At 34.6% G+C, this 57,671-nt stretch carries 47 protein-coding genes and 6 pseudogenes (1 of these 53 running past the window's edge); 24 read left to right on the forward strand and 29 right to left on the reverse strand.

The window, feature by feature from the left end:
• Positions 1–216: 216 nt before the first annotated feature.
• Positions 217–1,305, reverse strand: a pseudogene (locus tag ACE38O_RS02905) (IS481 family transposase).
• Between the two features lie 343 nt (positions 1,306–1,648).
• Here ACE38O_RS02905 and ACE38O_RS02910 point away from each other — a divergent pair.
• A complete protein-coding gene (locus ACE38O_RS02910; RefSeq protein WP_374699028.1) occupies positions 1,649–4,174 on the forward strand; it encodes an ankyrin repeat domain-containing protein in 2,526 nt (841 codons plus the stop codon).
• Here the strand turns inward: ACE38O_RS02910 and sdhA are convergent.
• On the reverse strand, positions 4,146–5,951 hold the full coding sequence (gene sdhA, locus ACE38O_RS02915; protein WP_374699029.1) for a succinate dehydrogenase flavoprotein subunit: 1,806 nt from the start codon (positions 5,949–5,951) through the stop codon (positions 4,146–4,148). The two genes, ACE38O_RS02910 and sdhA, sit on opposite strands and share 29 nt — an antisense overlap.
• A gap of 180 nt (positions 5,952–6,131) precedes the next feature.
• Here sdhA and ACE38O_RS02920 point away from each other — a divergent pair, with 180 nt between their 5' ends.
• The 3 genes from ACE38O_RS02920 to gatC all read left to right on the forward strand — a co-directional run bounded on the left by ACE38O_RS02920 (position 6,132) and on the right by gatC (position 7,950).
• Positions 6,132–6,329 carry a hypothetical protein gene (locus ACE38O_RS02920; RefSeq protein ID WP_374699030.1) on the forward strand — a complete coding sequence of 66 codons (198 nt, stop codon included), beginning with the start codon at positions 6,132–6,134 and terminating at the stop codon, positions 6,327–6,329.
• A 351-nt stretch (positions 6,330–6,680) separates the two neighbouring features.
• Entirely contained in the window at positions 6,681–7,607 is a 927-nt protein-coding gene (locus ACE38O_RS02925; RefSeq protein WP_374699031.1) for a ribose-phosphate diphosphokinase, read from the forward strand.
• Complete coding sequence (gene gatC / locus ACE38O_RS02930) at positions 7,597–7,950, forward strand: Asp-tRNA(Asn)/Glu-tRNA(Gln) amidotransferase subunit GatC (protein WP_374699032.1); 354 nt, start codon at positions 7,597–7,599, stop codon at positions 7,948–7,950. The genes ACE38O_RS02925 and gatC overlap by 11 nt, the downstream gene beginning before the upstream one ends.
• Before the next feature lie 269 nt (positions 7,951–8,219).
• Here gatC and ACE38O_RS02935 read toward each other — a convergent pair.
• Positions 8,220–9,308, reverse strand: a pseudogene (locus ACE38O_RS02935) (IS481 family transposase).
• Positions 9,309–9,612: 304 nt separating this feature from the next.
• Here ACE38O_RS02935 and ACE38O_RS02940 point away from each other — a divergent pair.
• Positions 9,613–10,608 (forward strand): annotated as a pseudogene (locus ACE38O_RS02940) (IS481 family transposase).
• A 725-nt stretch (positions 10,609–11,333) separates the two neighbouring features.
• Here the strand turns inward: ACE38O_RS02940 and ACE38O_RS02945 are convergent.
• The gene (locus ACE38O_RS02945) at positions 11,334–12,341 is read right to left on the reverse strand and encodes a P-loop NTPase (protein WP_374699033.1); all 1,008 of its coding nucleotides are present in this window, start codon (positions 12,339–12,341) and stop codon (positions 11,334–11,336) included.
• 316 nt (positions 12,342–12,657) lie between these two features.
• Here ACE38O_RS02945 and ACE38O_RS02950 point away from each other — a divergent pair, with 316 nt between their 5' ends.
• Complete coding sequence (locus ACE38O_RS02950) at positions 12,658–13,593, forward strand: hypothetical protein (protein ID WP_374699034.1); 936 nt, start codon at positions 12,658–12,660, stop codon at positions 13,591–13,593.
• A gap of 62 nt (positions 13,594–13,655) precedes the next feature.
• On the opposite strand, the gene typA is transcribed toward ACE38O_RS02950, so the two are convergent.
• From typA to ACE38O_RS02965, 3 genes are all read right to left on the reverse strand, one after another.
• Complete coding sequence (typA, locus tag ACE38O_RS02955) at positions 13,656–15,485, reverse strand: translational GTPase TypA (RefSeq protein WP_374699035.1); 1,830 nt, start codon at positions 15,483–15,485, stop codon at positions 13,656–13,658.
• 97 nt (positions 15,486–15,582) lie between these two features.
• Entirely contained in the window at positions 15,583–16,179 is a 597-nt protein-coding gene (gene pyrE, locus ACE38O_RS02960) for an orotate phosphoribosyltransferase (protein ID WP_374699036.1), read from the reverse strand.
• Positions 16,180–16,182: 3 nt separating this feature from the next.
• The gene (locus tag ACE38O_RS02965; RefSeq protein ID WP_374699037.1) at positions 16,183–17,367 is read right to left on the reverse strand and encodes a dicarboxylate/amino acid:cation symporter; all 1,185 of its coding nucleotides are present in this window, start codon (positions 17,365–17,367) and stop codon (positions 16,183–16,185) included.
• Positions 17,368–17,499: 132 nt separating this feature from the next.
• Here ACE38O_RS02965 and ACE38O_RS02970 point away from each other — a divergent pair, with 132 nt between their 5' ends.
• Positions 17,500–17,973: a hypothetical protein gene (locus tag ACE38O_RS02970; RefSeq protein WP_374699038.1), complete on the forward strand. Its 474-nt coding sequence runs from the start codon at positions 17,500–17,502 to the stop codon at positions 17,971–17,973.
• A 104-nt stretch (positions 17,974–18,077) separates the two neighbouring features.
• On the opposite strand, the gene ACE38O_RS02975 is transcribed toward ACE38O_RS02970, so the two are convergent.
• From ACE38O_RS02975 to ACE38O_RS02985, 3 genes are all read right to left on the reverse strand, one after another.
• A complete protein-coding gene (locus tag ACE38O_RS02975) occupies positions 18,078–19,403 on the reverse strand; it encodes a dihydroorotase (protein WP_374699039.1) in 1,326 nt (441 codons plus the stop codon).
• 122 nt (positions 19,404–19,525) lie between these two features.
• Complete coding sequence (locus tag ACE38O_RS02980) at positions 19,526–20,767, reverse strand: hypothetical protein (protein ID WP_374699040.1); 1,242 nt, start codon at positions 20,765–20,767, stop codon at positions 19,526–19,528.
• Between the two features lie 92 nt (positions 20,768–20,859).
• Complete coding sequence (locus ACE38O_RS02985) at positions 20,860–21,039, reverse strand: hypothetical protein (protein ID WP_253302580.1); 180 nt, start codon at positions 21,037–21,039, stop codon at positions 20,860–20,862.
• A 22-nt stretch (positions 21,040–21,061) separates the two neighbouring features.
• Between ACE38O_RS02985 and ACE38O_RS02990 the strand changes: the two genes are divergently transcribed.
• The 3 genes from ACE38O_RS02990 (at position 21,062) to secF (ending at position 25,017) form a co-directional block, all read left to right on the forward strand.
• The gene (locus tag ACE38O_RS02990) at positions 21,062–22,882 is read left to right on the forward strand and encodes a heme lyase CcmF/NrfE family subunit (protein WP_374699041.1); all 1,821 of its coding nucleotides are present in this window, start codon (positions 21,062–21,064) and stop codon (positions 22,880–22,882) included.
• A gap of 205 nt (positions 22,883–23,087) precedes the next feature.
• The gene (locus tag ACE38O_RS02995; protein ID WP_374699042.1) at positions 23,088–24,074 is read left to right on the forward strand and encodes a helix-turn-helix domain-containing protein; all 987 of its coding nucleotides are present in this window, start codon (positions 23,088–23,090) and stop codon (positions 24,072–24,074) included.
• 67 nt (positions 24,075–24,141) lie between these two features.
• On the forward strand, positions 24,142–25,017 hold the full coding sequence (secF, locus tag ACE38O_RS03000; RefSeq protein WP_374699043.1) for a protein translocase subunit SecF: 876 nt from the start codon (positions 24,142–24,144) through the stop codon (positions 25,015–25,017).
• Positions 25,018–25,023: 6 nt separating this feature from the next.
• Here secF and ACE38O_RS03005 read toward each other — a convergent pair whose 3' ends face one another.
• On the reverse strand, positions 25,024–25,539 hold the full coding sequence (locus ACE38O_RS03005; protein WP_374699044.1) for a TIGR02281 family clan AA aspartic protease: 516 nt from the start codon (positions 25,537–25,539) through the stop codon (positions 25,024–25,026).
• 134 nt (positions 25,540–25,673) lie between these two features.
• Here ACE38O_RS03005 and yidC point away from each other — a divergent pair, with 134 nt between their 5' ends.
• From yidC to nusB, 3 genes are read left to right on the forward strand one after another with little or no spacing between them, the layout of a single operon-like run.
• The gene (gene yidC / locus ACE38O_RS03010) at positions 25,674–27,383 is read left to right on the forward strand and encodes a membrane protein insertase YidC (RefSeq protein WP_353282880.1); all 1,710 of its coding nucleotides are present in this window, start codon (positions 25,674–25,676) and stop codon (positions 27,381–27,383) included.
• Positions 27,361–27,789, forward strand: a complete 429-nt coding sequence (locus ACE38O_RS03015; RefSeq protein WP_374699045.1) for a 6,7-dimethyl-8-ribityllumazine synthase — start codon at positions 27,361–27,363, stop codon at positions 27,787–27,789. Before yidC ends, ACE38O_RS03015 begins: the two co-directional genes overlap by 23 nt.
• Positions 27,789–28,271: a transcription antitermination factor NusB gene (gene nusB / locus ACE38O_RS03020; RefSeq protein WP_374699046.1), complete on the forward strand. Its 483-nt coding sequence runs from the start codon at positions 27,789–27,791 to the stop codon at positions 28,269–28,271. The genes ACE38O_RS03015 and nusB overlap by 1 nt, the downstream gene beginning before the upstream one ends.
• 242 nt (positions 28,272–28,513) lie before the next feature.
• Here the strand turns inward: nusB and dut are convergent, their stop codons facing one another.
• The gene (gene dut, locus ACE38O_RS03025; RefSeq protein ID WP_374699047.1) at positions 28,514–28,975 is read right to left on the reverse strand and encodes a dUTP diphosphatase; all 462 of its coding nucleotides are present in this window, start codon (positions 28,973–28,975) and stop codon (positions 28,514–28,516) included.
• 149 nt (positions 28,976–29,124) lie between these two features.
• On the reverse strand, positions 29,125–29,931 hold the full coding sequence (locus ACE38O_RS03030; protein WP_374699048.1) for a YgfZ/GcvT domain-containing protein: 807 nt from the start codon (positions 29,929–29,931) through the stop codon (positions 29,125–29,127).
• 155 nt (positions 29,932–30,086) lie between these two features.
• On the opposite strand from ACE38O_RS03030, the gene ACE38O_RS03035 reads away from it, so the two are divergent.
• From ACE38O_RS03035 to ACE38O_RS03060, 6 genes and pseudogenes are all read left to right on the forward strand, one after another.
• A complete protein-coding gene (locus ACE38O_RS03035; RefSeq protein WP_374699049.1) occupies positions 30,087–30,377 on the forward strand; it encodes a co-chaperone GroES in 291 nt (96 codons plus the stop codon).
• A 100-nt stretch (positions 30,378–30,477) separates the two neighbouring features.
• Entirely contained in the window at positions 30,478–32,127 is a 1,650-nt protein-coding gene (gene groL, locus ACE38O_RS03040; RefSeq protein ID WP_374699050.1) for a chaperonin GroEL, read from the forward strand.
• A gap of 287 nt (positions 32,128–32,414) precedes the next feature.
• Positions 32,415–32,918 (forward strand): protein-disulfide reductase DsbD domain-containing protein, encoded by a 504-nt coding sequence (locus tag ACE38O_RS03045; protein ID WP_374699051.1) that lies wholly within the window; start codon positions 32,415–32,417, stop codon positions 32,916–32,918.
• Positions 32,919–33,180: 262 nt separating this feature from the next.
• The gene (locus ACE38O_RS03050) at positions 33,181–34,518 is read left to right on the forward strand and encodes an alanine:cation symporter family protein (protein ID WP_374699052.1); all 1,338 of its coding nucleotides are present in this window, start codon (positions 33,181–33,183) and stop codon (positions 34,516–34,518) included.
• A gap of 2,692 nt (positions 34,519–37,210) precedes the next feature.
• A pseudogene (locus ACE38O_RS06095) lies at positions 37,211–37,792 on the forward strand (hypothetical protein); the annotation flags it as partial.
• Positions 37,793–37,872: 80 nt separating this feature from the next.
• Positions 37,873–38,961, forward strand: a pseudogene (locus ACE38O_RS03060) (IS481 family transposase).
• A 207-nt stretch (positions 38,962–39,168) separates the two neighbouring features.
• Here ACE38O_RS03060 and gmk read toward each other — a convergent pair.
• The 4 genes from gmk to ychF form a co-directional block, all read right to left on the reverse strand.
• Positions 39,169–39,777, reverse strand: a complete 609-nt coding sequence (gene gmk, locus ACE38O_RS03065; protein WP_264329131.1) for a guanylate kinase — start codon at positions 39,775–39,777, stop codon at positions 39,169–39,171.
• Entirely contained in the window at positions 39,761–41,566 is a 1,806-nt protein-coding gene (locus ACE38O_RS03070; RefSeq protein WP_374699071.1) for a pentapeptide repeat-containing protein, read from the reverse strand. Before ACE38O_RS03070 ends, gmk begins: the two co-directional genes overlap by 17 nt.
• Positions 41,559–42,764, reverse strand: coding sequence for an ankyrin repeat domain-containing protein (locus ACE38O_RS03075; protein WP_374698190.1), 1,206 nt, complete (start codon positions 42,762–42,764; stop codon positions 41,559–41,561). The genes ACE38O_RS03070 and ACE38O_RS03075 overlap by 8 nt, the downstream gene beginning before the upstream one ends.
• Before the next feature lie 107 nt (positions 42,765–42,871).
• Entirely contained in the window at positions 42,872–43,966 is a 1,095-nt protein-coding gene (gene ychF / locus ACE38O_RS03080) for a redox-regulated ATPase YchF (RefSeq protein ID WP_374698191.1), read from the reverse strand.
• Positions 43,967–44,112: 146 nt separating this feature from the next.
• On the opposite strand from ychF, the gene ACE38O_RS03085 reads away from it, so the two are divergent.
• Complete coding sequence (locus tag ACE38O_RS03085; protein WP_374698192.1) at positions 44,113–45,234, forward strand: hypothetical protein; 1,122 nt, start codon at positions 44,113–44,115, stop codon at positions 45,232–45,234.
• 82 nt (positions 45,235–45,316) lie between these two features.
• Positions 45,317–46,489, forward strand: a complete 1,173-nt coding sequence (locus ACE38O_RS03090) for a CCA tRNA nucleotidyltransferase (protein WP_374698193.1) — start codon at positions 45,317–45,319, stop codon at positions 46,487–46,489.
• Here the strand turns inward: ACE38O_RS03090 and ACE38O_RS03095 are convergent.
• From ACE38O_RS03095 to ACE38O_RS03150, 12 genes and pseudogenes are all read right to left on the reverse strand, one after another.
• Entirely contained in the window at positions 46,486–46,746 is a 261-nt protein-coding gene (locus tag ACE38O_RS03095; protein ID WP_410541997.1) for a hypothetical protein, read from the reverse strand. The two genes, ACE38O_RS03090 and ACE38O_RS03095, sit on opposite strands and share 4 nt — an antisense overlap.
• 26 nt (positions 46,747–46,772) lie before the next feature.
• Positions 46,773–47,003 carry a hypothetical protein gene (locus tag ACE38O_RS03100; RefSeq protein ID WP_265031254.1) on the reverse strand — a complete coding sequence of 77 codons (231 nt, stop codon included), beginning with the start codon at positions 47,001–47,003 and terminating at the stop codon, positions 46,773–46,775.
• 38 nt (positions 47,004–47,041) lie between these two features.
• Positions 47,042–48,130: pseudogene (locus ACE38O_RS03105) on the reverse strand (IS481 family transposase).
• 65 nt (positions 48,131–48,195) lie between these two features.
• Positions 48,196–49,122 carry an SGNH/GDSL hydrolase family protein gene (locus ACE38O_RS03110; protein WP_374698195.1) on the reverse strand — a complete coding sequence of 309 codons (927 nt, stop codon included), beginning with the start codon at positions 49,120–49,122 and terminating at the stop codon, positions 48,196–48,198.
• Between the two features lie 207 nt (positions 49,123–49,329).
• Positions 49,330–51,282 (reverse strand): RNA polymerase sigma factor RpoD, encoded by a 1,953-nt coding sequence (gene rpoD, locus ACE38O_RS03115; RefSeq protein WP_374698196.1) that lies wholly within the window; start codon positions 51,280–51,282, stop codon positions 49,330–49,332.
• A gap of 123 nt (positions 51,283–51,405) precedes the next feature.
• Entirely contained in the window at positions 51,406–51,732 is a 327-nt protein-coding gene (locus tag ACE38O_RS03120) for a cation:proton antiporter subunit C (protein WP_374698197.1), read from the reverse strand.
• On the reverse strand, positions 51,729–52,148 hold the full coding sequence (locus tag ACE38O_RS03125; RefSeq protein WP_374698198.1) for a Na(+)/H(+) antiporter subunit B: 420 nt from the start codon (positions 52,146–52,148) through the stop codon (positions 51,729–51,731). Before ACE38O_RS03125 ends, ACE38O_RS03120 begins: the two co-directional genes overlap by 4 nt.
• Complete coding sequence (locus tag ACE38O_RS03130; RefSeq protein ID WP_264328929.1) at positions 52,141–52,668, reverse strand: DUF4040 domain-containing protein; 528 nt, start codon at positions 52,666–52,668, stop codon at positions 52,141–52,143. Before ACE38O_RS03130 ends, ACE38O_RS03125 begins: the two co-directional genes overlap by 8 nt.
• 1 nt (position 52,669) lies before the next feature.
• Positions 52,670–52,957, reverse strand: a complete 288-nt coding sequence (mnhG, locus tag ACE38O_RS03135) for a monovalent cation/H(+) antiporter subunit G (protein ID WP_096617042.1) — start codon at positions 52,955–52,957, stop codon at positions 52,670–52,672.
• A gap of 6 nt (positions 52,958–52,963) precedes the next feature.
• Positions 52,964–53,209, reverse strand: a complete 246-nt coding sequence (locus tag ACE38O_RS03140; RefSeq protein ID WP_164224944.1) for a monovalent cation/H+ antiporter complex subunit F — start codon at positions 53,207–53,209, stop codon at positions 52,964–52,966.
• Positions 53,210–53,237: 28 nt separating this feature from the next.
• Positions 53,238–53,645: a DNA-directed RNA polymerase subunit omega gene (gene rpoZ, locus ACE38O_RS03145; RefSeq protein WP_374698199.1), complete on the reverse strand. Its 408-nt coding sequence runs from the start codon at positions 53,643–53,645 to the stop codon at positions 53,238–53,240.
• 60 nt (positions 53,646–53,705) lie between these two features.
• Complete coding sequence (locus tag ACE38O_RS03150; protein WP_010081926.1) at positions 53,706–54,002, reverse strand: helix-turn-helix domain-containing protein; 297 nt, start codon at positions 54,000–54,002, stop codon at positions 53,706–53,708.
• 435 nt (positions 54,003–54,437) lie between these two features.
• Between ACE38O_RS03150 and purE the strand changes: the two genes are divergently transcribed.
• The 3 genes from purE to ACE38O_RS03165 form a co-directional block, all read left to right on the forward strand.
• Positions 54,438–54,929, forward strand: a complete 492-nt coding sequence (gene purE / locus ACE38O_RS03155; RefSeq protein ID WP_374698200.1) for a 5-(carboxyamino)imidazole ribonucleotide mutase — start codon at positions 54,438–54,440, stop codon at positions 54,927–54,929.
• Between the two features lie 7 nt (positions 54,930–54,936).
• The gene (gene mutL, locus ACE38O_RS03160) at positions 54,937–56,796 is read left to right on the forward strand and encodes a DNA mismatch repair endonuclease MutL (protein ID WP_374698201.1); all 1,860 of its coding nucleotides are present in this window, start codon (positions 54,937–54,939) and stop codon (positions 56,794–56,796) included.
• Between the two features lie 688 nt (positions 56,797–57,484).
• Positions 57,485–57,671 carry the 5' portion of a 2-oxoglutarate dehydrogenase E1 component gene (locus tag ACE38O_RS03165; RefSeq protein WP_374698202.1) on the forward strand. The gene runs 2,459 nt beyond the window's last position, so the window shows 187 of its 2,646 coding nt (coding positions 1–187); its start codon is at positions 57,485–57,487; its stop codon lies off the right edge, out of view.

The raw sequence follows: 57,671 nt of genomic DNA on the forward strand, positions 1-57,671 counted from the left end.
AAACAAAATTTATTTTCCAATTTATCCAGCTCATAGTTAATTAAAAAAGATTCACTTAGTGCCAAAATTTGTTTTTACATAGGACTTAAGAATGACATTTTTATGATAAAATTATGTTAAATTTCTATAAAGCTTCTTGCATATTTTTAAACAATGACAGATTTACTAAAAATAAAACTGCTTGTAAAAGACAAGATTTAATGTGACAGACAAGAATTAACTGACAGAAGAATTGAGGTAGTCAAAACTAATATCAGGCTCTTGTTTAATGCTACTAATGTTTTTCTGAAAAGCAATATATTTACTATCAAAAAACGTTTGCATAGGTGTTTTGCCATAGCAATACTTACCCGAGTGAGGCCTTGTCTCATTATAAGAACGCAACCAATAATCAACATCGATCTGTAGATCTTCCAAAGAATTGTAGATTTTCTTTCTAAAGATAATATTGTAACACTCATCTTGCATGGTTCTATGAAATCTTTCACATATGCCATTGGTTTGTGGAGAGTTGGCTTTGGTTCTAGAATGATCGATATTTTCGATTCCCAAATATAACTGATAAGCGTGATTTTCTGGCTTGCCACAATACTCTGTACCCCTATCAGTTAGAATGCGTAATAATGGAATTTTCTGCTCATCAAAAAATGGAATAACTCTATCGTTGAGGAGGTCTGCAGCTGTAATAGCTGTTCTGTCCGTGTAAAGTTTAACCATTGCAACTCTCGAATAAGTATCAACAAAAGTCTGCTGATAAATTAGCCCTATACCTTTGATATTGCCCACATAATAGGTATCTTGAGAACCCAAATAACCTGGATGTTGTGTCTCAATTTCACCATGAGCTTCCCTTTGTTCTTTAACTTTTTCTAAAGCTGTAAGTTGTTCTTCAGTTAAAATGATTCCTTCTTAAGCTACTTTTGTCTCTAGCGCTTTAAGTCTCTTTTTGAGAGTTTCAAGGTCATTTCTTAGCCATACAGACCTTACTCCTCCCTGAGAAATTATTATACCTCTTTTTCTCAGTTCATTTGCAGCTCTTTCTTGCCCATATGCTGGAAATTCTGTTGCTATACCAATCACTGCTCTTTCTATATCGTCGGAAACTCTGTTCGCTAATAGCGGTTTTTTCTTACTTATTTCATGTAATGCTTCCTCTCCTCCATTTTCATATAACTCCTTAAACCGATAAAATGTATCTCTTGAGTATCCCATCACTTTGCATGCTTGAGATACATTTCCTAGTTGTTTTGCTAGCTCTAATAACCCTAGCTTTGGTTTTAGTATTTTTGTTTGTATTGTACTCATTTCTAACACTCCTTTCTTTTATTATTTTATAACTTACTTATTTTAAGTGTCAGATCAAGTCCTATTTAATACAGTTTAGCTATATTTTAGCCAGTAGCACGTTTTACAGTTACTCACTTTAGCTATATTTATTATTTTTTAAGATTAAATGGTTAAAATAGTAGACAACTGTTCAAGTGAGGATTTGACTATGATAACAGATTTTCTAATAGAAACTAGTTTTCTGCCTTTCCACCTATATTTTGATCACATATACAACGTTTAGCTCAATTTAAAAGTCAAACTTCTTGATTGTTAGTTTAGTGCTGACAACTTAAATAGCTTTTAATATTGGGGTTTTAGTATGGGTATAGATCTAAGCGCACTAGCTACTAATGCAGATAAATTAGACGAATGCATAGATAAAAATAAAAAGCGAGAGCAGGATAGAAAAGACGAGCAATTGTATGGCACTATAGAGAGAAAGGTAAAAAAAGAAAAACACAAGCGTGAAAAACCAAGAGGTCAAGATGGAACCCTCAAGAAGTGCAAAAGGTTATTTGAGGAAGGTGCTAGCTCTGAAGTATTAACTAAATTAGAAGAATCACTTAGAGAACAAGAAAAATATTATAGGTATTATGTCCAATGCTTTCTTCCGGTATTGAATAGAAAAATATCGAAAGAACTAGACCCTATAAAAAAAGAGGAAATAGGACAAGTAATTTCAGAAATTACTTATAATAGCAGATATTGTTTTACCCACAACCAAAATGATCGTAGGGACAGTGGAACAGAGAGTGGCTACGGTAGCGATGTTGAAAACGATCATAAAGTAACGCATAATAATGTTCAATTATTAAAAGCAATCGAAAATGGAAATAACAGGAAATTTAAAAAATATCTCAAAGATTGCACGGATATTAGCAGCATAAAAGATGAAAAAGGAAATAATATTTTACACCTCATTGCGTCGTTGGAAAAGAAACAGAAGTGCAAGTTTCTGGGTATCCTAATAAAAACGGTCACCGAGGAAGATTTAGCACAACTCATTAATAGTGAAAATCAGGACGCTCTTCAGGTGGCACTAATTAACAAGATAACAAAAGAAAAACATGAGTCTCATACAATTCAAAGTAACGATAACACACTTAAGTTTCTTACAAAATTGTTAGAGCATGGAGCCAGCTCTGATAATTTAGGATTATCTACAAAAGAATTACAAAACTTAAAAGAAGAGCAAAAGACATACTACCGTAATTTCTTAGAAAAATTAGCAGAGCAAGGAAAGAAATCTAAATTAAAGCCAGAAATAAAAATCAATACAGAAGCAAAAATTAAAGAAATTATACCACGTACCATAAATACTCCAGATAGTAATGATAATTATCAATTACATTTAGCAATTAAAGATAATGATAAAGAACGCTTTGAAGAGTTATTGCAAAAAGGGGCAGATATTAGCCTTAAAGACACAGATGGTAATAATGCTTTACACTTGATTGTTAAACCTGAAACAAAACAAAAACTTAAACTTCTCAATATATTGCTAGAAGCAAGCCAAAAAGAACAATTTATAAAAGCTGTAAATGATAAAAAAGAAGGGCAAACACCGCTCCATCTGGTACTTCAGCGCATACAAGAAAAGAGTAAAGAACCTTCATTGAAACATAAAATAAAAAAAGAATTTAAGGATACTGGCAGGTATAAAGCCTTAGAGTTATTTCTACAAAATGGTGCAGATATTACTGTGCAAGATAAAGATGAAGAAAATGCTCTGCACTATATTGCTTCATTCAAAGGAGAACAAAAAGTTGCATGTTTGAAGTTGATTTCAGATAAAGATGGATTTAGTAATGCTGTAAATACTACTAACAAGGAAGAACAAACACCTCTTCATCAGTTGCTTCAGCATATAAAAGAAAAGAATGAGGATCGATCATGTACAGATAGAAAATTTGAAAAAACAAATAGATATAAAGCCTTAGAGTTATTTCTACAAAATGGTGCAGATATTACTGTGCAAGATAAAGATGAAAAAAATGCTCTGCACTATATTGCTTCATTCAAAGGAGAACAAAAAGTTACATGTTTAGAGTTGATTTTAAATTCGGTGGAAAAAGAGAAATTTAGTAAAGCTGCAAACGCCACTAACGAAAAAGAACGCACACCACTACAAGTAGCGCTAATTACTAAGACGACAAAAGATAAACATAATTTGGTCAATCCTAAGAGCCGTGATAACACGATCAAGTTCTGTGTAAAATTAGTGCAAAATGGTGTTGACCCAAAGCAGTTAATACTACCCGAAAGATTATGGAGCAAAGAGTATTATAAAATTATAAAAGGAATAGAGAAATCAATGGGTAGAGCGCTTATTCCAGATGATATGAGAACTGAACTGAAGTGCAATTTTGGCAAGAAGTTAAAAGCACACGATATTGTGAAGTATGTCAATAATGTTGTTTGTAAAGTAGTGACAACGCTTGTATTTACTGCTTTAGCCTGTGCGGTAATATTCAGCGCTTCTCAAGGAAGTATTACAATTGCAACTGCCTCATCTATTATAGCAGTTATTGGAGTTTGTTATCTTATTTACTTGAATTTAGAAAATATTTATGAAGGATTTGGAAAAATTAAAGGAAAGTTTACTGAAGAAAAGCAACTTACACTTCAAGATAACGCACCAAAAAATGATACACAATGCAATAACTCTGTTAAGGATATAGAAAATAAGTCCAACGATTTAGAAGAGCAAGAGGTGCAAAAATCATCAAGTCAATCAGAATATACAGAAAACCCAGCTACTAAAATGAGCGATGTATCAATACTACGTCAATTCATGAATAAGCTAGATGGGCTGACTAATAAATCCTCTTCTCTGGCGCTATGAAATCAATCTCACCGCTCAGAGTTTTTTCAGCCACTTTTTTATAATCAATTTTTACGTTAATTTGACCTTTCTTTTCTTCAAGCCACGCTATGGTGTGTTTCATCCAGTTTTTATCATCACGCTCAGGAAAATCTTCACGAGCATGAGCACCTCTACTCTCCTCTCGATTGGCTGCGCATTCCATGGTAATAACTGCTTGTGGGATCATGTTAGCAAGCTCCAGTGCTTCAACTAAATCACTGTTCCATATCATACTGCGATCCTCAAGTGAAATATCAGGCATCATTTTTGCTACCTTTTTTATAGCTTTTTTACCTTCTTCTAAAACTTCAGCAACACGGAACACTGATGCGTACTTTTGCATAGTGTTCTGCATTTCGCTGCGTATTTTTGCTACTTTTAGCCCACCAGAAGCAAATCGCATTTTATTAAATCTATCTACTATCCAATCTGTGCAACCTGAGCTCAATTTTTTATGCGGTGTACCGGATTTTAGTTTCTCTTTTGCTCTGAGCGCTGCAGCTCTACCAAAAACCACAAGATCAAGAAGCGAGTTAGAACCAAGTCGATTTGCACCGTGCACAGAGACACATGCAGCTTCTCCAATTGCAAATAGTCCATCTACCACTTCTTCCTTACCTTGCTTCAGCGTGATCACTTCTCCATGATAATTGGTTGGAATGCCGCCCATGTTATAGTGAACAGTTGGAATGACCGGTATTGGATCTTTAGTGACATCAATTCCAGCAAAAGTTCTTGCGGTTTCGCTGATGCCCGGCAATCTGAGTTTTATTACTTCCGGATCAAGATGCGCTATAGTTAAATACATGTGATCTTTTTTCGGTCCAACTCCCCTTCCCTCTCTAATTTCAATTGTTATTGCACGACTTACCACATCACGGGAAGCTAAATCTTTTGCTTTTGGTGCGTAACGTTCCATAAACTTTTCGCCCTGAGAATTAATGAGGTACCCCCCTTCTCCACGGCACCCTTCTGTCATCAAGCACCCTGAGCCATATATTCCTGTTGGATGAAATTGTACAAATTCCATATCTTCAAGTGGTAACCCAGCTCTCACCACCATGCCATTACCATCACCTGTGCAGGTATGCGCACTTGTTGCAGAGAAATAAACACGTCCATATCCACCTGTTGCTAGCACCACCGAATGTGCGCGAAATTTATGTAATGTACCATCGCATAGCGACCAAGCAAGAACTCCGCAGCATGCTCCGGTTTCGCTATCCATAATTAAATCAATCACAAAGTATTCAACAAAAAATTCAGCGTTGAATTTAAGACACTGCTGATATAGAGTGTGAAGGATTGCGTGCCCAGTCTTGTCTGCCGCTGCACAAGTGCGTTGAGCTGATTTTCCTTTACCAAAGTGAGTTGTCATTCCACCAAAAGAGCGCTGGTATATTTTGCCATCTTCTGTACGAGAAAAAGGTACGCCAAAATTTTCAAGTTCAATAACAGCTTTAGCAGCGTTTTTACACATATATTCTATTGCATCTTGATCACCAAGCCAGTCTGAACCTTTTATTGTGTCATATGCATGCCAGCGCCAATCGTCTTCACCAATATTACCTAAAGCTGCACTAATTCCGCCTTGTGCTGCAACTGTATGACTTCGTGTAGGAAAAATTTTAGAAATGCAGGCAACTGAAAAATTAGTTGCAGCCATCCCAAGCGTTGCTCTGAGCCCTGCTCCACCTGCACCCACTACTACCACATCATACTCATGTTCTATGATCTCATACGCTGACTTATCCATATTTGCTTATTTTATCATTACAGGCTTATGATATCACAGAAGTAGAAAAAATCTATACAAGTTTTCTATAGCTAATACCAATTCTCATTATTAGTGAACCACTTTTTCATCCAATAATTTTGATCTTAATGCCATTTAAACCTCGCTATTTTACTTACTTCAGGTGGAACATACAATAAAATGGTTGAGTCTTTATCTGGCTTGCATTCATCGGTAGTTATTACACTAAATAAACAGGAAGTTGGTGGAATGATAAAAGAAACGATTACTCAAAAATTTTCTGAAATGGCCAGGGAAAACCTTGGCAATTTCTCTGAGGAAGAGCAGGGAAAGATTCGTGATGAGTTGCCGGAATTATCGTCTGAAACAGTAAGATAGCTACACGCTTAGCTCTTGAGAAAAAGTGTCAGGGGTTTAGCAGTGGACTAGATAATGATAAAAAGGAGGAAATACTAGGAGAATGTATGAGTAATTTATCCTATGTTGAACTGGAGAATCAAAACGAAGTGGTAAGGTAAATTATATTTCATTAAAGTCATTTATCTTGAAACATAAGCAGGATTTTGTATAGTTGTTTCAATTTGGGTCTGTATATTAAAACAATGCGTGAAAATGACAGGTCATTGTACAAGAGGTACCTAATTTGCCGACAAGAATGCTAGATAAAGAAACTTACATTTCAATTATTTCATAATTTCTGTATAATCTTACAAGCTCAATTGGTACATTATGAAGATAATAATAGGTAATGCTAGTAAAGAATTAGGGGAATCAGTAGTTAACCGGCTAGATGTTCAACCATCCTCTGCTTGGATATCAAAGTTTACCGATGGCGAGGTAAATGTAGAAGTAGCAAATGATCTATATAATCAAGAAGTATACATAGTACAATCTCTTTCTCCCCCTGTGAATGATAACCTTATGGAGCTTCTGCTTATAATTGATGCAGTAAATAGATTAGGAGCCAAAAGGATAGTAGTAATTATTCCTTATTATGGATATAGCAGACAAGATAGAATTATCAAGAACAATGATATGCAATCTGCTTTAAGTGCCAAATTAGTTGCAAATCTTATTCAAACTGCAGGTGCAAGTAGTGTCGTAGTTATTGATTTGCATTCAAGCCAAATTGAAGGGTTTTTTGATGTACCGATAACTAATTTAAGCTGCTTTGAAGCATTTGTTGACTCTATACACACGGAGAATTTGGCAATTGTTGCACCTGATGTTGGAGCAATTGGCAGAGCACGTGCTTTTGCAAAGACTTTAGAGGAAAAGTACAAGATAGGGTTAAGCGATAAGATTATTGTAGTAGATAAATATAGGGAGAAAGCAGGCACATCTCAAGTAATGAACATAATAGGAGAAGTTGCGAATAAAAATTGTGTCATTGTTGATGATATAGTTGACTCTGGTGGAACATTGTGTAATGCAGCCCTTGCTTTAAAAAATTGCGGAGCAAAGTCCGTAATTTCATGCATCACACATGGCGTGCTTTCAGGAAGTGCAGTTGAAAAAATTTCTTCCTCTTCTTTAGATAAATTAGTGATTACGGATACTATACTTCACAAACTTGAAAAAACTGGTAAAATAGAAGTTGTTTCGGTCGTAGATATTTTAACTCACTTCATCCAAGGAGGTAAAGATGCCAGCTAAGTCAACAGAAGACGTTATTACTTCACTAATAGAATTTGCAAATAAGAGAAAAATAACAATTACCAAGGAAGAAATGCTTAAAATTGCACAGCTTGTAAGGATTAAGTTATCAAATGACGAGATTGATCACTACTCCAAAGAACTGACAATGCTGGATTGGATACATGATACTTTATTGCAAGTTAATACTGAAGGTGTTTCTCCTATGCGTTATGGCAGTATAGACAAGGACATTCATATACGCGATGATGTTATAAATTCTCAAAACATTAAAGAAGAGATATTGTCCAATACAAAACCTGAGCATGGGTATTTCGTAGTGCCAAAGGTTATAAACGATTAGGGTAAAACAAGGCTCATATCAATTCTATAATAGATCTACTTTCAAAGTATCCGTTCAGCAGAGTGGCAAAACAGATATAGCTAACCCAAGAAGGTTTCCCTACGTCATACCGCTGCGACGCTAACAAGTAGCGGAATAACGAATTTGTTGTTTTTCAAATTGTAGGTAAACCTAAGTCACTTTAGCTATAGTTTACTTGCCCCATGATTTTCTTTATTATCAGATATTGCTTTAATGTAAAAGACAAGATTTAATGTGACAGACAAGAATTAACTGACAGAAGAATTGAGGTAGTCAAAACTAATATCAGGCTCTTGTTTAATGCTACTAATGTTTTTCTGAAAAGCAATATATTTACTATCAAAAAACGTTTGCATAGGTGTTTTGCCATAGCAATACTTACCCGAGTGAGGCCTTGTCTCATTATAAGAACGCAACCAATAATCAACATCAATCTGTAGATCTTCCAAAGAATTGTAGATTTTCTTTCTAAAGATAATATTGTAACACTCATCTTGCATGGTTCTATGAAATCTTTCACATATGCCATTGGTTTGTGGAGAGTTGGCTTTGGTTCTAGAATGATCGATATTTTCGATTCCCAAATATAACTGATAAGCGTGATTTTCTGGCTTGCCACAATACTCTGTACCCCTATCAGTTAGAATGCGTAATAATGGAATTTTCTGCTCATCAAAAAATGGAATAACTCTATCGTTGAGGAGGTCTGCAGCTGTAATAGCTGTTCTGTCCGTGTAAAGTTTAACCATTGCAACTCTCGAATAAGTATCAACAAAAGTCTGCTGATAAATTAGCCCTATACCTTTGATATTGCCCACATAATAGGTATCTTGAGAACCCAAATAACCTGGATGTTGTGTCTCAATTTCACCATGAGCTTCCCTTTGTTCTTTAACTTTTTCTAAAGCTGTAAGTTGTTCTTCAGTTAAAATGATTCCTTCTTAAGCTACTTTTGTCTCTAGCGCTTTAAGTCTCTTTTTGAGAGTTTCAAGGTCATTTCTTAGCCATACAGACCTTACTCCTCCCTGAGAAATTATTATACCTCTTTTTCTCAGTTCATTTGCAGCTCTTTCTTGCCCATATGCTGGAAATTCTGTTGCTATACCAATCACTGCTCTTTCTATATCGTCGGAAACTCTGTTCGCTAATAGCGGTTTTTTCTTACTTATTTCATGTAATGCTTCCTCTCCTCCATTTTCATATAACTCCTTAAACCGATAAAATGTATCTCTTGAGTATCCCATCACTTTGCATGCTTGAGATACATTTCCTAGTTGTTTTGCTAGCTCTAATAACCCTAGCTTTGGTTTTAGTATTTTTGTTTGTATTGTACTCATTTCTAACACTCCTTTCTTTTATTATTTTATAACTTACTTATTTTAAGTGTCAGATCAAGTCCTATTTAATATACTTTTAAATAATATGGAGGGGTAAGTTGTCAGCAATTGCCATTATTGATTTTGGTTCACGTACGATATCGGTAGTTAACATTAGCTACCTGAGGGTCAGAGTCGCCTTTCTTAAAGATATTTTAAGTATACTAGATGTATTATTGATACGTGATAATAAAACTGGGGGTTTTTATGGAAACATCTGAATTAACTTTACTCGACTTGCAGAACTTTTTTGAAAAATTAAGTGATGGGATACTCAAGAGATACATTTTATCGGTTTAAGGAGTTATATGAAAATGGAGGAGAGGAAGCATTACATGAAATAAGTAAGAAAAAACCGCTATTAGCGAACAGAGTTTCCGACGATATAGAAAGAGCAGTGATTGGTATAGCAACAGAATTTCCAGCATATGGGCAAGAAAGAGCTGCAAATGAACTGAGAAAAAGAGGTATAATAATTTCTCAGGGAGGAGTAAGGTCTGTATGGCTAAGAAATGACCTTGAAACTCTCAAAAAGAGACTTAAAGCGCTAGAGACAAAAGTAGCTTAAGAAGGAATCATTTTAACTGAAGAACAACTTACAGCTTTAGAAAAAGTTAAAGAACAAAGGGAAGCTCATGGTGAAATTGAGACACAACATCCAGGTTATTTGGGTTCTCAAGATACCTATTATGTGGGCAATATCAAAGGTATAGGGCTAATTTATCAGCAGACTTTTGTTGATACTTATTCGAGAGTTGCAATGGTTAAACTTTACACGGACAGAACAGCTATTACAGCTGCAGACCTCCTCAACGATAGAGTTATTCCATTTTTTGATGAGCAGAAAATTCCATTATTACGCATTCTAACTGATAGGGGTACAGAGTATTGTGGCAAGCCAGAAAATCACGCTTATCAGTTATATTTGGGAATCGAAAATATCGATCATTCTAGAACCAAAGCCAACTCTCCACAAACCAATGGCATATGTGAAAGATTTCATAGAACCATGCAAGATGAGTGTTACAATATTATCTTTAGAAAGAAAATCTACAATTCTTTGGAAGATCTACAGATTGATGTTGATTATTGGTTGCGTTCTTATAATGAGACAAGGCCTCACTCGGGTAAGTATTGCTATGGCAAAACACCTATGCAAACGTTTTTTGATAGTAAATATATTGCTTTTCAGAAAAACATTGGTAGCATTAAACAAGAGCCTGATATTAGTTTTGACTACCTCAATTCTTCTGTCAGTTAATTCTTGTCTGTCACATTAAATCTTGTCTTTTACACGTTATACGAGGTTTATATGAAAATGAAAACATACGCTCTCAATTAAAGTGCAATGATCTTGATTGCTTCTATAGAACAATGAATGATAATCTATTCCAAAAACAATCTGAGTTAGCTTATATAAAGGATAACTTTTTGGATAATATGCAAAATATTTTTCAACATATTCAAGTTGAAGATAGTATTTTATAGAGAAATAAGGTTATGCCGTTTTTCAAATAAAATTTTCTTAAGTGATAGACTGTTTTTTACAGCTACAGCTAAGGTAGCGTATCTGTTCAGATGCACGTGAAACCAGTGCTTCTTCTTCTATCATTCAAGTAGTTGACACTGGTTCCTTCATGACGGTTTCATCCCAGTAGCCCCTTTAGTGTCATCCCAGTGCATAGACACTGAGATCCAGAAGACTTAACTTTAAATAAATCTGGATTCCAGCGTCAAGCGCTGGAATGACAAAAAAGATGGCACTAGCATGACATCGTTTACTACTCAAATTGCCACTAAGATAAACAAAAAAGATACAAGAACAAATGGTCAGTGCCCAGACATTGGCTTCCAATTAAATTTGCGAGTATAAAAGTAGCTGCATGTCTGTTCAGATGCAAGTTAGCTTCTACCACTTAATTCATTTTTTTACCTAAAATTATATTTTATCTATTTTGAAAATAGTTTAAACAAACTTTACAGACTCTATATAAAAGACCTAACATCTTTAGCAACGTCTTTATAAATCTCTGCTAAATCTTCACTTAACATTAAAGGATTTCCACAATCAGAAGCATGGCATATTTGTGGATCAAGAGGAATTCTGCCTAAGAGTTTGATTCCTAACTCTTCAGACATTTTTTTTGCACCGTCTTTTCCAAATATGTATATTTTTGAGTTATTTTGAGTGAAATAACTCATATTTTCTACAATACCAATAATCGGTACACTGAGCTTTGTAAACATATCGTAAATTTTGCGTGCATCAATCAAGGCAAGCTCCTGTGGAGTTGAAACTATTATTGCTCCGGTTAAGTTAAAATTTTCCATCAAACTTAGATGTACATCGCCAGTTCCAGGTGGTGTGTCAATTATTAAATATTCTATATCAGGCCATTTTGTTCCCATTAGCAAGTTATAAAGTGCTTTTGTGATCATAGGTCCGCGCCATATTGCTGCACGATCTTTATCGATAAAATAGCCGATTGAAATAGTATGCAGTCCATACTTTTCTATAGGCATTGCTTTACCACCTTGTATCTCTGGCTTTAATTTTTCAGCACCAAGCATTTTAGGAATTGAAGGACCATATATATCTGCGTCAACTAGTGCAACTTTGTGTTTTAATTTTGCTAATGAGAGAGCAAGATTTAGCGCAACTGTGGATTTGCCCACACCTCCTTTACCAGAGGCAACAATAATTATATTTTTCACTCCTTCGATGTGTAATTTAGCTTTTTGTTGCCCAGTTTGTTTTTGACAAGTAGCAACCACGATCACTTTTGTCACCCCCGGTATAGCTTTAACAGCTTGCTCACAATTTCTTCTTAATTCTTCGTTTGCTTGCGTGTTACCGGCAACTTCAAGCGCAAAACCAATGTCCCCGCCTTTAATAATGATTGAGGATATTATGCCAAGAGCGATCACATCTTTACCGCTTTTTTGCTCTATGACTTTCTTTAAGCTCTCTCTTACAATTTTTTTGTTAATCATGAGGCGTTTTCTAAACATACATACAATTATTATTATAGCGTTCTCTTTTATGTCATTCCAGTGCATGTTGACATATTAATGTTAATATGTTATAATTAAGCTGCTTCAATATGGAGAGAGAGACCTGCGTAATAATAACAATTTAACACAAGAACAACAGAGGATATATGGTATTTTAGCGCATACAATACAAGATGGAAAAGATATCAGCAGCATTTTAAAAAGCGCCTCAAGAGAGGATATATTACAAGTTCTCACTACTGCAAAGATAACACATTTTGAAGATCATACAACATACACTTTAACACCGCTTGGCTTGGCTCTGAGGTTGCAAAACAGAAGTAAAGAGGTTAATGCTATTTTAACAAAGGCTCAAGATGCTGGCATACTAGAAGAAGTTCTTACTACTGCAAATATAACTGTAAAGTCTTTACACGACGATAAAACACCATACACTTTAACACCACTTGGCTATGCTCTAACTTTTTCAAATAGAAGTCAAGAGATTGATGCTATTTTAACAAAAGCTAAAGAGGCTAATATACTAAAAGAAGTTCTTAAGACTACATATATAGCTGTAAAGAGTGTAGATTATACAAGTTTTACAAATAAACCACCCTACATGGTAATACCGTTTAGCTATGCATGTTCTCTAGCGGATAAAACGATTGATTATATTTTAACAAAAGCTAAAGAGGCTAATATACTAAAAGAAGTTCTTACTACTGCAAATATAACTGTAGAGCGTGAAGATATTGGTCAAGTAAGTGTTTTAACACCGTTTGAGTATCAGCACTTAAATGTTTTAACACCGTTTGGCCATAAGTGCCCTCCATATACGGGTTGTAAAATAACAATTAAGCGAAAAATGGAAAATGATAAATATGAATATGACATAGTTATGCCTACTTCTCATATACCAAGTACATCACCGATATCATCTAACGATCACGATGATCAAAAAACACCAACCTCCTTGGATAAATTGAGTGAGCACAAAGGAAAAGTAATTTTTGGTGCTATTGTTTTCTGCATAGCTAACACTATTGCAGCAGCACTTATCACACCTTGGTTAGCTATAACAGCAGCTGTGGCAGCTATTGTAGCTATCAGTGTTTTTGTAAAAGAAATTCACTCAGAGTATAAACAACAAGATGCTGATGAGAAAAGTGTGTTAAAAGCTACAGGCACTGTGTTAAGTGACATGATTCCTGAGTGTATCAAACCACAAAAAGTTGGCCCATGCATTTAACTAACATAAATTATTAATTTTTTGTAAAAATAGTGCTTGTAGTTGCAAGCGCTTCTTTCTAATTACTCCTTATTCTTCGCTCTTCCTGCACGCTTACGTTCATTTGGATCAAGGAATTTCTTGCGTAAACGTATAGACTTTGGAGTTACTTCCACCAATTCATCATCATCTATATACGCTATCATATCCTCCAGTGTCATTATCTTTGGAGGAGTGAGTTTTATGGCTTCATCACTACCTGAAGCTCTTACGTTTGTTAATTGCTTACCTTTTAGCACGTTTATCTCCAAATCATTGTCACGGCTATGCTGGCCGACAACCATGCCACAATATACCTTATCCTGTGGCTTAATAAACATAATTCCCCTATCTTGCAAATTGAAAATTGCATACGCCACAGCCTCACCCTTATCTGTTGAAATTAAAACTCCATTACGCCTTCCAGAAATTGGACCTTTATGTGGAGCATAACTATGAAATAAACGGTTAATTATGCCTGTGCCCCGAGAATCAGTTAAAAACTCTCCTTGATAACCAATTAATCCTCTTGATGGCACTAAAAACGTTAATCTTGTTCTGCCATTACCAGAAGGTCTCATGTCAGTCACTTCACCTTTTCGAAAGCTGAGTTTTTCCATGATGATTCCACTATATTCATCATCTACATCAATTACTACTTCCTCTATAGGTTCAAGTTTTTTGCCATCTTCTTCCTTAAATAGCACGCGAGGACGTGATACCGAGAGCTCAAATCCCTCTCTTCTCATATTTTCAATTAACACTCCAAGTTGCAACTCACCACGTCCACCGACTTCAAATGCGTCACCACTTGTGGCAGGAGTCACAGTAATTGCAACATTCGTTTCTGCCTCTGCATATAAACGGTCCTTTATAACAGTTGAGGTAAGTTTTGTACCTTCTTGCCCAGCAAAAGGTGAATCATTCACACTCAGAGTAATCGCCATTGTTGGCGGATCAACCGGAGTTGAGCTCACTGCAGTTGTAACCTCTGGTGCTGCTATAGTGTCTGAAACTGAAGCTTTTTCAAGCCCTGCAATTGTAATTATGTCTCCCGCCACAGCTTGTTCTACTGGAATGCGTTTTAAGCCAGAAAATGAGAGCAACTTAGTTAACCTTCCTCGCTCGACTACTTTACCGTCCAGATCAAGTACTTTAAGATCTGAATTAACTTGTGCAACACCCTGATAAACCTTTCCTGTCAATATTCTGCCAAGAAATTTATCAGATTCAAGTAGAGTGACCAACATAGCAAAAGGGGCATTTTGATCATAAACAGAAGGTTTTATATAATCTATAACCGTTGAAAATAATGGGCTTAAATCTTTTCTTTCATCAGAAAGCTCCTTAGCACACCAACCATTTCTACCTGAAGCATACAACACTGGAAAATCTAGCTGCTCGTTGGTTGCATCAAGGTTAAAAAATAACTCATATATTTCATTTAATACTTCATCAATTCTGCTGTCTGGTCTATCGACCTTATTGATTATCACAATTGGCTTCAAATTTGCTTTTAGTGCTTTTGACAACACAAACTTAGTTTGTGGCATTGGACCTTCTGCAGCGTCAACCAATAGCAGCACGCCATCTGCCATGCACAATACTCTCTCTACTTCTCCACCAAAGTCCGCATGCCCTGGTGTGTCAATAATATTGATTTTTTCATTACCCCACATTATTGATGTGCATTTTGCAAGTATTGTAATTCCACGCTCACGCTCTTGATCACCACTATCCATCACTCGTTCTTGAACTTCCTGATTCTCCCGGAACGTGCCACTTTGTTTTAACATGTTATCAAGCAAAGTAGTTTTGCCATGGTCAACGTGTGCGATTATTGCAATATTACGGATCGATTTAAATTCGTTCATTTTCTATTATTTCAAAATTAATTCAGTAATAAGTATACATATAATATACTTGGAGTAAATAACTAAAGCTGTGCTGTGTTTCCAAGATATTATAGGATTACTTTGTTAAATACTCCCTACTCCCAGGTTTTGTTATGGGTAGTTGTTTTAATTCACTTGGAAGTTCTTCCTCGCTGTAGTTTTTGATGTTCAGTTCAATCAAAGATATGACAGGAAAAGGCAGTTTCGTTTCACTATTCCTCTTTATTAGAGAAGCTTCAGCAATGACTTTACCTCCCTCCCCTTCTGCACATTTCACTGCTTCAAGTGAAGATTTACCTGTGGTTATCACATCCTCAATAAGTAATATTTTTTCACCTTTTTTAATTTCAAATCCACGGCGTAATTCAAACTTGCCATTAACGCGCTCGCAAAACATTGCCCTTATTCCAAGCTGCCTGCCAATCTCATAACCCACGATTATTCCACCAATTGCAGGAGATAATATTAAATCTATGGAGCTATTTAATTCTTTTTTTATTTTATCTGCTAATAATGCACAAACTTTCATGTCTCTGCTTGGATTTTCAAAAATCTTCGCACACTGTATGTATGTGTCACTATGCAGTCCGGATGATAAAACAAAATGCCCATGCAAAATTGCCTCTGCTTCTTTAAATTCTTTTATTATTAGGTTATTTTCGTCTAATATCATGTTTTAAGTTTCACTATTACATTCTTTATTAATTATCTGAGTGATACAAATATCAGACCACACATTTATTGCAGTTTCAAACATATCGATGATCGTGTAAATAGGCAAAATCAGTCCCATAATATGCAGAGGAACATTCATCGATACGAGATAACTAGTTGCCATAAAATAGCACCCCATCGGCACTCCAGAATTGCCAATTGCAGCCCCTGTAGCTAAAAAAATCCATATCAACATTTCGCTCAAGGAAAATGCGTATCCGTTCATTTCTGCAACAAACATTACAGTGACCAGTATAAATGCAGCACATGCATTCATATTAATTGTTGTGCATATTGGTAAAATAAAAGACGACAATTTCTTTGGCACCTTTAGCTTATTTTGCACACAATCTATGGTTGTGGGCAGCGTTGCACTGGATGACTTAGAGAAAAATGCGAGCGTCAACGCTGGCATAACCCCCCTTAGCGTTTGAATTGGTGATATGCCTTTATACCACATAAGTAGCGGTAAAATCAGAAACGCTTGCACGAAATTTGCAGACATTATGCAAATAAAATACCACAAAAGACTGTAGAACTCGCTACCACCTTGCAATTCATGCAAAAAACATGTAATAAAAGACCACACAGCAATTGGAATAAATTTTAGTAACCCTTGAGCAATTTTAAGTAGCGCATCAAAAAGTGCAGAAAATACTTGATGTAATATGTCCTGCTTTTCTTTTGAAAGTGAAATAATAGCCCCGCCCATCAAAAAAGCGATTAATATACTACCAATAATGTTATTCTCAAGAAAAACTTGCACAAAATTCGAAGGAATAAGTGATTTTAAGTATGAAAAGTAATTGTAATTACTGTCACTCACGCTTTCTATCGTGTTACTTATGAAATTTTTTCTCGCTGGGTCTATTAGCAGATAAAACGATAATGCAACAAACGCAGCTATAATAGTTGTAAGTAGGGTATAAAATAGTGTTTTCCTAAGTAAGATTTTAATTTCAATTGAGTCCTTGAGCCCTGAAATTGTGGAAACTATTGATAGAAAAACCAAAGGTAAACTGATTAATTTCAATAAACTGATGAATATATCACTAAATAGCTTTGCTACTTCAAATATCACCTCATTGTTTAAATAGTAAGCAACTATTGCAAGCAATATAGAAAAGAGTATTGCAAACTTGTGCATTGAAAATAAAACTTCAAAGTAACATTATACAACAATTTTGCTGTTTTGGAATCAGATTGATAGACAAAATAACTTTATAAATTAGGAAAAAATGAATAACATTTTATTATTAATTAAATGTTAAGGAGGGGTATGGATAAAAAAACTAAAGAAGAGTTAATTCTTGTTGGAATATTAATGGGAATGAATATTCCAATAGGAGTGCTTGTAGGTCTTGGTCCAAGTTTCGCAGTTTTATCACCTCCTATTATAGGTGGAATTATTGCTGCTGTTTCTACAATATTATCTATCGCATACCTTACATATTATGATTATAAGGAAGATAAAGTGAATCGAGAATGCATTTTCCCTATATTTTGTATGGGCGTTACTAGCACTGCGATCGGGATTGGTCTTGGTGCAGCTATAGGTGCTATTTTTCCTGGTGTAATGTTAAATACAGGATCAGCAGTTTTGATGGGTGCGACAATAGGAATTATTGCCCCAATTACAGGCCTTATTGTTGGAAATGTGCTTGTAGAACCTATGGTTAAGAAAATAAATCACCACATCATAGAACCGATAGTTGAAAAAGTAAAAGAATGCTTTTCCTCAAAGGAAGCGTAATAACCTTTGTAAAATAGTTTATGTACTTCAAGTTTCTTAATTTAAATTTAGGTGCACTTAGCCCATTCTGGTGATAATAAATTGGAATAGATAAGGTATGATAACTAACTTTTCTGTGAGTATATAGTTTTGCCAGACACAACAGTACGTACCACGTGCCCTTTTACTTTGCGCCCATCAAAAGGGGAATTCTTTGATTTACTAGCAAAGTTGTCAGTTTTAATTTCCCATTCATGATTGAGGTCAACTAAAATTAAGTCTGCAGCAAGGTTTTTTTGTATACGACCACGTGATACGTGTATTATATCTGCAGGCTTATATGTCAATTTTGCAAGCACATCAAGTAGACCCATTTGCCCACTGTGGTAAAGTTCAAGTGAAAGGGGCAGCATTGTTTCAAGGCCAACAATACCAAATGCAGCATTTTCAAGTGGAAGATCTTTAGAATTACGATCATGCGGGGCGTGATCGGTTGCAATACAATCAATCACACCTGTCTTTAAACCTTCAATCATAGCTAAACGATCTTCTTCAGTGCGAAGCGGAGGATTCATTTTTGCAATTGCTCCATGTTGTTTTACTATATTTTCAGTCAAAGTGAAGTGATGAGGGGTTACTTCGCACGTAACATTTAATCCCAAATCTTTTGCACGTTTAATAGCATCAAGTGAATCTTTTAAAGAGACATGTAAAATATGGTAGTGCACATTTTCCATATCTTTCATGAGCAGTATATCACGATTTACCATAACCGATTCTGACGCACTCAAGATTCCCTTTACTCCCAATTCTTCAGAAATTCTACCTTCGTTGATTGCACCACCTGCTGATAAATTTAAATCTTCTGCATGTTGAGCAATAGGAACACCCAGCATACTTGAATAAAGCAGCGCCTGTCTCATAATCATTGGGTTCATAACTGGCATGCCATCATCAGTGAACCCAACCGCACCTGCTTCCTTTAAAAGTGCCATTTCAGTCAACTTTTCTTCCGAAGTGGTGATTTTAGCGTAAAATTCAACGTTTACATGTGAAGTTTCAAGTGCTCTATATTTCAAATATTTAGCCAAAACAACGCTATCAATTGCTGGAACAGTGTTCGGCTGACAAACTACAGTTGTAACGCCTCCCGCAGCTGCAGATTTGCTGCCTGTATATATAGTTTCTTTATGTTCTTGGCCTGGTTCACGAAAATGTACGTGAATGTCAATAAGGCCTGGCATTAGAACAAACCCTTTACAGTCTATTGTTTCATCGACCCCACTTGTTGAAAATAATGATTCACCAAAGTCAATAATTTTATCCCCTTCAGTCAATAATGAACCTTTTATATCAAGTTTAGTTTCCGGGTCGATAATACGAGCATTAGTATACGCAATTTTATAGCCTTCCTTTTGCCCTGTTTGCAACAAATTCCAAGTTTGAGTCATTATATTTGAGTATCGATTATGCAATAAATCTAAAGTTTTTTTAATAAAACACAACCAAATTAAAACACAGACTAAAGTTGCGAGAGCTGTCTTGAGTTAAAATTGTCCCAAAAATTTGGCTCTTATAACCGAGTTACTTCAGTTTTAACGTTAATGTGTGAAACTCTTAGCTCTGTTGGAGGATTTTCTAGCTGAACATCTAACTTATTCTGTATGTTAAATAAACAAATCAAAGCTGAATCAAAAATTTCATCACACTGCTTTGCTTCATGTATATCATCAATTATTTCCTCGAATTCTTCCACATCATCCATTTCTTGCGGCGCACTTTTTAATATCGCTTTTATTTGGTTTAAGTTTTGACGAATTTTCTCCTGATATCCAGCAATTCTCTCTTGATATATATCAATCATTTTTTGACATGCGTTGCCTCTAAATGGATGTTCTTTTTTCTCTTTTATGTAAGAACTTTGAAAGTCTTTACAGTTAAGGATTGCTTCTCTATGTTTTTTTATGTCATTAATTGCACTGACTATCGACTTATCTATTTTCTTCAAATTTTCTTCCCGTTCTTCTCTTTTAATTATACTTTTGGATTCATTTTTCATTTGGTTCATTTTGTCATAAAGGTTTCTGCATTCTTTGTAAGATACCATTGGTTGTAATATTCCTTCTTCTACACCTTTATTGTAAAAATTCTTCAACTCATCACTTGATAGTATTGTTATAGCATCTTCCCTTTTGCCTTGTGATTTAGGATACTTTTTATTCAATGAACTAACATGATTTAACAAGAAATCTTTAACTAGCTCTTCCTTTTTAACTTCAGCTAATTTTTCTAGTGTTCCCATATATTTCAGAACTTCCGCAAAGAGCTGTCCACCAGATGGAGCAAATCCTTGAAGTGGTTTACTCTGAGCTTTAAAAAAATCGGTTTGTAAAAAATCTTCAGCTTGTTTTTTTATTACTGAAAGTTCATTAAAGGCTTTTTCTGGATTGATTTTTCTCAAAATACCAACAGTTTTTCTAATCGCTTTTTCTCTCTTTTTATTATCTTGCTTTTCATTTAATATCAGATGTTCAGTTTTGGTAAAAGCATTACCTTGATCACTCTTTGCAATGTTACAAACGATGTTTTTTACAACTTTTTCAGTTGCTGCATAATCTATTTCTTTTGCAAAGCAGTCAACAAATGATTGCCAAACTTTTTTATTAACAAGCTTACTTGTCTTATTTTCAAAATCTTCTCTACTTTTGAATCCTAAAATAGTATAGAGATTTTTTTCAACTATTGGTTCGGCATGTTGTTTTGCCACTTTATCTTTTATATTGAATGGAAATTTACTAATCTTAGTTGTACCCACAATGTTACCTCAATATTAACGCTATCTATAAAAGTATAAAGATTTAATATTTAATTTTTAATTAATGCCAGACAGCTAACTACGGGTTAGCATCAATAGCAAGCGTCAATTAACACTTTAACTTCTAACTTGTCATCAGTAATATTGTTTATATAAAAACTATAATTTTTTATGCCTGAACTTGGGAATATATTGCTACTCATAGCCTGCTTATTGTCTTTGACATATTTGTTTTTACCGCTTAGTTCTTGTCGGTTTATTACCACTGCCATATTTTTTTGTGTATCAACATCAATGGCTATTTTGATCTACTGCCACATTACAAATGATTTCTCACTCGAAAACGTATATTACCACTCACACACAACAAAACCTTTGATCTATAAGATTTGTGGAGTTTGGGGAAATAAAGAAGGGTCTATGTTGCTTTGGACCTTAGTGCTTACCTTTTACCTATTTCTAATGGGTATTTTTACTGATAACGACAGTAAATTGAAGAAAGTATCCTTGATCACCCAAGGCTTGATTTGCTTTTGTTTTTTACTGTTCACTTTAATTGAATCCAACCCCTTCACTAAAATGCCAAGCGTTGAAAAAGATGGATTGGGTTTTAATCCGATATTGCAAGATATAGGCCTTGCTATTCATCCACCGATATTATATTTGGGGTACCTTGGATTTAGCGTTCCTTTTTCGCTCTCTATAGCTGGATTAATTGCAAATACTGAAGGAAATGTTTGGGCTAAAATTGTCAGGCCTTGGGTACTTATTTCTTGGTCGCTGCTCACTTTGGGCATCAGCTTGGGTAGCTGGTGGGCATATCGCGAACTTGGGTGGGGTGGATTTTGGTTTTGGGATCCAGTGGAAAACGTTTCTTTGATGCCGTGGCTAATTGCAGTGGCGCTGACACATTTGTTGCTCGTTGTACGAAATTTCAATACTTTAAGGAATTTCGCTATTTTACTTACGCTTACAACTTTTATATTGAGTGTAACTGGAACATTTCTAGTCCGCTCAGGAATACTCACCTCAGTGCACACGTTTGCAGATGACTCAAGGCATGGACTATATATATTAGCTCTACTTGGTGTAATTACAGTCAGTAGCTTAGTAATATTTGTAGTGTTTACGAGAAAAAATCGCACATCTTTCCAGTGCTCGACATTGGAATCCAGAAAGAAATCTGCTACTCAAGTGACAGAGGGTAGAAGATTCTTTTCACGCCTTACGATGATTCTGATGAACAATTTATTATTTATCACTGCCTTTTTCATCGTGTTCGTTGGCACTTTATACCCTACAGTGCTTGAGTATTTAACCGGTGAATTAATTTCAGTTGGAGCACCATATTACAATTCTTTATTTAATCCTATTGCACTGGCTATTCTAGTGCTCACCATGATAGGGCAATACTGTAGTTGGCAGGGAAATAGTCTATTGCCAATATTCCGTGAATACAGATTTTCATTTTGTAGTGCTGCAGCTATTTTGCCGTTTATCTTTCACATGGAGCTAATAATTGTGCTATCAATTACCATCTCCATAGCATTATTAATCTTTGTTTTAGAAGCATACAGTAAAAGAATTCGTTTATTTAAGAGCGAATCAATTTTATTAGCAAGAAGAGTTTCTAAATCCTACTATGCAATGATGGCAGCTCATGCTGGAGTGGCAATTCTAGTGCTTGGTATAGCATATTCAGTTGGTTGGCAGGAGAAAAAAGAAAATTACTTAAAAATAGGGGATAGCATAACAGTCAATAAATTTAAAGTTACTTTGCAAAATATTGAGCTAATAAAAGAAAAAAATTTCCATGCAGTGAGAGGTACAATGGATATCAGGAATTTGCTGAATAACAAGATATTGGGTGAAGTAACTCCTGAATATAGATTTTACCTTGCGGAAGGTCAGAAAAATGTTGAAAGCAGTATCTACCACAATTTGCTTTCTGATATTTATGTTGTAATTGGAGAGATTGATAAGAGTAAGAGCAAAATTGCAGCTAAAGTGCACTATAAACCTGGAATGTCTATAATCTGGCTTGGATCCTTTCTCATCGCTTTTGGTTCGCTCCTTGCCGCTTTTCCTTCTAGTGGACGAGCAAGGGTTGTTTAGCTGTGGGTTATACGGTATTTAGGAAGGATTATATTAAATCTCATTAAGAAAGAGAGGCATCTTATAAAAGCTCGCAACAAAAATTTCATATAGTTATTACTATAGATAGCTATCTTATGAATATATGAAAAAAAAGTTATAAAAAATAATATACTATCATAAAACCTTATGGTAAAGTACATGTTTGTTTATATAAAAAAATAATATGGGTAATTATAGCTATGATAACACAAAGTATATTCGCTCTATAAACTACAAAATAGGGCAAGAAATAGAAAGCTGTAGGTTAATGCAAGGATATACTCAGAAGGATTTAGCAAATAAAATCGGTACAACATACCAGGAAATAGACAACTATGAATGGGGATGCATTCCTATTCCAATCGAAAAATTCTATGCCATAGCAAAAGCATTATCAGTGAGTGTTAAAGCTCTACTTCCTAGACCAACAGTACTAAGAGAAGGCAACCGTTTTAAAGATGAGGTTGAAGAGATATTAGACCTGATAAGAAGGTACAAAAAAACTAAAAATCAAGAATTACGCAAGACAATTTATACATTAACCCAATCTATCCAGGCTATCGAGGAAAGAAATGTAAAAGCAGCGAGAATAGAAATGGCAAAGAATCTGCTTAGAGCAGAATTTGCTGTTGATATTATCTACCGAGCAACTGGCTTATCTGCTGACGAATATGATAACACAGAAGAAGAAATTCGTACTGATTCTGCGGATTACAAAGTTGGACAAAGGATAAAAGAGGTACGGTTAATACGAAGATATACTCAAGAGGATTTAGCAAATAAAATCGGGATATCACAACAGCAAATACAAAGGTATGAACAAGGGGTGAATCGTACTCTAACTGAGAAATTATATGCAATAGCTAAGGCATTGTCAGTGAAGGTAGAAGTTCTACTACCTGAGATAGAAGAAGGTTGTTGTGAAGGTGAGGATAGTAAGACAGAAAAAGAACTATCAAGTTTAATAAGAGAATATCAAAAGATTAAGGGCCAAGCAGCACGGGATAGATTCAATGTGTTAGCCGAATCTTTTTGCGAAGGCATGCAGGTTACCAAAGAAAAGGTTAACAAAGCAGAGAGGATCCAAGTTGCTAATAATCTACTTATATTGGGCGTTTCTATCGATGTTATCTCCCAAATAACTGGTTTATCAACTGATGAAATTGCATGACTCCAATCACAGAATAAACTAGTGAATTTTTTAAAAAGTATATAAAATTCAAGTTTAAGTAAATAGCATGGCACTTAGACTCATTCCAGATAACCTCAATATCAAGTTTAGTAAATATAGGGATTTGACTGCACTCGTTAGCATTATTTTTATCATCTTTTCAATGCTCATTGTTGTGTTACGTGGAGTGAACTTAGGCATAGACTTTGCAGGCGGAATTTTGATAGAGATAAAATCTTCAGATGAGAATCACTCTATTCTCGATGCATTAAAAGAAAATGGTTTTACAGTGCAGAGTTCAAAAGCGGGTGATAATTTAGTCATGCGTTTTAAAGATGAAGGAGATGAAGATAAAATCAAAAAGATAAAAAGCATACTAGAAGAAAAGCTGGGGAGCTCAATAAGCTATCGTAAAATAGACTATGTTGGCCCACAAATAAGCTCAACACAAATATTTGAAGGAATGTTATCCATGTTGATCGCGATTGTTGGAATATTTTTTTACGTTTGGTTTAGATTTAATTGGCAATGTGGATTCAGTGGAATAACAGCACTGATTCATGACGTGGTTTTAACTGTTGGTTTTATTAGCCTAACTGGCATTGAGTTTAATATTTCATCAGTTGCAGCTCTCCTCACTGTCATTGGTTATTCAATCAATAACTCAGTGATTATATACGATCGGATTCGAGAGTATTGCAAGAGTGGTAAAAGTGGGCGGATGAGTGAGATGGTAGATGCAAGTATCAACGCTACATTATTTCGCACTATATTAACCTCGGGTACAACCCTTCTTGCTGCTCTTCCTTTGGCATTAATCTGCACAGATGCAGTGAGAGACTTCAGCTTGATCATTTTTTTTGGTATTTTGATTGGCACTTGTTCTGCAATATTTATTTCTGCTCCTATATTAACCTACAGAGCTTTGATAAGTAGATTGTAGAAGTGTTTAGTCGCGGTATAATATCAACTTATTATCTCTTATAGTGAAATGAAAATACCTTAAAAAGCTCATTCCAAGTAGTGAATGAGACATAGAATGAGTGTTAACGCTCGCCTGTACACCATTAACTAAAAAATTTCCTATTTTAACCTGAGGGATGTGAACAACACCAGCTTTTATTTGACCTTTCGCAGTTTCATATATTTTAGAATCCTGAACGTTTTGTAAGTTAATACCAACATGTAATGCGTCTTTTTGTGATAGAACAATATCGGTTGCTCCGGTATCAAGCAAAAACGTTATATTGCGATCATTGACCTGAGCCTGAATATAAAAGTGTCCATCGTATGATTTCGTAAATTCGATACTTCCACTATTCTGACCACCATTCTGAATTCTCCCTTTATATGGTAAAAAAGTACTGAGAAATCTGTCGCTTAGTTTGTCCCTTTGTGAATCAATAAGCATTGAAGTGGCGGCTATTATTAGTAACCAAATAACTAGATTTTTCACCGCGTTCATATTGTTAAAATTTGAAGCTATTAAAATAAATTTTAAAGATTAGCGTTAAAAGTTATTATTAAAAATAAGTAAATTTTATTGTTTTAGTACAATATTTAATATACACTTTAAGAAGATATGTTTGATTTAATTTCATGTCAGAAGCAAAAAGTTTAATTTTAGCAGCTATCCTTTCCATGTTGATCATGGTATCTTGGCGCATTATTTATGATAATTTTTTTAGTGCAAACCAAAACCAGCCATTGATTGAAAATATTGAACATATCGAATCTTTTAACGACCTTGCTCCTATAATACACCAAAATCGTTCTGAAATTATTAATTCCACTCGAGAACAGAGGGTTAGTTTAACCAATAACATGATTAAAGGATCAATTTCTTTGAAAGGTGCAAGGTTTGATGACTTAATCTTAACTAACTACCACTTAGAACCGAGTTCTTCTTCTCCACAAGTGGTGTTACTGTCACCTGCAGAATCAAAAGATGTATATTTCGCAGAATTTGGGTGGCTCGATCCGAATGAAAAGATTAAAGTTCCAGATTCTAAAACAGTCTGGCAAGCAGATAAACTCAATCAAAAAGAGGTCAATTTATTTTGGGATAATGAAAATGGCATTTTATTTAGAATGAAAATTAGCCTTGACGATAACTACATGTTTAAAGTTGAGCAAATTATTGAAAACAATACAAAAGATAATGTAGTTTTGGTTCCTTATGGTAGAATTAACCGTAAACGTGACAATATCAACGAATCTTATTGGATATCCCATGAAGGAGTACTGGGTGCATTTGATAATAAACTAGAGGAGTGGACATATAAGGATATTTCCAAAAAACATTTAATAAAAGCAAGCACGAGTGAAAAAAATTGGTTTGGTTTTGCTGATAAATACTGGCTTACAGCCATCATACCTGAGAAATCCGATAAAATAAATGTAAGCATTAAACATACGAACGTTAATAATACTGATAAATTCCAAGTAGATTTTGTCAAACCTTACAAGAGCATACTTCCTGGCGCAAGTGTTTCTAATGTGAATTATTTTTTTGCTGGAGCAAAAAAGTTGAATTTACTGGATTCTTATAAGGATACTCTCAATATACCTTTGTTTGATAAAGCTGTAGATTTTGGTGTTCTTTATTTTATAACCAAGCCAGTGTTTTTACTGCTTGAATATTTTAACTTCGTTTTAAAAAATTTTGGCTTAGCAATATTATTGCTGACTTTAGTAATCAAACTTTTGATGCTTCCCTTATCTAATAGATCATATATTTCGATGTTCAAGGTGAAAAGCCTGCAGCCTGAATTAACTCGTATAAAAGAGTTGTATAAAAATGACAGCTTAAAGCAGCACAAAGAGACAATTGCGTTGTTCAAGAGAAACAATGTAAACCCAATGTCGAGCATTTTTCCCATGCTAATACAAATACCGGTATTTTTTGCTCTATATAAAGTATTATTTGTTACTATAGAGATGAGGCATGCTCCTTTTTTTTTATGGATTAAGGATCTTTCAGCTCCTGACCCAACGAACATCTTTACATTATTTGGGTTGTTTAATTATAACTTTCCTATTTCTATAGGCATTTTACCTATAATTTTCGGTGCCACCATGATAATTCAGCAGAAGCTAAGTGAGAAAGATCAAACCAGTAAAGATGATATTCAAGTAAATGTTATGAAGTTTTTACCTTACATTTCTGTCTTTATTTTTTCTTCTTTTCCTGCCGGCCTGGTAATATATTGGATATTTAGTAATATTATAACTCTAATTCAACAATCATTAATAAAGTTGCTTTTAACAAGAAAAGTGGGGATGAATGTCGAAAATACTAATAGTTAATTCAATTTACCACACTGAAATAGCGAACCTTTTGCTTGAAGGTGCAGTCGATAGATTAAAAGAAAGTCATGCAAGCTATGACATAATTGAAGTTCCTGGTGCATTTGAGATACCAGCTATAATTCTCTTTGCAGTAAAAAGCAAGAATGCTAATTATGACGGTTATTTAGCTCTTGGGTGCGTGATTCGCGGTGAAACCGATCACTATCAATATGTTTGTAAAGGAGTAATCGAAGGCTTAAATGAAGTTATTATGCATTATGTAATGCCCCTTGGTATGGGCGTAATTACCGCTGACAGCAAAGATAAAGCACTAGTTAGAGCTGACAAAAATAAAAAGAACGTTGGAGGCCATGCAGCCTCAACTGTTTTGCATATGATAGATTTACACAATAAATTAAAATAATGGAGGAAAAACCAGTAGATAAAAAGTGGCGCATAAAAAGAAGTACGGCAAGATTTCTTGCTGTACAAATTGCTTATTCAAATATTTTCGTAGGTTACAACAAAAGCACTTTTAAACTGGAAAATTGTGAGCTTAAGAACTACATAAGTAAGTTGAAAGATATATTTGAATGTGAAGAATTTGAACATCAGTTCTTAGAAAACTTGTTATATAAGGTTATAAAAAGCAGTGAAGAATATGATAAAATAATAGAGTTTTATTTACATCCAAGCTGGTCCCTCTCACGGTTAAATCTTATAAGCTTATCTATCTTGCGTGTTGCAATATGTGAGTTGATTAATTGCGATACACCAGTTCCAGTTGTTATCAATGAGTATACTAACATTGCATCTGATTTACTTGATAAACCAAGCGAAATTGGTTTTATCAATGGGTTATTGGATAAGGCAAAAGATGCAGTTAAATTAAATAAAAATCCTTAGCAATTATAGCCAGCAAACACAGGGTGTCATCCGAGTAGCTGACACATAGCTGTATGAACATTGCAATTTGCGTGGCAGGTGGTGTCATTCCAGTGCTTGACACTGGAATCCAGCCTTTTCATAATCATCAAAACGTTGTATTTTAACATAAAATGGCTGCTTTTATGCTTACCAACTTAGTAAAATTCCTGGATCCCAGTGTCAAGCACTGGGATGACACCATAGTCAAGCTTTTTCGCAAATTACCTGCCACTTGAGCCAAAGCCCCCTGCATTGCGGCCGGTTTCTTCTGTGCAGAATTCTTCTCTGTCATCCCAAATTACCTGAGATACAGGAGAAATAAGGATTTGTGCAATTCTATCTCCTCTTTTTATCTCATACGACTGATTACTTAGATTAATTAGGCAGATTTTAACCTCACCTCGATAATCAGAGTCTATAGTGCCAGGAGAGTTTAAGACAGTAATCCCATATTTTGCAGCAAGACCAGAACGTGGGCGGATTTGCCCCTCAAAACCGTTTGGTATTGCAATCACAATTCCAGTTGGAACAAGTAATCTTTCAAGTGGATTTAAAATAACAGGGCTATCTAGTGCAGCATAAAGATCCATACCAGCACTCTGCGTAGTTGCATAACATGGAAGAGACAAGTCTTCTCCGTGTGATAATCTTTTTATTTCTACTTTAATTTTACTTCTTTGCACTCCAATTTACCAACTATGAAGATTCAATTATAGCATGTAAATTGTATCTGCAAAAGTAATAAATGTTACATCGTAAATGATGTCATTCTAGTGCGTGACGCTAGGCCATAAAATAAGTTTTTCGTTTCTATATGCGCTACCTTAAGACTTTAATTATACAACGTCTTAACGCACTTAACCCCATCGACATATAGATTTGCATGACTTTTTTGAGTATTAAGCAATGCAAGTCCAATGTTGTCTACACTAGAGCGCAGTTCCCCTATTTCCTCATTATTTTCATTTGTCACTTTAGTGCCAATATCTGGAAGTACGTTATCCCCCTCAACAAGATAAAGTTTTCTTCTGAATATTTCTTGTCTGCTCATTCGATTTACGACTTCCTGACCTACGTAACACCCCTTATTAAAGCTTATACCGTTTGCCTTATCGATTAAATATTGCAATGGGAACGATGAATTTTGTACCATATCTTTTGCTCCATCTGGGACAAGGTTTTTAATTCTAACTTTTTCATACTGAATAAAATCTCCAACCGGTTCTTTTATTTCATCTTTATGTATGATCCTCATTCCTAGCAGCTTGTGCCTTGGATCTTGAAAAATAACTTGTGACTTACTACTACACTCCGCCAACTTAGTATCAAACAAAACTCCAACCTTATATAGTGCACTAATGTCTTTAATTTTCACTCTCAAATAAGTTTTAAGTAAATCTAGTTTCTCGATTATTTGCTGTAAGTGCACATTTTCGCACTCTAAGAAAATATATCTACCGTATTCAATAAGAAAAAAATCATATAGGTATTTTCCCTGAGGGCTAAGCAATAAAGAGTAAATAGCTTTTTGGCTATCCAGCTTATTAATATCATTGGTTATAATGCCCTGCAGAAAATCTCTAGTGTCAGGCCCATATAGCACTATCACACCACGACTTAAGAATGGTATATAACTCATGAAATCTCTATAAATAAACCTAAATTTTATTATATAACATTAGGCTCTTTTAGAAACTGCTTTTGGTGTGCATATTTTACAAGCTCCAGCCCTTGAAATCTAACTTACGAGTATATATATAAAGTTATAGGTTAATTTGTTGAGAGGAAAAGCAAATGTCAAGTATAAGTTTAAATGTATTGGATGATAGCGTGTTGATCAAGCCTGTTAGCGAGGAAAAGCAAGGTGCAATTGTGCTTCCATCAAGTGCTGAAAAGAAACCTACTAAAGGTGAAATTGTAGCAGCTGGTGAAGGTTCACGCAACTCAAATGGCGAACGCGTAGCTTTAACTGTAAAGGCTGGTGATAAAGTATTCTATCGTCAATGGGCTGGTACAGAAATAGAACATAATGATGAAAAGCTTATCGTGATGAAAGAGTCCGATATACTTGCTGTCATTAAATAGCAGTCTTTATTTTACTAAACTGAAACAAAGCGCAACATGGCGCATTGTAAATGGTTTTATTATAGTTTTCTAAATTTTTTATTAACAAGAGGTGATAAAAATGACTAATGTAGTAGTATCAGGTGAGCAGTTACAAGAAGCCTTGCGTGAAGTCGCAGCAATAGTGGATTCAACGGTAGCAATAACTGCGGGACCTAGAGGAAAAACAGTAGGGATTAATAAGCCCTATGGAGCACCAGAAATTACAAAAGATGGTTATAAGGTGATGAAGGGTATCAAGCCTGAAAAACCATTAAACGCTGCGATAGCAAGCATCTTTGCCCAAAGTTGTTCTCAGTGTAACGACAAAGTTGGTGATGGTACAACAACGTGCTCAATACTAACTAGCAACATGATAATGGAAGCTTCAAAATCAATTGCTGCTGGAAACGATCGTGTTGGTATTAAAAACGGAATACAGAAGGCAAAAGATGTAATATTAAAGGAATTTGCATCAATGTCTCGTACAATTTCTCTAGAGAAAATGGATGAAGTAGCGCAAGTTGCGATAATCTCTGCAAATGGTGATAAGGATATAGGTAACAGTATCGCTGATTCCGTGAAAAAAGTTGGAAAAGAGGGTGTAATCACTGTTGAAGAAAGTAAAGGTTCAAAAGAGTTAGAAGTTGAGCTGACTACTGGCATGCAATTTGATCGCGGTTATCTCTCTCCGTATTTTATTACAAATAATGAAAAAATGATCGTGGAGCTTGATAATCCTTATCTATTAATTACAGAGAAAAAATTAAATATTATTCAACCTTTACTTCCTATTCTTGAAGCTGTTGTTAAATCTGGTAAACCTTTGGTTATTATTGCAGAGGATATCGAAGGTGAAGCATTAAGCACTTTAGTTATCAATAAACTGCGTGGTGGTTTAAAAGTTGCTGCAGTAAAAGCTCCAGGTTTTGGTGACAGAAGAAAGGAAATGCTCGAAGATATAGCAACTTTGACTGGTGCTAAGTACGTTATAAAAGATGAACTTGGAATCAAGATGGAAGATCTGACACTTGATGATCTTGGTACTGCTAAAAATGTTAAAATTACTAAAGATAATACCACAGTTGTCAGCGAAAATAGCGATTCTGACAGTGTGAAAGCTAGAATCGAGCAGATCAAATCTCAAATTGAAACTTCAACTTCTGATTATGATAAAGAAAAGCTAAGAGAACGTTTAGCAAAATTATCAGGTGGTGTTGCTGTGCTAAAAGTTGGTGGAGCAACTGAAGTGGAAGTTAAAGAACGTAGAGATAGAGTTGAAGATGCGCTGCATGCAACAAGAGCTGCAATTGAAGAAGGCATCGTTCCAGGTGGTGGAGTTGCACTTCTTTACGCTTCATCTGTTCTTGATAAATTAAAAGGCGGAAGTGATGAAGAGCAAATAGGCATAAACATTATCAAGAAAGTTCTCAGTGCTCCAATTAGAAGGTTAGTTAAAAATGCTGGTCTTGAATCTGCTGTTATCATTGACTATTTGATTAAGCAGAATGATAAAGAGCTTATATACAACGTTGAGGCTATGAATTACGCTAATGCATTTACAGCTGGTGTGATTGATCCAGTAAAAGTGGTGCGTATTGCTTTTGAAACAGCGATATCTGTTGCGAGTGTGCTGATTACTACTGAATCTATGATAGTTGATGTACCAAGCAAAGAAAATGCTTCATCTCCTATGGGCGCAGGAGAAATGGGTGGCATGGGTGGATTCTGAGTAGAGTGAAGCCGTGGAGCAATTGCTCCACGGTAGTTCCAAAAAATCTCACATTTTACTATTCGTTAAAGGTAATATGTTTGGTGCAGAAAGGCACTACTGTTTGCATCCGTTTCACCCCTTTATATTGTGGTTGTCTAATAACAAAAAGGCAGCATAAGAAAACTATCACCCCTGGTGTATTTATACTAACATAATGCTATATTAATAAATAATCTATATAATGCTATTAAATATAACACTTAAAATCTAAATTGCTTTCTCTATAAAAGGAGAAATTTGCCTTAATGAAAATACATATATATTTAATATTGTTTTTATTTTTTTCTTGCACTCAACTTCATGCTGACGAAGAAGTTGCAAAATTTGATTTACTTATTGGTGAGATAAATGAAGCAAACCTCACTCTTAAAGGTGCAATAAAGGTTACAGTAGAACCAGGCTGGCACATATATTATAAAGATCCTGGAGATTTCGGTCTTCCCACTTCTTTTGATTGTAAGGGTAACACATTAAACATAGATATTTACTGGCCTACTCCAAAGGAACATAGAGATAAAGTAGGAAGAGAGATATTTATCAGTAACGTATATAAGGATATGGTATTATTTCCCTTTAAGATGAATGTGTTTTCAAATCAAGGGTATATTGACCTTAACTTCCATATAAATTATGCGATATGTAAAGATAGGTGCATCCCTAAAAATGTTGAGATAAAAACCAGGCAACCACTAAAGGATTTTATAGATTCTGATATCAATAAACTTATAAATGAGTGGTATGAAAAATAGAGTTCTCATGGGGTAGGTGTCATTCCAGTGCATGACACTGGAATCTCATTTACTTTTTTGTTCACTATGTGAGGAACTTGGGCCTACAAGTATATAAACATAATGGTTTCGCATAAAAAATTTAGATCCCCGTGTCACGCACTGGGATGACAAGAAAGGAGCGCTAGGATGACAGGAACGAAGTCATACGAACTCTAATAGAAAATAGGTTAGGTATTTTCAATTTTTGTTGTATACTTAAATAAAAATCTCACTTTTACAGATGGGTACAGTAAAGTTTGTTTTATTACTGCCAACAATATTACTCATGCTAGTTGCTGGTGTTTACCTATCGGTTAAACTAAAATGGCTACAGATATTTAGATTGCCGTACGCCCTTTCACTCATTGGAGTTAAAAGAGGGGAAAATAAATTTTCTTCTATAGCCGCCCTGTTTACAATCTTAGGGGGAAATTTAGGAGTAGGAAACATTTCAGGAACTGCTGTTGCTCTAAAAACTGGAGGACCGGGCTCTATTTTATGGATGGCAATAATTATTGTTATCACTTCTGTGATAAAATATGTCACTTGTTATCTAAGTATAAAAACCAAAAAGGAAAAGAACGGACGGTTTATAGGTGGCCCTGTAGCCTACATGGCTGATGCATTTAATTCTAGAAAAGCTACAATTGTGTTTCTGGTTGTTATGATGATGGTTTCAATAACAGTTGGTAACCTTGTTCAGGTAAATTCTCTATCAATACCACTTAACATGATAGATGTGCCTGTAGTCATTGGTGGCATTGTAATGGCCATAATATTTTTTGTTGTTGCAGTTCTCAGCTTAAAAAAAATTAAAATTTTTATATCGGCTATGATACCAATAATGACGGTAAGTTACCTCATACTTTGCGGTATCATATTATTTAAGTTTAGTGAAAATATCCTTCCTTCTCTAAAATTAATAACAAGCAGTTTTTTTACAACTAGTAGCTTTAACTCTGGTTTATCTCTAGGTTTGATTTTAGAAATGTTGACTATTATTCAAGTCGGAACTTTGCGAGGTATTTTTGCAACAGATATAGGGCTTGGCCTCGAAGGGATTGTGCACTCTTCAATTGTTCCTAAGAAAAACAATAATAAATTTATCATTGAACAGAGCCTAATCACAATAATATCGCCTTTTATAGTTGCATTCATAGTGTTTATTACAACAATGGTACTGCTTGTCACAGATTCTTGGATCACTGATTTAGAGAGCACTAACATGTGCATATTTGCTTTTAGAAAAGCTATGAATTGGCCCTATATTGACTATTTAATTATGGCCATAATGTTTTGTTTTGCCTTTACTACTATTTTTACTTGGTTTTTTTGCTCAAAACAGACAATACGCTATGTGTCTATGGATAATAAATACACTAAAATCTGGATTGTAATTTTTACCATGATCATTCCGCTTGGTGCGATAGGTAAAGTTCAATTGCTATGGAACATTGCTGATATTTCGATCGCTGCTTTGTTGTTTATCAACATACTGGCTATACTCAAGCTAACCTCTCAAGATCCAGAAGTGTTTACTATGAGCAGCAGATATTTGAAGTTGCAAAAGCAGCGCTAAAGCAATTTAGGCTATGCAGCTTGTTGTGATATAAGAGCCCAAGAAGGGTGTCATCCCAGTGCTCAGACACTGGGATCCAGGAATCTTGATTGGCACTAAGTTAGTGAGCATAAAAGTATTATGTTAAAACACAACATTTTTGATGAAGTTTGTGAAAGGCTGGATTCCAGTGTCAAGCACTGGAATGACAACTTAAATTGTTTGATATTACCATAAAATAGCTTGTGTCATCACGTTAGCAATACAACCTCCTTTAATAAAAATTCAACCAATGCCCGTGATAATTATATTAGCTAGTATTAGCTAGAACTAAAGGCAGAGGGTTATTAGTGAGGGGTATATGAACACTAACGATACACAACAAAAACACAGCTATCATGAGTTTATTGAAAATTTTTCGTTTTTATTCAAAGAGATAAAAAAAGATGAAAATCTTCTATCTCTGCTTGGTGAGGTAAAAGAAGAGGATAAATCAATTTACAATGCCGTGGCTGGTTTTAACACAGTAAAGTTTTTAACAGAACACGCCGACTGGAATTGGGACAAAGATGAAAACAAAAATAAAGCTTATGAAGTTATTCCTCCAGAGTGGGACAAGATAAAGAAAACCGAACAAAAGCTTGAAAGTGAAGTTAAAAAAAGGTTGAAAGATTACATTGACGATGGTGTTACAGCAGTGTCAATATACGGTAATCACGCAAGTATTACGCTGGGAGATGACAAAAAAGAGTTTAAAATCAGTGAATTTTTAAATAGTGATTTTTGTGAGAAGAATGGAATCTCGGGGTTTTCAACATTGCATAGTGATGGAAAGGGCGGAATGCACGGTTTTGTTGCCGAGGAAGAAGGGAAAAAAATAAGACATTATGTCGTAACCGATGGTTCATATGAGATGACTCTGAAGTGGTATGGTGAGAAAGGAGAAGAATACAAGATCAAAATTAATATTAAAGCTGACGGTGTAGAATTTATTGAAGGTAATATTACTAAAGAGCAGTTACAAACAGATCCATCAAAAGCGAATAACGATGTAAAAATATGTGGTTTATTCTTGCATCAAATACAATTCAGGGAAAAAGGAAAAGTGAATGAGGTGCAACATGACGGAAAAGACAATCAAGTCCTTAACAAATCATCTGAAATCGCAATAAAAAGTAACAGTAGAGATATTGAGCAAGAGGTCAAAAAACCTGTTCAAAAACACCAAGCTACTCATATGAATCGAGAAATTGGGTCTCAGACCCCTCCGCTGCCACCACTTAGAACTAGTTCACTTCCACCTAAAGAAAATGTTGTCAATGAGCAAGGGAGGAATGCCTCTGCCAAGCCTGTGAGCCAAGATGGTGGGCAAAGAGATAAACAGAATAATCCAACACCTAATAATCAGCAAAAAGGTGCAACTTCTGATCCTTCGGACAGTTCTACTTTCACCAAGTCTGTAAGCCACAATCAAGATAATAGGCAAGAAGATGAACGGTATGACAATCCTACATTTGGACATGCTGTACCTGAAAGCCAAAAACCAGATAGAAGTGAGCAAACACCTAATAATCAGCAACAACCTGAAACCCAGCAACAAGAAGAAAAGAGTGAACAGGAGCCTAAAGGAGGGAAGTTAAATTACAAAAAAGGTGAATCGTCTAGTGAACCTGAAGCTGACGGAAAAAGTGAATTAAGCTCTAACACAGCTGATGTAGCACAAAAAAGATTCTTAGAGGACGTTTTAGAAAAAATAGAGAAAGGTAGCCAATATGACCCTATACGGAATTGGTTAAAAGATAAAATTGAAGGTAAAGAAAATAATCAAAATCTCGATGCTCTAGAGAAAAAATTATCCCCAAAAAGTGACCAAAGTGATGTTGTAGAGACAAGAGAGAACAATAATGGCAGACCTCAATTTGCCAATCCAGCTGATCAAGTGATGAGCCAGTTAAAAGATGTATTGGAAAAACCAGATAAAGAACTAAAAGAGCCAGCACGACAAGTTACTGAAGAAAATATTCCTAAAGATCTATTCTCAGAGAACGTTTTAGAAAAAATAAAAGAAGAGAAACCGATATACAAGTGGCTAAAGGATAAAATTGAAGGTAAAGAAAATAATCAAAATCTGGATGCACTAGAGGGAAAACTATCCAAAAAATATGGTCAAGGTAATATTATAGAAAAAGGAGAGAACGATGACGGCAAACCTCTATCTCCAGTTAGCACTGAGAGAAATAAGGAGAGTTTGATAGATGTTGAACAAGGTAGTGACGCTCGATCACAGAAAAGCTCTTGCAGGAGTGGACAAGAGCCTGAAGAAGAAAGGTTAAATTACCAAAACGTACGTGAAGCATTAGAAAGTTGGAAGGAAAAACGGCCAAAGAAATACGAAATTAACGAAGATGTTAAAGAGACTAGTTTTAATACACCAGAAAAAATTCAGTCTGAATTGCAAAAAGACGATTTAGCAGATGTAAAAACAGTGGAAAGTCCAACTGTTAGTGTCTCTGCTTCAACACCAAATAGTATAAGTGATTCAGGCTATATATCTCCAACTAATAATAATAGTAAATCTCAAACAGATTTAAAACAGGTAGGAAGGAAATTAGAAGAACATATTAGACAAAGTAATCTAACTCTATTTGCAGAACTTAAAAATACATTAGGTCAAGAAAATCTCGGGTTAAAACCAGCTGATCAGAGTCAGATTAGTGAAGAAACTAAAAAACGCTTGAGAGAAGATGGATTGCTAAAAGACAGTTCAACAGATGTAAAAACAAATGATTCGGGCTATTCATCTCCAACTCATGCCAATCATGAACAATCTCAAGTAAATCCTGGACAGTTAAAAGCGAGCCTAATGAATGTTGAACAAAAAGATGACACTCTACTTACGGAATTTACCAGTAAGTTGGATAAAGAAACTCAGAAGTTCCCACTAAAACCGTTGGATCAGAAAGAAATGAGCGAACAAACCAAAGAACATTTATTAGCAGCCGGATTGTTAAAAGACAGTTCAACAGACATAAAAACAGTGGCAGAACAAGAAAACAATGACACTAATTCAATTGTAGATAAAAATAGTAATCTATATAAATTACTAGAGAAAGATGAAGCACAACTGAAAATTGGAGTAATAGAAGAAGAAAGAAAAGATACTTTAACGGAACACACTGATAGTTATGATCGCAATAGAATTGCATTAGGTAACAGAAATAAAAGGCCACTGGATTGGGCTAAACGTATTGCTGAGTCACAAGAAAAAGATACTAATAAAAGTATTTTAATGTAAATTGAGGTGTATTAAATAGGACTTGATCTGACACTTAAAATAAGTAAGTTATAAAATAATAAAAGAAAGGAGTGTTAGAAATGAGTACAATACAAACAAAAATACTAAAACCAAAGCTAGGGTTATTAGAGCTAGCAAAACAACTAGGAAATGTATCTCAAGCATGCAAAGTGATGGGATACTCAAGAGATACATTTTATCGGTTTAAGGAGTTATATGAAAATGGAGGAGAGGAAGCATTACATGAAATAAGTAAGAAAAAACCGCTATTAGCGAACAGAGTTTCCGACGATATAGAAAGAGCAGTGATTGGTATAGCAACAGAATTTCCAGCATATGGGCAAGAAAGAGCTGCAAATGAACTGAGAAAAAGAGGTATAATAATTTCTCAGGGAGGAGTAAGGTCTGTATGGCTAAGAAATGACCTTGAAACTCTCAAAAAGAGACTTAAAGCGCTAGAGACAAAAGTAGCTTAAGAAGGAATCATTTTAACTGAAGAACAACTTACAGCTTTAGAAAAAGTTAAAGAACAAAGGGAAGCTCATGGTGAAATTGAGACACAACATCCAGGTTATTTGGGTTCTCAAGATACCTATTATGTGGGCAATATCAAAGGTATAGGGCTAATTTATCAGCAGACTTTTGTTGATACTTATTCGAGAGTTGCAATGGTTAAACTTTACACGGACAGAACAGCTATTACAGCTGCAGACCTCCTCAACGATAGAGTTATTCCATTTTTTGATGAGCAGAAAATTCCATTATTACGCATTCTAACTGATAGGGGTACAGAGTATTGTGGCAAGCCAGAAAATCACGCTTATCAGTTATATTTGGGAATCGAAAATATCGATCATTCTAGAACCAAAGCCAACTCTCCACAAACCAATGGCATATGTGAAAGATTTCATAGAACCATGCAAGATGAGTGTTACAATATTATCTTTAGAAAGAAAATCTACAATTCTTTGGAAGATCTACAGATTGATGTTGATTATTGGTTGCGTTCTTATAATGAGACAAGGCCTCACTCGGGTAAGTATTGCTATGGCAAAACACCTATGCAAACGTTTTTTGATAGTAAATATATTGCTTTTCAGAAAAACATTAGTAGCATTAAACAAGAGCCTGATATTAGTTTTGACTACCTCAATTCTTCTGTCAGTTAATTCTTGTCTGTCACATTAAATCTTGTCTTTTACAGCTAAACTGACTTACGACAATTTGAAAAACCGTCATTCCGCTATTCGTTAGCGCCGCGGCGGTATGACGGTCCGCTACGTGTTAGCGGAATCTATGCTGAGATACCGCGAATGAATCGCGGCATGCGGTGGTATAGCTATAGGATAAGAAACTATAGCTGCAGATCGATGCTTTTATAAATCTTCCAGACTTGGTTTTTCTTTTAGTTTTTTAAGTCTTTCTTTATTTAGTATGGAGCTTATCTCTTCTACACTTTTATCAATATCATCATTGATTATTACATAATCATATTTATCACGTTTGCTTATCTCTTTTTGAGCTTCGGCTAATCTGCGCTCTATTTCGCTTGCATCATCACTATTACGCTTTTGCAAACGCAACCTAAGCTCTTCCATTGAAGGGGGAAGTATAAAAACACTCACAACTTTTTTTCTCATGAGCTTGAATAAGTGAAATGCTCCTTGCCAGTCTATGCTTAGTAAAACGCTTATTCCACTGCTCAGGTTTTGCTCTATAAAATCTCTTGGTATACCATAAAAATTCTCAAAAACTTTGGCGTATTCAAGCATCTGACCAGCTTCGCATAACTCGTGAAATTTTTCTTCGGTAACGAAAAAATAGTCTTTTCCATTTATTTCGCCGGGGCGAGGCTTGCGCGTAGTCGTAGAAACAGACCTAACTAAATTAGTTGATCGCTCAAGTAATTTTGCTGATATAGTAGTTTTTCCAGCTCCAGAAGGGGAGGATAGAACCAATAATACGCCCTCACTTTTTACGGTCATTTTTCTTTGCATTTTTTAACATGGTGCTTTTTTGATCAGAGTTTAAAAAGCTAGAACCTTCTAAATTAGAATTTGATAAGTTGGTGCCAATGAGAGAAGAGTTATCAAAGACAGTATAGCGCAAATCGGTTTTTTCAAGATTTGCCTTATTCAAATTAACGTTTACAAACTTTGCTCTACTCAATGTTGAATTAGAAAAATCAGCATTTTCTAAATCCATATTCTTAAATTCAAAGTAAGAATAATTTACATTAAATTTTTCACCCTGTGATATTTTTTCTTGTAAATCTTTAACTGAAGTTATAGCATTTTCTAAACCTGTAAGTTTCTTCTGCCCTTTATTGTCAATCAAAATTGAATTATCAAATTTACAACCTGTTAAATGAACATTAGCAACTGAACTTTTATATATGCTTGAAGAGTGAAAAGACATATCACTAATTGTTGAATTACTTAAATTGCTAAGAAAAAAGCTAGTTTTCCTAAAAGCATTATCGTGAAACAAAGAAGATCTGAAATCGCTTTCAATAAAATTTGAATTAGTTACTTTTAAATTGGACCAGCTCGAATTATCAGCTAATGAATTAAAGAATGTTGAGTTTTCTATTTCACTGGAATCAATGTTATGGCGAGAAAGTATGCTGTTATAAACTTGAGAGTCTCGAATTTTTATCTTATACATCGAAGTTGTAGAAAGGTCTGAATCTTCTATCTTTGCGGAGGTAAATAGTGAATGGTCAAAAAATGAGCCATTCATGTCGGAGTTTGCAACTTTAGTATTATGAAACTTTCCGTGACGGATGTCAGCATTAGAGGCATTAACTTGATGCAGTTCACTAAAACTAAAATCAATATTGGATAAATCAGCATCCTGAAGACTTGCTCCAGAAACATATACATGTTTTATCTTGGAACCATTTAGTATAGATTGAACAAAACTTGAATTATCGTCATTCACATAGGAAATTTGTGTATTGCTTAAATTAGCTTCGTCGAAGTTGCTGTTAATTATGATAGAAGAATTAAGGCAGGCATCGGAAAGATTGCTACCTGTAAAGTCTGATTCTTTTAACTCTGCACCATATATGTTAGCATTTTTTAATGAAGAAAATTGTATCTTTAATTTATATGCATCCACTACAAAGAAACTTGCATTATCAAGGTTATTTTTCTGCATAACAGTATCGTTTATTTCACTATCATTAAAATTTACGTAGCTAACATTCGAGTTTGATAAGTTGGAGAGATTCATTTTCACATTCGAGAAATTAGTATGCAAACCAATTACGTTGTGCATACTTACTTTTTTGAGATCGGAACTGATAAAATCAGCATAACTAACATTAGACTGATCAAATACGATATCTGTTAAATTTGCAGAAACAAATTTTGTAAAACTCAAATTTGCACCTTTTATTTTAATGCCATGTAAATTAGCATTGGAGAAGTTAGCACCACGTAAATCAACATCGATAAAAGACACGTCGGATAAATCGGTGTTAGAAAAATCAGCACCAATCAGACTTACTCCATCAAAAACAGATTTACTTAGGTACAATTGGCTAAAATTAGCTCCATTTAAGTTAGAACCAAAACCTTTCTTAAAATCTTCTGGCACGCCCTCTTTGTGGCACTGCACCAAAAATTCAGCAAAGTCTTTTTTACTGTAAGATACGTATTTTGCATCATGTAGAGCGTTTAAAAAATCACTAATCTGATTTTTTTCATCATTTGTTTCGTTTCCATAACATAAATGACCAACTAAAATTAATATCAAAAATCTAATCATCTTGCTTATCGCACTGCGACTCATTGTTTTCTTTCTTTTTCACAGCCCAATCGTACATTGCTGAGCTTTCTTTATTGTCTATTTTTCTATCCTCCAAAAGGTGTGGCATCATTTCGGCAATCGCATTTATTATATTGATCTGCTTTTTTTCGATTGCTATATCAATTGGGGATTGAAAATTATTATTAACTACTCTAAGATCAGCGCCTTGTAATAAGAGAAAGCGCACTATGTCTACCTCACCTTGTTTAACTGAATAAATGAGAGGAGTATCACCCAATTTATTTCTAAACCTTAGTATCTCTTGAGTTGTTAATCCAATTTTTTCTAGCTTACTTATTATTCCTCTTAAGCAAGGTAAGTTATTTTTCTTAATACAGTAAAAAAATTGCTTACTGTAATCATCAATAAATACAGTTGTAGGAAGATGCTCATTAAGGCTATCATATTGTCGTTTATATATTGACTTGCTTTGTATATCTTTATGACCCCATTCTTTTATTGGTTCTCTGTTTAGCTTTGTCCATTTTTGTAAATTTTTCTTTTTCTCTTGCTTGCTTTCTTCGTCTTTTTTAGTAATAGGTTTTACTCTATTGCGGTCCTTAGAATTATTGTTTGTTTCTTTCACTTTTTTTTCTTCAAACTGATTCTCTACTTTTTCTTTTTTTCCCTCTAATAATTGACTCGCATCACTTTTTGAAAGTTCATTATCTTTTATATCAATCTTCTGATCAGCTTGTAGATTTTTTTGCGGGTCAGTTGTATTCTCATTTAAATCAGCACTTAAAGGCAAAGGCTCTGGTTTCAAATCTTTATTCACTTCTTTATTGGCCACATTTGGTAAATTTCGAGCAAATTCGCCTGTACTTTCTTCTAGCTGGTCATTTGGCAAATCTTTATCAATCCTTTCACCTTCACTTATAGTTTTTTCAACCACAGAAGCTTTATTCTCGTTGTGTTGCAGCTTCTCTTTATCGGTTACTCTTTTGCTCTCAGCCTCTTGTGTTTGTTTAGCATCGACGTTGCTTTTCAACTCATCTTTTTGATTTGTGCTGCTCAGTAAATCTTGCTTCCTTACACCTACATTTTCGTTTTTATGAACTGATTCAATTTTCTTTTCTTCAAATTGCTCTACAGCAAATAGGCTCAGTGATCCAAATACAACAACTAATAATACAAAGTATAAAATACTCTTCATAAATATTCCAAGCATAAGCTTAATTAAGATGATACTATAATCAAATGATTAATCTACAGTAAAAAATGCCTTAGGATTTTATTTATAAAAAACCAAAGGATAAATTACTACACATTAAACCTAAAGTGCATTATATCACCATCTTGCACGATATAATCTCTGCCTTCAAAGCGAATTTTTCCTGCGTCTTTGCAAGCTGATTCACTTCCATACTTTATGTAGTCTGCAAAGCTTATAGTTTCTGCTTTTATGAAGCCTTTCTCAAAATCAGTGTGGATTACACCTGCTGCCTTATCAGCTGTTGATCCTATTTTTACTGGCCATGCTCGTGCTTCTTTGGGGCCCACAGTAAAGAAAGTTATCATACTCAGCACTTCATACATAATACGCGCTACTCCATCAAGGCCTGATTCTTGTAAGCCAAATTCTGACAAGAAACTCTGTTTTTCCTCTTCACTATCAAGATTTGCAATATCTGCTTCAAGTTTTGCTGAAATGCAATAAAATTTGCTTTTATTTTCCTCCGCCATTCTCTCTACCTTTTGAGATAATTCATTGCCAGTTATAACATTTGTATCTTCAACATTGCAAACGTACATAACGGGCTTTGTTGTCAGCAATTGAAGCGACTTCATTTCGGCTTCGTCCATGTTTTCCAAACTTCTTGCAGGTTTACCGAGTTTTAAAGTAGCTAATACCTCTTGCATTAATTCAAGTTGTCTCTTTAGCTCTTTATCACCTTGTTTTGCTTTCTTTTCCAATTGAGGAAGCCTTTTTTCTATGCTATCAATATCAGCTAGGATTAATTCCATTTCCACCACTTCAGCATCTGATATTGGATCTATTTTACTGTGTACATGGCTGATATCGTCATCCGTAAAGCACCTGAGCAGATGCACGATGGCATCAACTTCTCTGATATGACTCAAAAATTTGTTTCCGAGCCCTTCACCTTTGCTCGCGCCTTTTACGAGGCCTGCAATATCTACAACTTCTAATTGGTTATAGATTGTCTTCTCTGAACCGGCAATTGCTGCGATTTGTTTCAAACGCTGATCTTTTATCGAAATCTTGCCTATATTTGGCTCAATTGTGCAGAAAGGATAATTTGCAGCTTCGGCTGCACTTGACTCTGTAAGTGCATTAAATAAAGTTGATTTTCCTATGTTTGGTAACCCAATTATACCACAGTTAAAGCTCATATTTGCTATTTAAAGCCATAATTATTGCACAATTTAAGAATTTCTGCTATACTTAATTAGTTACTTATTGACAGTTTTGTTGGTATAGTAATATATAGCTTAAATTGTTGGTATAGTAATATATAGCTTAAATTAAGGTAAAAACTATGCTTCAATCTAGGGAACAGAAATTACCAACTAATAGCCAAGTAGTTAAGTATAATACTGCGGGCGATGGCAATTGTTTTTTTCATGCTGTGTTTGGTGATAATAGCTCTGGTCGATATAAAGCTGAAAGAGCGCAAGATATGAGAATGGAATGGCACAAATTTTTAAGTCAATTTACATCTTTAGATGATGTAAGTATGCCAGCTCCTTTAAGAGCTCAGCTAGAAAAGGTTTTTAATATGTTTCTAAACAAGCCAGGGGATTTAACTGGTAAGTCTGATAAAATAGAGAAGTTGGTTGAGCAAACAAACAGGAAAATTGAAAATGCTGAAGATAATGTGAAGAGGTTAGTAAGTAAAGCTATTAGCAAACTTAATGTATTGCATAATCAAGCTATGCTTAATTTAAAAGAATATGCTGAGGCTCTTAATGGCCATGGTGAAGATGAGTACGGTGCTCAATATAACAGTGAATTTATTACACATTCATTCCTTAATAACTCTGAACTCTACCAAGCCTATCTAGAAGCAATAGAAAGTAAAAGTTATTTTCCTTTCATTGAAGAAGTTCAGATATTAGCTTCTTTAGCTAATATTGAAATTAATGTCCATTGTGAAGTTAGCGGTAGAGAGAAGCAACAAAAGTTTGAGCCAGATCCACAAATGATAAATAATGATGATGATCAGTTAAATCAGGTATTTAATCGTGAGAGTTATAAATTAAATGACGAGTTATGGGGTAGTAAAGAGCGAGAAACAATATATCTTGGAGGGAATCATTACTCTAGAGCTGAAATTGTAACTCAAGAATTAATAAGACAGCAGCAAGAACAAGAAGATTTCCTATTAGCAAAAAAACTGCAGTTAGATGAGATCTTAGAATATTGTAACGTTTCAAAAGACAACCCTAAGAGAGCAGAGGTTGAGAAGAGATTTGATGAGTTATTGACAGAAAATGCTGATGGAAAAATTTGTGATGTTATAGAACAGTGCGTTAGTGATATAAAGCAGCGCATAGAGCGCTCTGAAGAGCAAAACCCTTCAAGTTTACTAAGTTCAAGATGTGGTACGGAATCGATGGCAGAACAACCATTTCATCCACAACAAATACTTGTAAAATAAATTTTCATAGCCCTGTATATTTTTATATAGGGCTTTTGCAAGCATTTCATATAATATGAACTTGCAGTACGTACTAACCTAAATGCAAGTTGACCATGAAACTAGTTTAATCATCGATGCCATAGAGAAATCTGGTGGTGAGGCAAGGCTTGTCGGCGGGTGTGTGAGAGACTCAATTTTGCAGCGCGATGTCCATGATATTGATCTCGCTACCAATTTGCTTCCTGATCAGGTGATGAAAGCGCTAAAACTCCGTAATATAAAAACTATTCCAACTGGCTTAAAACATGGGACTATAACTGCGATCTTAAATCAGAGGTCTTTTGAAATTACAACACTAAGGCATGATGTGAAATGTGATGGCAGGCATGCGAAAGTAGAATTTACTAATAATTGGCAAGAGGATGCTTCAAGGCGTGACTTTACATTTAACGCTCTATATGCAGATAAGCATGGCCATATATATGATTACTTTGGTGGTATCGAGAACTTAAAAGCGCAAAGGTTAAACTTTATAGGCAACGCTGAAGATAGAATTAAAGAAGACTATCTACGTATTTTAAGAGCATTTCGTTTTCATGCAAAAATATGTGTCGGAGATTTGAGTGATGAAATACTAAGCGTATGCAAAAAGCATTCGCACAAGATTTACAACCTATCTGGAGAGAGAATAAGAGATGAAATACTTAAATTGCTGGAGTGCAATGATCCTTTTCCAACACTTAAGAGCATGCAAGAATCTGATGTTTTGCAAAAGATTATCCCAAAAGAAGTAAAATGCGAAATTCTGTCTTCGTCAATTCTTTTCGGCACTGATGCACTAGTAAAATTAGCGTTACTCCTTAGGACCACCAAAAATGACAGGCTAAGTCTTGGAGAATATGTAAGTAAGTTTCTACGTCTTTCAAACAAGCAAAAGAAAAAGCTGTTATTTTTATTATCCAACGATATCAAAACAGAACTCTCAGAAAAAGAGCAAAAAAAATACATATCTTTATTTGGTAGAGAATTATATCGTGATTTAGTAAAAATTTGTGGTGTTGAGTCTGGAGAAAATATTGATAAATACATTTCGTTTGCTAATACATTCAATATTCCAAAATTTCCTTTATCTGGTGATGATTTAATAAGTATAGGTCACCAACCAGGAAAAAGTTTAGGTAGAAATTTGGAATTGCTAAGACAACATTGGGAAGACAGCTCCTACACTTTAACAAAAGAGGAGCTGGTGCTTTATGCTAAGAGCCTACTTTAACTATTTTCTGGCGGTTTGATGTATGCTTGTGCAATATAGGAGGAATGTATCTGTTCAGATGCATGGCTAATGTACAAATATTGAAACAAAAATTCCAGTGCCCCTGTGATGTCATTCCAGTGCTTGACACTGGAATCCAGCTTTTGATCGAAAATGTTGTATAGTACACAATCAAATTTTCTGGATCCCAGTGTCTGGGCACTGGGATGACACCCTTTTGGATGGAAACCAGTGTCACGCACTGAAATGACACCCATTTATTCCTATAGTTGTCTTTTCTCGTCTACCTTATTTTGCCACTCTGCTGAACAGATACGGAGGAATTTATCAAGGAATTAGGTATGCCTTTTATCCTGTTAGTGGTTTTTGAAACTGTGCCCATACAACTCTCTGCATCTGGCTTTTGAACCTTTGTTTGTCCTTTTTGAACATTCCCATTTCTTGACTTTTCTTTCGCATTTTGTTGTCCATGTTCAGTTGTTGAACTTTCAATCTGTTGATTTTTTAATTTCAAATTTTGTAAAAGACAAGATTTAATGTGACAGACAAGAATTAACTGACAGAAGAATTGAGGTAGTCAAAACTAATATCAGGCTCTTGTTTAATGCTACTAATGTTTTTCTGAAAAGCAATATATTTACTATCAAAAAACGTTTGCATAGGTGTTTTGCCATAGCAATACTTACCCGAGTGAGGCCTTGTCTCATTATAAGAACGCAACCAATAATCAACATCAATCTGTAGATCTTCCAAAGAATTGTAGATTTTCTTTCTAAAGATAATATTGTAACACTCATCTTGCATGGTTCTATGAAATCTTTCACATATGCCATTGGTTTGTGGAGAGTTGGCTTTGGTTCTAGAATGATCGATATTTTCGATTCCCAAATATAACTGATAAGCGTGATTTTCTGGCTTGCCACAATACTCTGTACCCCTATCAGTTAGAATGCGTAATAATGGAATTTTCTGCTCATCAAAAAATGGAATAACTCTATCGTTGAGGAGGTCTGCAGCTGTAATAGCTGTTCTGTCCGTGTAAAGTTTAACCATTGCAACTCTCGAATAAGTATCAACAAAAGTCTGCTGATAAATTAGCCCTATACCTTTGATATTGCCCACATAATAGGTATCTTGAGAACCCAAATAACCTGGATGTTGTGTCTCAATTTCACCATGAGCTTCCCTTTGTTCTTTAACTTTTTCTAAAGCTGTAAGTTGTTCTTCAGTTAAAATGATTCCTTCTTAAGCTACTTTTGTCTCTAGCGCTTTAAGTCTCTTTTTGAGAGTTTCAAGGTCATTTCTTAGCCATACAGACCTTACTCCTCCCTGAGAAATTATTATACCTCTTTTTCTCAGTTCATTTGCAGCTCTTTCTTGCCCATATGCTGGAAATTCTGTTGCTATACCAATCACTGCTCTTTCTATATCGTCGGAAACTCTGTTCGCTAATAGCGGTTTTTTCTTACTTATTTCATGTAATGCTTCCTCTCCTCCATTTTCATATAACTCCTTAAACCGATAAAATGTATCTCTTGAGTATCCCATCACTTTGCATGCTTGAGATACATTTCCTAGTTGTTTTGCTAGCTCTAATAACCCTAGCTTTGGTTTTAGTATTTTTGTTTGTATTGTACTCATTTCTAACACTCCTTTCTTTTATTATTTTATAACTTACTTATTTTAAGTGTCAGATCAAGTCCTATTTAATACAAATCAAAAAAGAAATAATCCTTTAGTGTTTCTTCGCTACACCCAGGGTTATAGTGAACGTCAAGTTCCCCTTTAAATATCAACTTTAAGAGTATTTTTATATTTTCTTTAAATCTCCCAATTTGGTCTGCAATGTTCGATGTGCAGGCATCTTGACAATTTAAACCTTTGCTCTTGTATTCGCTAAGCATACTTTTCATTTTAGAGTTAAGATCAAATGCTTTTATTTCAAGATTTGTACTTTTCTTCATATAATCTAAGCCTTTAGCCAATTTTGCATTGAAACTCTCTGTGAGCTTCGTAGCTAGTTCCCTTGCTTCTTCATCTCTATTAAAAGCTGGTATTGAGCCAACTTCAGGTGCGTTTGCAACAACTACATGCTTAACACCATGTTCATTTAGAACCTTAAGTGCATTACATATTTCACTCACTGCTTGTTCCAACACTTCTTTCGCTTTAGTATCGTCATAAGCAGTGGCAACCATAACATCATTTCCGCCGATTATGATGCAAAATAAATCTTCTTTACCTATATCTGGATGATGTTTAATTACCGCATCTAGCTGGTTAGCTAAACGAAATTTATTGAAGAAATAAGAAAAAATAGGGTCAAAAATTTCAGACGCTGTTGCACATGAAACTGCATAGTTTTGACCTTGCTGTTCGTGGCATCTACCAAAAAATGAATAACTCCACCCAGGTTTAAATTCGTCTAAATCTAAATATTTTGCTACATATTCAACAGCAGTAGGGCCATTGCTAAAAGATCCTCCTTGATAAAAAGGGTCATCAAACTTTACGCTTTTTGCAAAGGATAAGTTATTTAAAATTCCAATGATTGCGCCATTATCGGATAAACTATCACCCAGAACATAAAAATTTCTATACTTTGAATTAGAATTGTCATTTTTGTTTGTCATAATATTTACCGTAGATTAGCATGTTGTTTCACTAGATTCATAAAAAAAAATAGCGGTGCAACTTTTTTACAACCCCCATTTTAAACTTTATTGTGCATTTCCTTCATATCATACCTTTTTGAAAAAACGTTTTATTTTAAAAACGCTCTGACTTTTTCTCCACTTTTTCCGGGCAAAATCAGCTTCTTCTTAACTTGACACGTATACTTAAAAGAACCCTCTAAGTTTTCTAGCGCGGCTTGGATGTTTCAACTTGCGCAGTGCTTTTGCCTCTATTTGCCTAATTCTCTCACGTGTTACATTAAAAATTTTTCCTACTTCTTCTAAGGTATGCTCCTTCCCATCTTTACCAAGGCCAAAACGCATTCTTAGAATTCTTTCTTCCTTTGGTGTTAAAGTTGCAAGAACATTGGTTGTAATGCTACGCAAGTCAGCAAGTATTGCAGCATCCTCTGGTCTGGAGACTCGCTTATCTTCTATACAATCACCGAAGGTACTACTATCATCCTTTCCTGTTGGAGCTTCAAGACTTACTGGGTCCCTTGCTATTTTCATAACTTTGCGTATTCTTTCCAGTGGCATTGTCAGTTCTACACTTAATTCCTCTAACGTCGGCTCTCTTCCCATCTCATGAGTCATTTTTCTTAATGCTCTGTTGATTTTACTGATAATTTCCACCATATGAACTGGTATTCTAACTACTTTAGACTGCTCAGGTATTGCCCTAGTGATTGATTGTCTTACCCACCAAGTGCCATAAGTTGAAAATTTATATCCACGTTTGTAATCAAACTTATCCACGGCCTTCATAAGACCAATATTGCCTTCTTGTATCAAATCAAGCAGATCAAGGCCTCTTTTTGAATACTTTTTAGCGATGGAAACTACTAGCCTTAAGTTAGCCTTAATCATCTCTTGCTTTGCTCCAGAAACTTCTCGTTCGTGTTTTTGTATTCTCCTGATTAGCTCCTTAAATTCTTGCACGTTATCTTCCTGTATATGCTGCTTAATACCGCTTAAGGTACTAGCTATATGTTCAGAGTTATCGTCTATAAACCTTAAAAATTTGTTTTTTAATTCACCTGTAAAAGAGGACTGATTTTCATTGATCTTTAAAAGACTTATCTTTTTCAATTCGTGCTTTAAAAGCACGTCATCATAAACTTTATAGAAACTTTCTCTATCGATATCGTATGTTCTAGCCTTGGAAATAAGATTGGCTTCTTCAAGTGTGATAGATCTATTTACGTTATAAAGTTCTCGTGTAATTTTGGCAATAGCAGCATCACTTAACTTAATTTGTAATGCTATAGACCATATTTGACTATATAAATTCTCTAGTTCATCAGAGGAATCTTTAGAATTTTTTCTTAATACCAATGCTTCATTTGTTAAAGTAATTATCTCATCCAATGCAACTATGACCTTTGGCAATAAGTCACTTTCCATTTCAAGAATAGAAACATTTAAATTCGCTGAATTTATATCTTCATTATCACTGTCTTTCTCATCATCAATTTTTTTACTGTCTTTCTCATCATTACTACAGTACTCATCATCTTCAGCATCTCCAGAAACATCCTCAGAATTCTCAACATCTTCAGCACTTTCTTCACTCTCTTCTTTGGGTATCACATTAAAATCAGAGTTATAAATTGCATCCAAATCTATAATTTCTCTCAGTAAGAGAGTTCCACTACTTAAATCATCACGCCATACTTTTATCATCTTTGATGTTACTGGTGTTTCAATTATTGCACGTAACATGTTATGCTTTTCAGATTCAATTTTTTTTGCTATCTCGATTTCATCTGCCCTTGACAAAAGCTTTACAGAGCTCATGTCTTGTAAATAAATCCTCACTGGATCATCATTTTGTACTAAAGTTGCAGTAACATTTGGCAATGTGTCATCATCATCAAGTTTACTATGATCACTGTTGGAAGTAGCATCTTCTTCATCTTCGCTATTTTCAAGTACGCTAATTCCAGAGTCTTGCAATAAAGATATAGTATCATCTATAAAGTCAGATGAAAAATTTTCATCTGATAATTTATCATTTATATCATCAAAGGTGATAAAGCCACCCTTTTTTATACTTTTAGTTACAAGATCTCTGATAATTCTTTTTTTATCTTCCGCATCATTAATAGTTGACATCATTACCTTTATAGTTTAAAGTTTTATTTCTTATTAACAAATAAACTCACAATGAGCAAGCCTATAATTTTATTTTTAACTTGTGGCTATTTGTTACTTCATATAGTTTAAGATACTGTTAATTTATGAACACTTGTCTTGATCAATTGTTCCATACTTTTCTTCCATTTTTACTGCTATGGACAATCCAACTGAAAATGTTGCAATTCCAACCACTATAGCAGTAAGCATTAAAACATGAGGTATAGGATTGCTATATGAATAAAAATTTGAAACCAATATAGGAGGCAAAGAATTTTTTATATATCCTAGAGATATGTAAAATAACAAAACAGATGCTTGGAAGACGCTTACCCCTATCATTTTCTTGATTAAATTTTTATCGTTTATAATAATATATAAACCTAGCACCATTAATACAATAATAATCATATAATTATATAAAGTCATTGTTTTTTTCTACGAGCAAAATTCATATATATAATTAACATAGAGGAGCAGACAGTAAATGCTACACCTAATTCCACCAAAAAAATACCCAATTTTTGACCGGTTCTATTATTGGCTGACAAGATATCATAAGATAAAAAATTTTGGTCAAGTAAAGTTGTTGCAACGCCCGTTCCTCCATAAATTAAAATACCTAACACGTTAGTCAATCTAATCACAGAATAAGGTATTGCTTTTAGAGTTGTAGATACACCAAATAGCATTGAATATAATATTATCCCGGAGGCAATAATTATTCCTGCTTGAAAACCTCCACCCGGAGTGTAATCACCGTGAAATTGTATGTATAAACCAAATAAAATGATAAAAGGTATCATCAAAAATGTTACTGCATTTAATATCGGATCTTTAATCATTTTCTTTTTCTTCTTTTAATATCAACGTTATACAAAGCGCAGCAGTAAAAACTACTATAGTTTCTCCAAACGTGTCATAACCACGAAAGCTTGCCAAAACAGCTGTCACTATATTAGGAATACCGGTAGCTTTTTCGGTATTTTCCACATAATAAGGAGCAACATGCAAGTGGATCGGAGCATTGTGGCTGCCAAAATCTGGCAATTGAATCATAAAATATGACAAACATACAGCCAGAAATAACATAAAAAAAAGCGTTATAGGGTTATGAGATAGATTTACTTTATGATTCTTTATCAAGGAGAGTGCTGCAAACGTAAAAATCGTACTGAGCCCCGCACCAACAGAAGCTTCAGTAATTGCAACATCAGGTGCATTCATAATTAAGTATATAAGCGCAATAAGTGAACTAAATACACACATTAGAACAGCACTTACGACTAAATGTCGCGAGAAGACTATAAAAACCGTAACTGTTAGTAACAACAAAAGTAGCACTACATTTAATATTTCTAACACCTTAACCTTCTTTAACAGTTTTTTTCTTAACTTTATAATAAGTGCGCGCTAAAATATAGCCATTAGTTGAGCTAGCTACCCATATTATAAGAATTAACAATATTATTTTAACAGTATTGATTGAAAATCCATTCTGCAAAGCAAAACCAATTAACAATAGCGTTGCACCGCTAGAATCTGTAATACCTGCTGCATGTAACCTAGTATAGAAATCAGGAAATCTAATTACTCCCACACTTGAAATGATTACTGAACAAATGCCTAAAAATATAAGAACGGATCCTATCATAAATTATTAAAACAACATTAATCTCATTAGTGCTATAGTTGATATAAAGCTAACGCTAGCATACAACAATGCTATATCAATTAAAAAAAAATTATTCAGAATGATTGATATTGCTGTTATGAGTACAACTACTTGCGTTGAGAAATTATTGAACGCTAAAACCTTATTGTACACATCACTTGACTTAGACACTATGCGGCACAACATTACACTCATACAGAACAACAGTGTATAGATAGCAATGTGAAGCATTTAAAGACTATGTAACTTCTGTAGATTTCTAAACGGATACTTCTTCATCGCCATCTTGATCATTTATTTCATCATTTATTTCACCATCCACTTCATAATCTTGGCTTTCTTGACTTACATCAAGATCTGTGTTATCAGAAAAATTTAATAAATTCGCTAGCTTACTTGTATTACTGCTGTAAACATTATTCATATTTCCTTTCATGTACTCCTTGCATCTACCTACCAAAAGGTTAAATAGCTCATGAGTATCCACCTGTTTTTCTGCTATTTCATATAAGGAAACTATGGTGTTTTTATGGTCTTTAAACTGAACTGTTTGAACTGGATTACTTGCTCCTGTATTTAAATCATGTGTTCTTTGACTTGCCAATAGAACCAATTTGAAACGGTTACTTACCTGTTCTGTACACTTTTCTACAATAGACTCAGCCATAAGATACTACCTTAATAAGTTTTATACTATATCACAAAAAACAAGTTGTCAACTTTGTATCTATTGCGATTCAACTTCATGTTTTACTTTTTCTGCCTCAGATTTTATTTCTTGGCTTTCTGTCATCGTGATTGTTATTTCATGATCAAGTTTTTTTAGAAATCCTAACAATCGCTCTAAAGAAAAACCATCTATTTTACCATTTTTAATTTGTGATACCTTTGGCTGATCAATACCAAGTTTCTCAGCTGCAAAAGCCTGAGTCCAAGCATTTTTTTCTATAATTTTATTTATTATATAAAGCAACTTTGTTTTTATTCCTGCACTGTCTAAGTTATTTAACGATATTATTTCCATAATTCTTACACTCACATATCAATTAACTTTATTAAAGATTATAACATAATATTTAATATACCAAGATATTAATATCATATAACTTGTCAATAATTATATGATATCAAATTTAAAACTTTAAGTTGATTGTATATTAATATTTCAATCAAATTTCTAGTAATTTTAAATTACCATTTTACCATCAGCCTATCTGAAAAAATCATTTACAGAAAGAACAAGCTAAAATTACAAAGCTTGAAATACAAAAATAATTATTTTATAAATTTATCTTACATAAGAAGTTTATATCTCTATATCTTAACATAGATATTTATTTAAATTTTTAAAATTTCTATTTTAACGAGAATTCTATATATTATATTTATAATATAACTTAAATATTTGTTGCTTTTTAGCTGGAACACTATTTAGTTAGTAAGTAAAATTGTGTTGAATATGACAAAAATAAAAAAAGATGTTGCTGTTATTATGGGAAGTGAGTCAGATTACACCACTATGGTCCATACCGTCGATATGCTAAAAGCATTAGAAGTTTCACATGACATATTCATAATATCTGCACATAGAACACCAGAAAGGCTCTTCAATTTTGCTAAATCTGTACAAGAAGAAGGTTTTAAGGTTATTATAGCTGGTGCAGGAGGTGCAGCTCATTTACCTGGTATGGTTGCGTCATTAACTTGTTTACCAGTTATCGGCGTTCCTGTGCATAGTAAACAATTAAATGGGCTGGACAGTCTACTCTCTATAGTTCAAATGCCAAAGGGTGTTCCAGTTGCAACCATGTCTATAGGAGAAAATGGAGCATATAATGCTGCCATTACCGCCGTATCTATATTGTCAATTTCCAACAGTGAAATTGCAGGTAGGTTAAAAAAGTGGAGAGAGAGACAGACCAAAGAAGTAAAAGAAAAACCAGTTTCATAATAAATCTATGGCAATAATTCTTTTAGACACAAAAACCATAAACCGTATAGCAGCGGGGGAGGTGATAGAAAGGCCAGCAAGTGTAGTAAAGGAATTAGTGGAAAATGCAATAGATGCTGGAAGTTTAGAAATAGAGATCAAAATAGAAAGTGGTGGGCGTAACCTTATTATTGTGACAGATGATGGTAACGGAGTAGAAAAAAACGATTTAGAACTTGCGTTTATGCGCCATGCTACTTCAAAATTGAGCGATAGTGAGTTGATAGAAATCAAGCATCTTGGCTTTAGAGGAGAAGCTCTGCCTTCAATTGCAGCAGTAAGTAGGATAAAATTATCGTCTAAAGCAAGCGGAGCAAGTGAAGCATGGTCTATAAGTTATGAGGGTGGAGAAAAGATGAGGGAGCTTATTCCCTACTCTTTATCACAAGGGACACATATTGAAGTACGAGATTTGTTTTTCGCTACCCCAAATAGACTAAAATTTCTAAAAACCGAAAGAGCAGAAACTCAAAGCATTGTTGATATTGTAAACAACCTAGCAATGATTAACTATCATATAGGGTTTACTCTCACTTCAGGTAATAAAAAGCTCTTAAAATATGCTAAGCAGACTTCGTTATTTCATAGATTGTGTGAAGTAGAAGAAGAATTTCAGGGCAATTCTTTGGAGGTCAATGAAGAAGAAGACGGCATCAAACTTACGGGACACATCTGTAAGCCAACCATCAATCGTGGTAAGTCAACTCAGATCTATACATTTGTTAATGGAAGGCCAATTAAAGATAATTTACTTATTGGTGCGGTTAGGTATGCATATCATGATTTTATTCCAAGCGATAGGTATCCTTTTGCAGCGTTACATTTAGAGATACCTTATGATCAAGTAGATGTAAATGTGCATCCAAATAAGTCAGAAGTAAGGTTTCAGAATAAGAAGCTCATATATGAGATAGTGAGAAGAGGATTAATCAAAGCGTTGTCAAGAAGGATAGGCACCTTTGATGTCATTTCAGCTAGTGACCAGAAAACTACTAATACAATAGAGGGTTTTTTGAAAGGTTCATTATCAGATTCTTTTGATAAATCTGATGTTCAAAATGAATTTTATGAAAGAAGGCCAAGTCCTTTTGAAAATCAACTAATAAAAGAATTTGCTTCTCCAAATGAAAAAGCAAAAGGCTTATCAGAACAGTCAAAATCGTTTGATTATACCGGCATACAGAAATCCCCATCACAAGCGGAAATTATGGTTCTAGAAAAAAAGGTGTTAGAGCAAGTTGATTTGATAGAGAGCCACCCGCTCGGGTTTGCACGCTGTCAGGTCTATAATACTTACATTATTGCTGAGATAAGAGACAAATTGATTATAGTTGATCAGCATGCAGCCCACGAGAGATTAGTATATGAATGCCTAAAACAAAAATCAAGTATAAAAAGACAAAAACTACTTCTTCCTGAAACGGTTGAAATCAAAAATCAAGCTGGAATGGAGATGATTGAAATCTATAAAGATAAGTTATTTGAAATGGGTTTTGATATTGAAATCAAATCAGAGAATAAAGTGATAGTAAAAGAAATCCCTGCAATTTTGGGAGCAATAGATGTGAAAGAGATGCTAATTAATATAGTGGGTAGATTAACGGAAATAGAAGATACATTGCCAGTAGAAGACAAAGTGAACAAGATATTGGCTACTATCGCTTGTCATGGATCAATTAGAGCGGGTAGAAAAATGAGGTTAGAGGAGATGAATGAGCTGCTGAGACAAATGGAAAAAACACCATATTCCGGACAATGCAACCACGGAAGACCAACTTATATAGAAATGAAATTGAGTGATATTGAAAAACTTTTTGAGCGCAGATAATGAGGTTACCATAAATATGTAAGTCTCGTCATCCAAGTAGCTCATAGAAACGGATTAAACAAAAAAACTTGCTTGACAAACTCCGCCAGCCCCCTTATCATGAAACTGAAGGTATTCAGTTATCTTCATCTGTGCAGATTAAACAGCAAGAAAACAACGTAGTTGGCGTCTTATTTTTAATTTTTGGCACTATGTGCACCTTATGTCTTCACAACATTTCTGGGTTTTTACCTATATAAGCTGAAACGCGCTTATAAGTCGTTTAAGACAGTATAGTACGCCAATTTGCAGGATTAGAGAGTGACAACTAGCTAACACGGGATTTCTTTTGCCTTTTTTTCTGCTTAGTAAATTTCTTAAACATTTATGACTAAAGGTTAGTTGCATTAAAAAGCAGCTGATTCGCGGTTATTAAACGTTTAAAACATAAAAAAACGCCAATACTGAAAATAGACAATGACTAGGGCTTCTTTTGCCTTTTTTTCCGTTTGGTAAATTTCTTAATATTTATAGCAACATGAACTGGGCAGGAAGGTGTCATTCCAGTGTCAAGCACTGGCATGACACCCTACTAGTAGCACAATGTTCCTACAGCTGTAAGTGCAACTTAATAATTAGAAACTATAGGAGTTCTTTTTTAAAAAACTTAAGTTATACTTATAAGTGTTTGATATCTTATATAGTGATTATGTCGAATTTAAGCTGCCTTTATGGTGATAATGCAGAATTTGTGGAAGAAATGTATAGCCGTTATCTGCAGGGCGATAAATCAATCGGGGAAGATTGGTATAGAATTTTCTCAAGCAATTTAGAAGTTAATAAAGCGGAGCCCTGCAATGCAACTAAGGTGGATGATTCAGTTTCTAGTTTGGCAA

This window comes from Wolbachia endosymbiont (group B) of Limnophora tigrina (genome assembly GCF_964263235.1).
In the GTDB taxonomy this organism is placed as follows: Bacteria; Pseudomonadota; Alphaproteobacteria; order Rickettsiales; family Anaplasmataceae; genus Wolbachia.

Excerpts from the sequence above, each read along its gene's own strand:
- ACE38O_RS02910 (WP_374699028.1), top strand. The coding sequence starts at position 1,649 with ATGGGTATAGATCTAAGCGCACTAGCTACTAATGCAGATAAATTAGAC.
- sdhA (WP_374699029.1), bottom strand. The coding sequence starts at position 5,951 with ATGGATAAGTCAGCGTATGAGATCATAGAACATGAGTATGATGTGGTA.
- ACE38O_RS02920 (WP_374699030.1), top strand. The coding sequence starts at position 6,132 with ATGGTTGAGTCTTTATCTGGCTTGCATTCATCGGTAGTTATTACACTA.
- ACE38O_RS02925 (WP_374699031.1), top strand. The coding sequence starts at position 6,681 with ATGAAGATAATAATAGGTAATGCTAGTAAAGAATTAGGGGAATCAGTA.
- gatC (WP_374699032.1), top strand. The coding sequence starts at position 7,597 with ATGCCAGCTAAGTCAACAGAAGACGTTATTACTTCACTAATAGAATTT.
- ACE38O_RS02945 (WP_374699033.1), bottom strand. The coding sequence starts at position 12,341 with ATGATTAACAAAAAAATTGTAAGAGAGAGCTTAAAGAAAGTCATAGAG.
- typA (WP_374699035.1), bottom strand. The coding sequence starts at position 15,485 with ATGAACGAATTTAAATCGATCCGTAATATTGCAATAATCGCACACGTT.
- pyrE (WP_374699036.1), bottom strand. The coding sequence starts at position 16,179 with ATGATATTAGACGAAAATAACCTAATAATAAAAGAATTTAAAGAAGCA.
- ACE38O_RS02965 (WP_374699037.1), bottom strand. The coding sequence starts at position 17,367 with ATGCACAAGTTTGCAATACTCTTTTCTATATTGCTTGCAATAGTTGCT.
- ACE38O_RS02970 (WP_374699038.1), top strand. The coding sequence starts at position 17,500 with ATGGATAAAAAAACTAAAGAAGAGTTAATTCTTGTTGGAATATTAATG.
- ACE38O_RS02975 (WP_374699039.1), bottom strand. The coding sequence starts at position 19,403 with ATGACTCAAACTTGGAATTTGTTGCAAACAGGGCAAAAGGAAGGCTAT.
- ACE38O_RS02985 (WP_253302580.1), bottom strand. The coding sequence starts at position 21,039 with ATGGCAGTGGTAATAAACCGACAAGAACTAAGCGGTAAAAACAAATAT.
- ACE38O_RS02990 (WP_374699041.1), top strand. The coding sequence starts at position 21,062 with ATGGCTATTTTGATCTACTGCCACATTACAAATGATTTCTCACTCGAA.
- ACE38O_RS02995 (WP_374699042.1), top strand. The coding sequence starts at position 23,088 with ATGGGTAATTATAGCTATGATAACACAAAGTATATTCGCTCTATAAAC.
- secF (WP_374699043.1), top strand. The coding sequence starts at position 24,142 with ATGGCACTTAGACTCATTCCAGATAACCTCAATATCAAGTTTAGTAAA.
- ACE38O_RS03005 (WP_374699044.1), bottom strand. The coding sequence starts at position 25,539 with ATGAACGCGGTGAAAAATCTAGTTATTTGGTTACTAATAATAGCCGCC.
- yidC (WP_353282880.1), top strand. The coding sequence starts at position 25,674 with ATGTCAGAAGCAAAAAGTTTAATTTTAGCAGCTATCCTTTCCATGTTG.
- ACE38O_RS03015 (WP_374699045.1), top strand. The coding sequence starts at position 27,361 with ATGTCGAAAATACTAATAGTTAATTCAATTTACCACACTGAAATAGCG.
- nusB (WP_374699046.1), top strand. The coding sequence starts at position 27,789 with ATGGAGGAAAAACCAGTAGATAAAAAGTGGCGCATAAAAAGAAGTACG.
- ACE38O_RS03030 (WP_374699048.1), bottom strand. The coding sequence starts at position 29,931 with ATGAGTTATATACCATTCTTAAGTCGTGGTGTGATAGTGCTATATGGG.
- ACE38O_RS03035 (WP_374699049.1), top strand. The coding sequence starts at position 30,087 with ATGTCAAGTATAAGTTTAAATGTATTGGATGATAGCGTGTTGATCAAG.
- groL (WP_374699050.1), top strand. The coding sequence starts at position 30,478 with ATGACTAATGTAGTAGTATCAGGTGAGCAGTTACAAGAAGCCTTGCGT.
- ACE38O_RS03045 (WP_374699051.1), top strand. The coding sequence starts at position 32,415 with ATGAAAATACATATATATTTAATATTGTTTTTATTTTTTTCTTGCACT.
- ACE38O_RS03050 (WP_374699052.1), top strand. The coding sequence starts at position 33,181 with ATGGGTACAGTAAAGTTTGTTTTATTACTGCCAACAATATTACTCATG.
- gmk (WP_264329131.1), bottom strand. The coding sequence starts at position 39,777 with ATGACCGTAAAAAGTGAGGGCGTATTATTGGTTCTATCCTCCCCTTCT.
- ACE38O_RS03070 (WP_374699071.1), bottom strand. The coding sequence starts at position 41,566 with ATGATTAGATTTTTGATATTAATTTTAGTTGGTCATTTATGTTATGGA.
- ACE38O_RS03075 (WP_374698190.1), bottom strand. The coding sequence starts at position 42,764 with ATGAAGAGTATTTTATACTTTGTATTATTAGTTGTTGTATTTGGATCA.
- ychF (WP_374698191.1), bottom strand. The coding sequence starts at position 43,966 with ATGAGCTTTAACTGTGGTATAATTGGGTTACCAAACATAGGAAAATCA.
- ACE38O_RS03085 (WP_374698192.1), top strand. The coding sequence starts at position 44,113 with ATGCTTCAATCTAGGGAACAGAAATTACCAACTAATAGCCAAGTAGTT.
- ACE38O_RS03090 (WP_374698193.1), top strand. The coding sequence starts at position 45,317 with ATGCAAGTTGACCATGAAACTAGTTTAATCATCGATGCCATAGAGAAA.
- ACE38O_RS03095 (WP_410541997.1), bottom strand. The coding sequence starts at position 46,746 with ATGGGTGTCATTTCAGTGCGTGACACTGGTTTCCATCCAAAAGGGTGT.
- ACE38O_RS03110 (WP_374698195.1), bottom strand. The coding sequence starts at position 49,122 with ATGACAAACAAAAATGACAATTCTAATTCAAAGTATAGAAATTTTTAT.
- rpoD (WP_374698196.1), bottom strand. The coding sequence starts at position 51,282 with ATGTCAACTATTAATGATGCGGAAGATAAAAAAAGAATTATCAGAGAT.
- ACE38O_RS03120 (WP_374698197.1), bottom strand. The coding sequence starts at position 51,732 with ATGACTTTATATAATTATATGATTATTATTGTATTAATGGTGCTAGGT.
- ACE38O_RS03125 (WP_374698198.1), bottom strand. The coding sequence starts at position 52,148 with ATGATTAAAGATCCGATATTAAATGCAGTAACATTTTTGATGATACCT.
- mnhG (WP_096617042.1), bottom strand. The coding sequence starts at position 52,957 with ATGATAGGATCCGTTCTTATATTTTTAGGCATTTGTTCAGTAATCATT.
- ACE38O_RS03140 (WP_164224944.1), bottom strand. The coding sequence starts at position 53,209 with ATGCTTCACATTGCTATCTATACACTGTTGTTCTGTATGAGTGTAATG.
- rpoZ (WP_374698199.1), bottom strand. The coding sequence starts at position 53,645 with ATGGCTGAGTCTATTGTAGAAAAGTGTACAGAACAGGTAAGTAACCGT.
- ACE38O_RS03150 (WP_010081926.1), bottom strand. The coding sequence starts at position 54,002 with ATGGAAATAATATCGTTAAATAACTTAGACAGTGCAGGAATAAAAACA.
- purE (WP_374698200.1), top strand. The coding sequence starts at position 54,438 with ATGACAAAAATAAAAAAAGATGTTGCTGTTATTATGGGAAGTGAGTCA.
- mutL (WP_374698201.1), top strand. The coding sequence starts at position 54,937 with ATGGCAATAATTCTTTTAGACACAAAAACCATAAACCGTATAGCAGCG.